The organism is Caulobacter sp. FV2ps19, assembly GCF_058681035.1.
On the sequence record NZ_CM178729.1, the window covers coordinates 1,850,409 to 1,908,079 of the forward strand.

A 57,671-nucleotide genomic window follows, 5' to 3' on the forward strand; every position below is an offset into this window, starting at 1 on the left:
TGGCCTGCACCTGGGTCTGTCAGACTACTTCCTGATCGTTTTCGTCTCGGTGATCGGCTCGGCCGCCACCGCGGGCCTGACCGGCGCGGTGGTGATGCTGACCCTGACCCTGTCCACCCTGGGCCTGCCGCTGGAGGGCGTTGGGCTGCTGCTGGCCATTGACCCCATCCTCGACATGGGCCGCACGGCGGTGAACGTCGCCGGCCAGGCCCTGGTCCCGACCCTGGTGGCCAAGCAGGAGGGGATCTTGGATCTGGAGGTCTATAATGCGGGCCACAACCCCTCGGATGCTCTGGCGACAGCGGCGGAATAGTCTCGGGTCTCTCCGGAAAGCCGGGACCAGGATCCCGCCTGAGTATCTGGAAATGATGCGCCTGCCGAGCTCGTCAGGAGGACCAGATTCTCGGGGTTCGATCCTGGGCCTGGCCTTCGCCGGGAAAAGCCGAGAGGCGCTGGAAGGGCGCGAGACCCCATCGCGATGAACCACACAGGCGAGCGCGGTTGCGCCTTTGGCCTTTAGCGGCGAGTTTGCCGCCGTCAGGCGGATAAAGGGAATCGATGGTGTCGAAGGCGAGTGAAGGCGGCCGCTCCGGGCCGAGCCGTCGGTCCATGCTCGCCAGCGCGGCGGCCTTTGCCGGGTTTGCCGTTATTGCTCCCAAGCGCGCGGTCGCCAGCGGTTCCGAGCGCGTCGAAGCGCTGCTGGCCCAGATGACCCTCGAGGAAAAGGCCGGGCAGCTCAGCTGTTTCGCCGACATGATCCGGCCGCCGATCGCCGACATGAATCCGCTGGTCAATATCCGCAACGCCCAGACCCTGATGGCCGAGATTCAGGCTGGCCGCATCGGTGTGCTGATGAACGGCGTCGGCACGGCCGGGGCGCTGCAGGCCCAGAAGGCGGCGGTCGAGGGCTCGCGTCTGAAGATCCCGCTGCTGTTCGCCGCCGACGTGGTTCACGGTTTCCGCACGGTGTTCCCGATCCCTCTGGCGGAGTCAGGCAGTTTCGATCCGCGGCTGGCTGAGCGCACCGCGCGCGGCGCAGCCTCCGAGGCCAGCGCCTCCGGGCTGCACTGGACCTTCGCTCCGATGGTCGATGTGGCCCGTGACCAGCGCTGGGGCCGGGTAGCCGAGGGCGCCGGCGAGGACGTCTATCTGGGCGAGGTCATGGCCGCCGCCCGGGTGCGCGGCTTCCAGGGCAAGGATCTGAAGGCCGAAGACAGTCTGCTGGCCACGCCCAAGCACTTCGCCGCCTATGGCGCGGTGACGGCGGGGCTGGAGTACAATTCGGTCGAGATTTCCGAAGCGACCCTTCGCGAAGTGCATCTGCCGCCGTTCCAGGCCGCATTCGCCGCCGGGGCGATGACCACGATGTCGGCTTTCAATGACATCAACGGCGTGCCCGCCAGCGCCAACAAGCGCCTGCTCACCGACCTCCTGCGCGGCGAATGGGGCTTCAAGGGCGTGGTGATCTCTGACTACACCGCCGACCAGGAACTGGTCGCCCACGGCTATGCCCAGGATGATCGCGACGCTGCGCGCCTGGCCATACTGGCGGGCGTCGATATCAGCATGCAGAGCGGCCTCTATCTGCGCTATCTGCCGGAACTGGTCGCGTCGGGCGCTGTGCCTCTGGCGGTGGTGGACGCCTCGGTGCGCCGGGTTCTGGCGCTGAAGGAGGCCATTGGTCTCTTCGACAATCCCTATCGATCGATCAACGCCAAGGTCGAGGCCATGCGCACGGCGACGCCGACCTTGCGCCAACTCAGTCGCGAAGCCGGCGGGCGTTCGATCGTTCTGTTGCGCAATGAGGGCGCGATCCTGCCGCTGCCGACGGCGGGCAAGCGCCTGGCGCTGATCGGACCGTTCGCCGAGGACCGCGACAATGTGCTGGGCGCGTGGGGCGGCTTTTTTGCCGATCGGCGCCTGAATGTCGATTTGGCCACCGGCATTCGCGCCGCTCTCGACAATCCGGGCGCATTGATCGTGGAGCGCGGCTGCGAGGTGGAGACCACGCTGGCCGGTGGTTTCGAGCGCGCCGTGGCCGCTGCGCAGGCCGCCGACATCGTGCTTCTGGCCATTGGCGAGAGCCAGGACATGACGGGCGAGGCCAAGTCGCGCACCGACATCCGCATTCCGGCCGTCCAGCAGCGCCTGGCCGAGGCCATTGCTGCGACCGGCAAGCCCGTCGTCATACTGCTGCGTCATGGCCGCGCCATCGCCCTGGAAGGGGTGGTTCGCGACGCCCGGGCCATTCTGGCGACCTGGTTCCTCGGCAGCGAGATGGGCAACGCCGTCGCCGATGTGCTGTTCGGTAAGGTCAATCCTTCGGCGCGCCTGCCGGTGAGTTTCCCGCAGGAGAGTGGCCAGGAGCCGTTCTTCTACAATGGCCGCGCCACAGGGCGCCCGGCGCCGGCTGATCCCAACAGCCAGGAATACAAGTCACGCTGGCGGTCGATCCGCAACGAGGCGCTGTACCCGTTTGGCTTTGGCCTCGGTTACAGCAGCTTCGCGCTCAGCGATCTGAAACTCAGCGCCACACGCCTGGCCTGGAACGACACGCTCCACCTGACCGCCAAGCTCACCAATACAGGTCAGGCCCATGGCGAGCATGTCGTCCAGCTCTATATCCGTGACCGGGTCGCCAGTCGCACCCGACCGGTTCGCGAGCTGAAGGGCTTCCAGCGCGTCGCGCTCGCGCCGGGCGCCAGCCATGAGGTGCGCTTTGAGCTGAAGCGCGAGAACCTGATGTTCATCGGCGACGACGACCATTGGCGCGCGGAGCCGGGTCTGTTCGATGTCTGGGTGGCCCATTCGTCGATCGACGGACTGACGGCGCAGTTTGAACTTCTGGCGGGTTAGGGGCAGGGCTGCCGCCCGTTTCAACGATGTCGGCTGCGCGCTGGGCAGGGCAAGCCAAAGGACGCGTTCTGCGCGATCTGGCTGGCCTTGATTGGTTCGTTCACGGTCAGAATTTCGCCCAGATCCTGGCGATTCGGCGAATCAGGTCTTGGCCTTCACCCTGTGTGGGGCTGGCTAGGCGAGGGGGCTCACTGCGGTGATTTCGGGGCTGTAACCTCTAGGGAGCGCCCAAGGGCGTGACGCGCCTCGCTTTGCGGCGAGATGCAAAGATTTGAAATTACAGGCACTTAAAGAAGATTTGGCAAAGGTCGTCTTCGCCTGGCGGCGCGTTCTTCGAGATTTGTATGCTGCGTCCGCATGTCCCGTTGAAACCTATTAGAAAGAAAATAAGGTTACCGGAATTCAACCCTTAATGGGGCTGAGTCGTCACACGCGTGTGTAGAGCGCATCTACCGAAGAGTTAAGTGTGCGTGCTCCCTGCACGGACCCCGCTTAGGACACTTGAATGTCGATCTCGAGCCTCTCCGCCGCTCAAATCTCGGCCCTCCCGGCAAGCGCGATCCAGGCGCTTACGACGACAGACATTCAGGCCCTCAGCGCCTCCCAGATCGGGGCGATCAACGCCAGCGGCATCGAGGTCCTTGCCGACACCCAGGTCGCGGCGCTCAGCGCGACCCAGATCAAGGCGCTCACGGCCACCCAGATCCCCAGGTTCGCGCCGAATGTCGTCTTCGACGTCAGCCAACTGACCACGCTCAGCGGTCAGCAGGTCTCGGCCCTGACGTCCACCCAGCTGGCCGCCCTGGATACGTCTCATATCGGAGCCCTGAGCTCGGCGCAGATTGGCGTCCTTTCAGCCACCAATTTCTCCAGCCTCGTCGACACCCAGATCGGGGCTCTGTCCACCACCCAGATCAAGGGCGTAACCGCTACTCAGCTGAAGGGTCTGACCGCCACCGACATCGGCGAGTTGGGTGACACCCAACTCGCCGGCCTGTCCGTCATCCAACTGGCTTCGCTGTCTGGAACACAGGTTTCGGCCTTCGACGTCACCCAGGTGGCGGCGCTGTCGACGACCCAGATCAAGGGTCTGACGGCGCTGCAGCTCAAGGGGCTGTCGACCACCGATATTGGTGAGCTGTCGGAGACCCAGGTGGGCGCGCTATCGACCGCGCAGATCGGCGCTCTGGCTGGAACCCAGGTCTCGGCCCTGGCCGACACCCAGGTCGCGGCGCTGAGCGTGACCCAGGTCCGGGGCATCACGACCGCTCAGATCAAGAGTCTGTCGACGACCGATATCGCCAAGCTGGCCGACACCCAGGTGGGCGCTCTGACGACGGTGCAATTGACCGCCTTGTCGGCCACCAATGTCTCCTCGCTCGACGCGACCCAGACCGCGGCGCTCAGTGTAGCGCAGATCAAGACCCTGACGGCCACCCAGATCAAGGGGCTGAGCACCACCGACATCACCGAGCTTTCGGCCACCCAGGTGGGCGCTCTGACGGTGGCTCAGGTCGCGGTGCTCGACGCCACAAATCTGCAGACCCTCTCCACCACACAGGTTGAGGCGCTGAGCGCCTCTCAGGTGGGTGCGCTGTCGGCGACCAATTTCTCGGCCTTGGTCGATACCCAGGTTGCAGCCCTGTCGACCACGCAGATCAAGGGTCTGAAGACGGCGCAGTTGGCCGGCCTGACGACCACCGATATCGCCGAGCTGTCAGACACCCAGGTCGGTGCTCTTGAAGCCAGCCAGATCGCGGCGCTCAGCGCCACCAATTTCTCGGCCTTCGCCGACACCCAGGTCGCAGCCCTGAGCGCAACCCAGATCAAGGGTCTGACGGCGGGCCAATTGAAGGGGCTGAACACCACCAATATCGGCAACTTGGCCGATACCCAGGTGGCCGCCTTGTCCGCGGCCCAGATCGGCGCTCTGAGCGCGACGAATATCTCGGCCCTGGTCGACACGCAGGTGGCGGCTCTGACGGAGACCCAGATCAAGGGCCTGACCACCACTCAGATCAAGGGATTGTCGACAACAGACGTCGCCGAACTGTCGGCCACGCAGATCGGCGCACTCAAGGTCGACCAGCTCAAGGCGCTGTCGGAAACGAATATCTCCGCGCTTGTCGACACCCAGATCGCCGCCTTGGCTAATACCCAGGTCCAGGCTTTGAGCACGACGCAGCTCAAGGCCCTGACGACCACCGATATTGGCGAGCTGTCGGCGACCCAGATCGGTGCGCTGAGCACTGGCCAGATCGCGGCCCTGACGACGACCAATCTGCAAGGACTCTCCACCACCCAGATCGGCGCCCTGAGCACCAGTCAGATCGGCGCCCTTTCGGCGACCAATGTCCCGCTGCTGGCCGATACGCAGTTCGCGGCGCTGAACGAGACCCAGATCAAGGGCCTGACGGTCGCCCAGCTCAAGCAACTGACCGAGACCAATGTGGCGGCCCTGGCCGACACCCAAATCGGCGCGCTGTCGGCGGTCCAGATCGGCTCTTTGAGCGCGACGAACATTTCGGCGCTGGCCGACACCCAGGTCGCAGCCCTGACGGAGACCCAGATCAAGGGCCTGACGGCCAACCAATTGAAGGGTTTGACGACCACCGATATCGGTGAACTGGCCAGCACTCAGGTGGCCGCCTTTTCCGCGGCCCAGATCGGCGCTCTGAGCGCCACGAACATCTCGGCTCTGGTCGACACCCAGATGGCGGCCCTGACGACGACCCAGATCAAGGGTCTGACCACGACTCAGCTGAAAGACCTGACGACTTCGGCTGTCGCCGAGCTGGCCGACACCCAGATCGCCGCCCTGTCGACGGCGCAGCTGGCGGTGTTGAGCGCCACCAACATCTCCGCCCTGGCCGACACCCAGGTGGCGGCCCTGAGCGCCAGCCAGATCAAGGCGCTGACAGCGACGCAACTGAAGGGACTGAACGCCACCGATATTGGTGAGCTGTCGGAAACCCAGGTGGGCGCTCTGACCACGGGTCAGATCGCGGCGCTGGACACCACCAACCTGCAGGCTCTGTCGACCACCCAGGTCGGCGCCCTGAGCGCGACACAGATCGCCGCCGTCGCGGCGACCAATGTCCCTCTGCTGGCCGATACGCAGTTCGCGGCCCTGAACGAGACCCAGATCAAGGGCCTGACGGTCGCTCAGCTCAAGCAACTGACCGAGACCAATGTGGCGGCCCTGGCCGACACCCAGATCAGCGCGTTGTCGGCGGTCCAGCTTGGCGCCCTGAGCGCAACGAATATCTCGGCCCTGGTCGACACCCAGGTCGCAGCCCTGACGACGACCCAGATTAAGGGCCTGACGGCCAGCCAACTGAAGGGCTTGACGACCACCGACATCGGCGAGCTGACCGGCACCCAGGTGGCCGCCTTGTCCGCAGCGCAACTGACGTCGCTGAGCGCCACCAACGTCTCGGCGCTGGTCGACACCCAGGTGGCGGCCCTGACGACGACCCAGATCAAGGGTCTGAGCGCGACCCAGCTGAAGGAGCTGACGACCACCGACATTGGCGAACTGGCCGACACCCAGATCGCCGCCCTGTCGACGGTGCAGCTGGCGGCGCTGAGCGCCACCAACATCTCGGCCCTGGTCGACACCCAGGTGGCGGCCCTGAGCGCCAGCCAGATCAAGGGGTTGACGGCGACGCAACTGAAGGGGCTGGACGCCACCGATATTGGTGAGCTGTCGGAGACCCAGGTGGGCGCGCTGACCACGTTGCAGATTGCGGCGCTGGACACCACCAACCTGCAGGCCCTGAGTGAAACCCAGGTCGGCGCCCTGAGCGCGGCGCAGATCGGCGCTGTCGCGACGACCAATATCCCGCTGCTGGCCGACACCCAGTTCGCGGCCCTGAACGAGACCCAGATCAAGGGCCTGACGGTCGCCCAGCTCAAGCAACTGACCGAGACCAATGTGGCGGCCCTGGCCGACACCCAGATCGGCGCGCTGTCGGCGGTCCAGATCGGCGCCCTGAGCGCGACGAATATCTCGGCCCTGGTCGACACCCAGGTCGCAGCCCTGACGACGACCCAGATTAAGGGCCTGACGGCCAGCCAACTGAAGGGCTTGACGACCACCGACATCGGCGAGCTGGCCGGCACCCAGGTGGCCGCCTTGTCCGCAGCTCAGCTGACATCGCTGAGCGGCACCAACATCTCGGCCCTGGTCGACACCCAGGCGGCGGCCCTGACGACGACCCAGATCAAGGGCCTGAGCGCGACCCAGCTGAAGGAGCTGACGACCACCGATATCGGTGAGCTGTCGGAGACCCAGGTGGGCGCCCTGTCGACGGCGCAACTGGTGGCGCTGAGCGCCACCAATATCTCGGCCCTGGTCGACACCCAGGTGGCGGCCCTGAGCGCCAGCCAGATCAAGGCGCTGACGACCACGCAACTGAAGGGTCTGGACGCCACCGATATTGGTGAGCTGTCGGAGACCCAGGTGGGCGCTCTGACCACGGCGCAGATTGGAGCGCTGGACGCCACCAACCTGCAGGCCCTGTCGACCACCCAGGTGGGCGCCCTGAGCGCCGCGCAGATCGGCGCCCTGTCGGCGACCAACTTCTCGGCCCTGGCCGACACGCAGATCGCGGCGCTGAACGAGACCCAGATCAAGGGCGTCACAGTCGCGCAGCTGAAGGCTCTGACCGAAACCGACGTCGGCGAACTGGCCAGCACCCAGCTGGCCGCCCTGTCCGCGGCCCAGATCGGCGCTCTGAGCGCCACGAACTTCTCGGCCCTGGTCGACACCCAGGTGGCGGCCCTGACGACGACCCAGATCAAGGGCCTGACCGCGACGCAGCTGAAGGAACTGACGACCACCGACATCGGCGAACTGGCGGACACCCAGATCGCGGCCCTGTCGACGGCGCAGCTGGCAGTGCTGAGCGCCACCAACATCTCGGCCCTGGTCGATACCCAGGTGGCGGCCCTGAGCACCAGCCAGATCAAGGCGCTGACGGCGACGCAACTGAAGGGGCTGGACGCCACCGATATTGGTGAGCTTTCGGAAACCCAGGTGGGCGCTTTGACCACGGGGCAGATCGGGGCGCTGGACACCACCAATCTGCAGGCCTTGAGTGAGACCCAGGTCGGCGCCCTGAGCGCGACACAGATCGGCGCTGTGGCGACAACGAATATCCCGCTGCTGGCCGATACCCAGTTCGCGGCCCTGAACGAGACCCAGATCAAGGGCCTGACGGTTGCTCAGCTCAAGCAACTGACCGAGACCAATGTGGCGGCCCTGGCCGACACCCAGATCGGCGCGTTGTCGGCGGTCCAGCTTGGCGCCCTGAGTGCGACGAATATCTCGGCCCTGGCCGACACCCAGGTCGCAGCCCTGACCGAGACTCAGATCAAGGGCCTGACGGCCAACCAATTGAAGGGTTTGTCGACCACCGATATCGGTGAACTGGCCGACACCCAAGTGGCTGCCTTGACTGCAGCTCAGCTGACGTCGCTGAGCGCCACCAATATCTCGGCCCTGGTCGACACCCAGGTGGCGGCCCTGACCACGACCCAGATCAAGGGTCTGACCGCGACCCAGCTGAAGGAACTGACGACCACCGACATTGGCGAACTGGCCGACACCCAGATCGCGGCCCTGTCGACGGTGCAGCTGGCGGCGCTGAGCGCCACCAACATCTCGGCCCTGGTCGACACCCAGGTGGCGGCTCTGAGCGCCAGCCAGATCAAGGCGCTGACGGCAACGCAACTGAAGGGTCTGGACGCCACCGATATTGGTGAGCTGTCGGAGACCCAGGTGGGCGCTCTGACCACGGGTCAGATCGCGGCGCTGGACGCCACCAACCTGCAGGCTCTGTCGACCACCCAGGTCGGCGCCCTGAGCGCCAGCCAGATCGGCGCGCTGTCGGCGACCAACTTCTCGGCCCTGGCCGACACCCAGATCGCGGCGCTGACCGAGACCCAGATCAAGGGCGTCACAGTCGCGCAGCTGAAGGCTCTGACCGAGACCGACATCGGCGAACTGGCCAGCACTCAAGTGGCCGCCTTGTCTGCGGCCCAGATCGGCGCTCTGAGCGCCACGAACGTTTCGGCCCTGGTCGACACCCAGATCGCGGCCCTCACGGAGACCCAGATCAAGGGCCTGACCGCCAATCAGCTAAAGGAGCTGACGACCACCGATATTGGTGAGCTGTCGGAGACCCAGGTGGGCGCCCTGTCCACGGCGCAACTGGTGGCGCTGAGCGCCACCAACATCTCGGCCCTGGTCGACACCCAGGTGGCGGCCCTGAGCGCCAGCCAGATCAAGGTGCTGACGGCGACGCAACTGAAGGGGCTGAACGCCACCGATATTGGTGAGCTGTCGGAGACCCAGGTGGGGGCTCTGACCACGGGTCAGATCGCGGCGCTGGACACCACCAATCTGCAGGCCTTGAGTGAGACCCAGGTCGGCGCCCTGAGCGCGACACAGATCGGCGCTGTGGCGACAACGAATATCCCTCTGCTGGCCGATACGCAGTTCGCGGCCCTGAACGAGACCCAGATCAAGGGCCTGACGGTCGCTCAGCTGAAGGTGCTGACCGAAACGAACGTCGCCAGCCTCGCTGACACCCAGGTTGCGGCCTTGAGCGCCGCCCAGCTTGGCGCGCTGAGCGCAACGAGCTTCTCGGCCCTGGTCGACACCCAGGTCGCGGCCCTGACCGAGACCCAGATCAAGGGCCTGACGGCCAGCCAACTGAAGGGTTTGACGACCACCGACATCGGCGAGCTGACCGGCACCCAGGTGGCCGCCTTGTCCGCAGCTCAGCTGACATCGCTGAGCGCCACGAACTTCTCGGCCCTGGTCGATACCCAGGTGGCGGCCCTGACGACGACCCAGATCAAGGGTCTGACCGCGACCCAGCTGAAGGAGCTGACGACCACCGACATCGGCGAACTGGCCGACACCCAGATCGCCGCCCTGTCGACGGTGCAGCTGGCGGCGCTGAGCGCCACCAACATCTCGGCCCTGGTCGACACCCAGGTGGCGGCCCTGAGCGCCAGCCAGATCAAGGGGTTGACGGCGACGCAACTGAAGGGGCTGGACGCCACCGATATTGGTGAGCTGTCGGAGACCCAGGTGGGCGCGCTGACCACGTTGCAGATTGCGGCGCTGGACACCACCAACCTGCAGGCCCTGAGTGAAACCCAGGTCGGCGCCCTGAGCGCGGCGCAGATCGGCGCTGTCGCGACGACCAATATCCCGCTGCTGGCCGACACCCAGTTCGCGGCCCTGAACGAGACCCAGATCAAGGGCCTGACGGTCGCCCAGCTCAAGCAACTGACCGAGACCAATGTGGCGGCCCTGGCCGACACCCAGATCGGCGCGCTGTCGGCGGTCCAGATCGGCGCCCTGAGCGCGACGAATATCTCGGCCCTGGTCGACACCCAGGTCGCAGCCCTGACGACGACCCAGATTAAGGGCCTGACGGCCAGCCAACTGAAGGGCTTGACGACCACCGACATCGGCGAGCTGGCCGGCACCCAGGTGGCCGCCTTGTCCGCAGCTCAGCTGACATCGCTGAGCGGCACCAACATCTCGGCCCTGGTCGACACCCAGGCGGCGGCCCTGACGACGACCCAGATCAAGGGCCTGAGCGCGACCCAGCTGAAGGAGCTGACGACCACCGATATCGGTGAGCTGTCGGAGACCCAGGTGGGCGCCCTGTCGACGGCGCAACTGGTGGCGCTGAGCGCCACCAATATCTCGGCCCTGGTCGACACCCAGGTGGCGGCCCTGAGCGCCAGCCAGATCAAGGCGCTGACGGCGACGCAACTGAAGGGGCTGGACGCCACCGATATTGGTGAGCTTTCGGAGACCCAGGTGGGCGCTTTGACCACGGCGCAGATTGGAGCGCTGGACGCCACCAACCTGCAGGCCCTTTCGACCACCCAGGTGGGCGCCCTGAGCGCCGCGCAGATCGGCGCCCTGTCGGCGACCAACTTCTCGGCCTTGGTCGACACCCAGATCGCGGCGCTGAACGAGACCCAGATCAAGGGCGTCACTGTCGCGCAGCTGAAAGCTCTGACCGAGACTGACGTCGGCGAACTGGCCAGCACCCAGCTGGCCGCCTTGTCCGCGGCCCAGATCGGCGCTCTGAGCGCCACGAACTTCTCGACCCTGGTCGACACCCAGGTGGCGGCCCTGACGACGACCCAGATCAAGGGCCTGACCGCGACGCAGCTGAAGGAACTGACGACCACCGACATCGGCGAACTGGCGGACACCCAGATCGCGGCCCTGTCGACGGCGCAGCTGGCAGTGCTGAGCGCCACCAACATCTCGGCCCTGGTCGATACCCAGGTGGCGGCCCTGAGCACCAGCCAGATCAAGGCGCTGACGGCGACGCAACTGAAGGGGCTGGACGCCACCGATATTGGTGAGCTTTCGGAAACCCAGGTGGGCGCTTTGACCACGGGGCAGATCGGGGCGCTGGACACCACCAATCTGCAGGCCTTGAGTGAGACCCAGGTCGGCGCCCTGAGCGCCCTACAACTTGGCGCTCTGACGGCGACCAATTTCTCCGCCCTGGCGAGCACCCAGATCGCGGCGCTGAACGAGACCCAGATCAAGGGCGTCACAGCCGCACAACTGAAGGCTTTGACTGAGACCGACATCGGCGAATTGGCCGACACCCAGATCGCCGCCCTGTCGACGGTGCAACTGGCGTCGCTGAGCGCCACCAATATCTCGGCTCTGGACGCTACTCAGTCTGCGGCTCTGAGCACGACCCAGGTCAAGGGCCTGACGACGTCCCAGATCAAGGGCCTGACGAGCACCGACGTCAGCGAACTCTTCGACACCCAGATCGCGGCCCTGACCACCGGCCAGGTCGCGGCCTTGTCCACCACGGTGATCGCCGATTTGTCCACGACCCAGGTGGGTTCGCTGCTGGCCACCCAGCTCGCCAGCCTGACCACGACCCAACTGGACTACCTGACCGAGACCAACATCGCAGCCCTGACCAGCACCCAGGCTGCGGCCCTGACCTCCACCCAGGTTCAGAGCCTCTCGGATCCGCAGATCATCGCTTATCTGGGCGTCAGCTAAGATTCTCGGGTCACCGGCGCTTGTGGGGTTCGCTCCACGGCGTCGGCGATCCGGATCGGTGGCGATTGGTGACGTTCGCCCAACGTGCAAACATTTGGCGAAACGAGTCGGGCCCGCTCCGGCTCGGCCCGTGCGCTTGAGATGACCATGGCTGCAACCGACGCTCTCGCCGTAATCCAGAAGATCACCACCGAAGGACTGTCGCTTGGCGACATGATCAACGCCGTCGGCCGATTGACCGCGGCGGGCAGTCCCGACATGGCGGAGCAGATCTACCGGATCTGGATCCAGTTCAATCCGGACCACCCGCAACTCTTTGTCGCGCTCTTCAACTTTGCGACGTTGCACTCGAGCCTTGGCGGGGCAGCAACGGCGATCGCCAGTCTGGAGCGGGCGATCAGCCTGAACCCGGACTTCCTGCCGGCTTATATCAATCTGGGCGGCCTGCAGGAGCGGGCAGGGGGGCTGGAAACAGCGATTGCCACCTGGAACGCCGGCGCCACCCGACCGCTGCCCGTTACCGGTTCCAACGCCCACTACGTCTTTGCCGCCTACAAGCAGATCGCGCGCGCCCTGCTGGAAGCGCAGCAGATCAGTCGCGCTGAAGCCGCTCTGTGGCGTTGCGCCGATCTGGATCCGAGCCAGAAGGACACCATCGGCCAGTTGGTCGCCGCGCGCCTGGGCCAGTGCAAGTGGCCGCCTCTGCAGCCGTGGGAGCGGGTAGATCGACGCGCTTTGCTGCTGGGCGCCAATCCGCTGTCGGTGGCGGCCTATTCTGATGATCCCTTCCTGCAACTGGGCGCCGCCGCACGCTTCGTCGCCCGTGAAGGGAGCTGCGCGCCTGAGGCCATCATCGCCGAGCGTCGCGACGCGCCCATCGACCTGAGCGGTCGTCGACTACGGGTCGGCTATGTGTCGTCAGACCTGCGCGATCACGCCGTGGGCTATCTGATGGCCGAGCTCTTCGAGCTGCATGACCGCGAACGCGTGGAGGTGTTCGCCTATTATTGCGGTCCGCCGGCGACCGGCGAACTGAACGCCCGCACCCAGGCGGCTGTGGAACACTATGCCGATATTCGCGGCATGACCGACGACGAGGCCGCTCGCAGGATCGCGGACGACCAGATCGACATCCTGATCGATGTGAACGGCCACACACGCGACTCGCGCACGGCGGTCTTCGCCCGCCGCCCGGCGCCGATCCTGGTCAATTGGCTGGGTTATCCCGGAACGATGGGCAGCCCGTACCATCACTATGTGATCGGTGACCCGTGGATCATCCCGCCCGAACACGAGCGCTTCTATTCCGAAGCCGTGCGACGCATCCCCAGCTACCAGCCCAATGACCGCAAGCGGGTCGTGGCCGACGCCCGGCCGACGCGAGCTGATGCGGGGCTGCCGGAGGACGCCTTCGTTTTCTGCTGCTTCAACGGACCTCAGAAGATCACGCCCTTTACGTTCGATCGCTGGATGGAGATCCTCAAGCGAACGCCGGGCAGCGTCTTGTGGCTTCTGGAGGCCCAGCCCGAGACCGTCGTGCTGTTGCGCGAGCAAGCGCGCGCGCGCGGCGTCGACAGCGAGCGGCTGGTGTTCGCGCCCAAGCAGCCCAATGCTGTTCACCTGGCCCGCTATCCGTTGGCGGACCTGTTTCTCGACACCGCGCCCTACGGCGCCCACACCACGGCGTCGGACGCCTTGTGGATGAGCGTGCCGGTCCTGACCCTGTCGGGCCGCAGTTTCGCCTCGCGGGTGTGTGGCAGCCTAGTGCGTTCGGCTGGAGCGCCCGAACTGGTCTGCGAAACGGCGGAGGACTATGTCGAGCGGGCCGTAGCGCTGGGCCATGATCGCGACGCGACGCGGGCCCTGCGCGAGCGGCTCGAGGCCAGTCGTTCAACCTGCGTGCTGTTCGACATGGACCTGTTGGTCCGCAGCGTCGAGGATCTGCTGCACGACATGGCCGCCGAGCATCAGGCCGGCCAGCGCCCGACGCCGGACATGGCCAATCTGGACGACTATCTGGAGATCGGCGTCGCGCTGGACTCCGATCATCGCGAGATGCTGACGGAGCCTGGGTTCGACGCGCTCTACAAGACAGCCTTGACCCTGCGGCATCAAGCCCGTCCGCTGCGTCCGGACGGCCGTTGCTGGACCAACGAAGACGCCGCTGCGGCTGACGGCCGAGACGCATGAGAGCTCTCCAATGAGCCGCCGACACTTTGAAGCCCTCCGGCGCGAGGGCTATGCGCCCAGGACAATGCTGGACGTTGGGGCCCATGTCGGTGATTTCACGCGGAAATTCCTGCAGGTCTTCCCCGCCAGCGCGCCAACCCTGATCGAGCCCAATCCGCACTGCAGGGACGCGCTGGCGAGCCTTCCGTTCGAACGATACGAGACCGCAGCCTCGAATGTCGCCGGCAAGGGGGAGTTTTTTCTCAGCAAGGACGGGCTGCAGTCGACAGGCAGTTCTCTCTATCGGGAAAACACCGACCATTTTGATGATGAGACGGTTCTGCGGCTTGAGGTCGACAAGGTCCGCATCGACGATCTTCTACGGGACCGACACTTCGACTTCGTCAAGATCGGCACCCAGGGTTCGGAACTGGATGTGCTGTCGGGGGGGCAGGCTGTGTTGGCGAAGGCCGACTACATCCTCATCGCAGTGTCCCTGGTCGACGACAATATCGGCGGCGCCAGGGCCGAAGACGTCTTTGCCAAGATGGCGCAGATGGGTTTCCGATGCGCCGACGTCACGGAATTCAATCGTATGCCGGGGTTGCACGACAACGCCGTCCTGCAGATCGACGTGCTTTTCGAGCGCGGCGACCGATTGCGCCGTCCTGACGCGCCGGTCCCCAGTGCGCGTGAAGCCGATGTCAAGGCTCTGGCCGAGCGGCTCCTCGGGGAGGGGCGTCCGGACGACGCGCTGGTGTTGTTTGAGCACCTGACGGGTGGCTCGCGCGAACCGCTTGCCGCCTGGATCGGGGTTTCGCGAAGTCATTCGGCGGCAGGGCGGGTGCTGGAGGCGCTGCGAGCGTTGGTGAAGGCCAAGGCCCTGACCCAGGATATCCCCGGGCTATGGCCGCTGATCCAGGAGCAGTCCTCCCAGGGTTCGAACCTTTTCAATGAACACCTTGCCCGTGGCGAGGTTGCGCTGGCCGAGCCCTATGCGGCGGTGATGGCCGACCTGATGCCGGGTGGGATCCAGATGATCGGGGCGGCCATGGGCTGCAACCAGGCCCTGGGGCGCCTGGACGAGGCGCTGGGCTTTGCGCGACGGTTGGTCCTTCTGGATCCGGGTCATGTCGGGGCGTTGACCGTTCTGGCCGACCGGGCGCGGGCCGAGCGCGACACCGAGACAGAACTGCGCCACCGCGCCGTGCTGGCGCTTTCGCCCGATACCGCCATCCACCCGCTGGTGCGTCTGCGAGACTTCCACGAGTCGATGAGCCTTCTGCTGTGCCGACCGGTGTCGGAGGCGGACCTTCACCTGCTTTCGCGGCTGGCTGCGGCGGTTCCAGACGTGGCCCTGGGCGACCTGCTGTCGGACCCCGATTGGTCGGACTGGGTCTGGCACTACCGCTCGCTGCTGGGGTCTCTGGATGTGGCCTCCATCACAGCGCCTAATCCGCCAGGGCCCTCCGATGCGCCGGCTCGCTATTTGACTGCAAAAGGTGAACCGCTCGATGCGGACGGGCTCAGGGCCCATGCTGATCGCCTCGGCGTCGCAGCGGTGTTCTTCGCCGCAGCGGATGAAAAATATGTCGACCAGTACGGGCGTTGGTACGCCCTGTCGGTGCTGCGCCACAGCGACGTCTCCAGCCTGGTGATCATCCACGTGATCGGCGGGGCCGAACGTCTGGCCCAGGCCGTGGCGGCGGTGGGCGTTCAGGACGAGCGACTGGTCTTCGTCGGTGACGATTTCGACGCCTCGGCGGTGACCACCCGCTGCTATGATGCGCCGCCCAAAGGTCTGATCGCCCTGCCGGTGGCGCATTTCCAGTCGGTGCGCTTCCAGCGCCTCGGCGGCCTGCTGGAGACGCTGGGCCGGCCGATCTTCGTCTCCGACATCGACCTGCTCCTGCAGCGCGGGGTCAGCGACTTGCTGGAGCAATGGGCCGGCGCAGACGTGGTCTTCAACGAGAACTGGAACAACTTCGCCGCCGGTTCGCGGCTTACCGCCAACCTGCTGCTGGTCAATCCGACGCCTAACGCGGCCTCGTTGTTCAACTATCTGCGGGCCTATCTGGATGATCGGCTGGGCCGCGAGACAGTCACGCGCTGGATAGACCAGGTCGCTCTGCTGTTGGGCCGTCATCATCTGATGCGCCATGCGCCGGACGCGGTGCTGGGCTGTTTCGACACGACCAGCGACATCAACAACGTGATGTTCGGGAGCTATCAGGAACACCCGTTCCGGTTCCTGTCGCTCTATCATGGCTTTGACACATCGAGCCTGGAGAACGATCCGCGGGTGCTGGGGCCTGGCGCGGACTAAGCGCACCGCCCGCAAGGCAATTGATTGATACTACAATTGTGCCCATAAGATCGACGCGACTTTACCGCGCGGCTGACCCTGGAGCATGACCATGACCCGTTTTGTTGGCGCAAGCCTTTTGGCCTGTGCGGCTCTGTTGAGCGGTCAGGCGCGGGCCGCGGAGCCGCTGTCCTATCTGGGTGTTGACATCTCCTATGCCAACGAGATGGACGACTGCGGCGCGGTCTATCGCGCGGGCGACGCTTCAGTGGATCAATACGCCTTCTTCAAGTCGGCAGGCGCCAATGTGGCGCGGATCCGGCTGTGGAATGATCCGGACTGGACGGCCTATTCGAACCTCGCCGATGTCAAGAAAAGCATCGCCCGGGCCCGCGCCGCGGGTCTGCAGGTGCTGCTTGATTTCCACTATTCCGACGATTGGGCCGATGGGGACAAGCAACTGGCGCCCAAGGCCTGGGCCCGACTTTCGACCCCGGATCAGGCCAAGGCGCTCTACGCTTTCACCCATGACACCCTGATCGCCCTGGATCGAGAAGGCCTGATGCCTGATCTGGTGCAGGTGGGTAACGAGACCAACGGCGAGATTGTCAGCAGCCTGGCTCGCGCCAAGGATCCGATCGATTGGACCCGCAACGCGCTATTGTTCAACGCTGGGATCAAGGCCGTCCGCGACGCCGGGGCGGAGGCGAAGATCAAACCCCGCGTCATGTTGCACATCGCCCAGCCCGAGAATGTCGAGCCATGGTTCGCGGCGGCCGCCAAGGCGGGGGTGACCGACTTCGATCTGATCGGGATCAGCTATTACAGCAAGTGGTCAAAGCGGACGATGGCGCAACTGGGCCAGACCATCAATCGCGTGCGCCATCTCTATTCGGCCGACGTCCTCGTGGTCGAAACCGCCTATCCCTTCACGACCCAGAACGCGGATTCCTCGCCGAATCTCCTGGGCGAGGATTCGCTGATCCCAGGCTATCCGGCGACGCCGGCGGGGCAGAAAAAGTACCTGACCGACCTGACCCAATTGGTGTTCGCCAGCGGCGGTGTGGGTGTTGTCTATTGGGAGCCTTCGTGGGTTTCCACAAAGTGCAAGACGCGCTGGGGCCAGGGGTCCAACTGGGAGAACGCCGCCCTGTTCGACTTCAAGGGCCAGGCGCTCGAGGGCGCAGACTGGCTAAGCGCGTCGTATGTCCATCCTGTCGATGTCGAGTTCCGGGCGCCGCTGAAAAAGGGCGAGGCCGCGCGCTTCATCGATGGCGACTTCCTGGGCGGCGTTGGTCCGCAGGCCATGATGCGAGACGGCGCGTTCTGGACATATCGCACACGCCTGATGCCTGGGGCCAAGGTCACGGTTGGCTCCGCCGAGACCGCTCAAGCCGTCGCCGACGCGCCGGCTCTTGAGGCCGAGGTCGGCAAGGGCGCAACTGTGATCCCGCTGGCGCCAACGTCCTGACGCTTGCCATATGTGATTGATATGATAATTAACGCTTCCGGTCGGGCTCTGGCTCGCTGGGAGCGCCCGTCAGAGGCGCGGCTTCATCTTTGGCGCGGTTGCCCGCGTCCGACTGATCCAGCGGGTGTCCGCGCTGGTCCATCGTCAGAGCCACAAAGTCGCTGCGCCCAAAGAGGCGCGCGTGTCCGCAAAATTTTGGGGGAAACCATGACTCGCCAATCCATTCTGCTCGCCGCCGCCAGCGGCCTGACGCTTCTGGTCGCGACAGGCGCCCACGCCCAGACTGCCGCGCCCGCCTCCGAAACCGCCCAGGTCGAGGAAGTCGTCGTCACAGGCGTGCGCAAAAGCATGCGCGAAGCGCTGGACGTGAAGCGCGGCTCCGACAAGGTGGTCGAGGCGATCTCGGCCAAGGACATCGGCGTTCTTCCCGACGTGACCATCGCCGAGTCGATCGCCCGCCTCCCGGGCGTCAACGCTACGCGCGATCGGGGTAATGACAGTCAGGCCGTTGTGCGCGGCCTGGGCGCGCGCCTAGTGCTGGGCACCATTAATAACCGCGAAGTCGCATCGAGCGAGCCGGACCGCAACGTCCGCTGGGAAATCTATCCCTCGGAAGTCGTTTCCGGCGTGCAGGTCTACAAGTCGCAATCGGCCGACCTGATCGCCGGCGGCGTGGCCGCCACGATCAATATCGATACGATCGCGCCGCTGGACTATCGCGGCCCCAGCGTCGTGCTGCGCGCCGGCCCGGTCTATTATGACGGCGGCAAGGACATCCCCAACTACGACACCACCGGCTACCGGGCCAGCGGCTCGTTCGTGCACAAATTCAACGACGACCTGGCCGTGGTGCTGGGCCTGACCAGCCAGCAGCAGAAGAACGGCTACGGCTCGTTCACGGGCTGGGGCTACAATGATTCCAACGCCCGCCCGCCGGCCGGCGCCAGCGACTACAGCAGCGACCTGAATGGCGACGGCAAGCTGGACGCCACCCCTTGGGGCGCCCAGATGTCCGCCAGCCGCATTGATCAGAAGCGCAACGGCGTCTCTGGCGGCCTGCAATGGAAGCCCACCGACCATTTCGAACTGAAGGCCGACGCTCTCTATTCGAAGATCAAGATCACCGAGGTTCAGGACCAGACCGTCTGGGGCGCCAACAATTGGGGCAACTGGAACATGGGCGACGGCTCGAACGTCGGCTGGAATGACTCGGCCTACAACGGCCCGGGTTCATCCTATACCCTGCTCAACAACACCGTAGTCGCCGCCACCACGCCGTACAGCTCGGTTCAGACCGTGCTGGCCAAGTATTCCGAAGACAAGGATCTGTTCGCCGGCGGTCTGAACGGCAAGTGGACCGGCGACCTTTGGACCGTGGCCGGGGACGTGTCCTACTCCAAGGCCAAGCGCTCCAATTCCTGGAAGGCCGTACGGTTTGAATCGTATCCGACCTGGACCAGCTTCGACACCCGGGCGGGGAAGACCCCCACGATCACCACCAGTGAAGACAGTCTGAGCCTCACCCAGACGGCGGATCTCGCCGGCTCGTATGACGGTCCGGAATATCTGAACGACGAACTGAAGGCCGCGGCGCTGGACTTCACCCGCGACTTTGGCGAGGGCTTCTGGAAGAGCGCGCAGTTCGGCGGACGGGTGTCCGATCGCGTCAAGAGCCACAGCAGCTTCAGCTTTGCGCCGACCGCGACCGGCGTGACGATCCCGACCAGCATGCTGACCGCCTATACGCTCGGTGAAGGCGCGAACGTGCCCGCCATCCTGACCGGCGACATCGACGCCATTGCGGCGCTCGCCTACGGCGCCAACGCTTTCGACGTGTCGAACGCCGCCGAGGAACTGGGCGAGCGCTGGACCGTCCACGAGAAGGTCTATGAAGGCTACGGCAAGCTGAACTTCGCCGCGGACAGCTTCGGCGGCTCCTGGCTGACGGGCAATATCGGCGCTCGCGTGGTGCATACCAAGACCACCAGCGAAGGTCTGCAGCAGGGCACCGACAGCAGCTATACCGCCGTGACCGAAGGCAACGACTACACCGACATCCTGCCGTCGGCGAACGCCAAGTTCGACTTCGGTGACGGCAAGGTGGTGCGTCTGGGCGTGGCCAAGGTCATTGCGCGGCCGCCTCTGGATGAGCTGCGCGCCAGCCGCACCCTGAACAATTGGGCGCCCTGGACCGGCAGCGCCGGCAACCCGGACCTCGCACCGTTCAAGGCCTGGCAGCTGGACGCCTCGGCCGAATACTATTTCCGCCCCGAAGCCCTGTTGGCGGCGTCCTACTATTACAAGGACGTCAGCTCCTATATCGGCTGGCATCAGAGCGCCGTAGACTACAATGGCCAGACCTATGCCGTGTCCAGCCCCACCAATGGCGGCAGCGGCTATATCCAGGGCCTGGAGCTGACCTTCCAGACCCCGTTCTTCTTCCTGCCAGGTCCGCTGGCCAATTTCGGCATCTATTCGAACTACGCCTATGTTGACTCCGACCTGAAGGAGTTCTCGCCGGCCAATAACCCGCTGGACATGACCGGCTTGGCCAAGAACACCGCCACGGTCGACCTGTGGTACGCCCACGGCCCGATCGAAGCGCGCCTGGGCTACAAGTACCACAGCGCGATGACCGTGATTTATGGCTGGAGCGGCGCGGATCTGCAGACCCTGGAGTCGGAGAAGACCCTCGACTTCAGTTCGTCCTATCAGGTCAACGATCACGTCGGCGTGCGCGTTCAGGTCAACAACCTGACCAACGAGGCCCTGCGCATGTACCGCGACAACGATCCCAACCGGATCGGCCGTTATGACGTCTATGGCCGCCGCTTCCTGATGGATGTGACGGTGAAGTTCTGACCCTTTCCGTCATCTCCTCCTGCGAGGCGTGACGGCGGCGGGTTCGCCCGCCATTTCTGGGATTCATCACTCCTCCCCGATGATCCTGCGACTGGGGAGGAAGCCTCGTGCTTCCTCCCCTTTTTTTGATTTTAGCGTGAGGTTCCCATGGTCGAACTCAGCCGCCGCCAAGCCCTGGCCGCCACCGCCGGCGTCGCCGCCCTTGGCGCCGCCTCGTCCGCTGTCGCGGCCGTCAAGCCCGTCGCGCCGGCCACCGTCGCGCCCGCCATCGACCTCTCGCCGCGCGAACGGCTGTCCCTGGATTTCGACTGGAAGTTCAAGCTGGGTCACGACCAGGATCCGGCCCGCGACTTCGGGTTCGGCGCCAACCAGCGCACCTACGCCAAGGCCGGCGCGAGCGCGCCGAACTGGTGGGTCGCCGCGGCCGCCCAGTCGGACTTCGACGACAGCGCCTGGGCCCCGGTGACGCTGCCCCACGACTGGGCCGTCGAACTGCCGTTCGTCGACAACCCCGACTACAAGCCGTCCGGCAAGCCCGACGACGAAGACCTTCGCGCGGCGCACGGCTACAAGCCGCTGGGGCGTGAGTTTCCTGAAACCAGCATCGGCTGGTACCGCAAGACCTTCGCCCTGCCTGCCGCCGACGCAGGCAAGCGCCTGTCGATCGAGTTCGACGGCGCGTTCCGCGACGCGACGGTGATCGTCAACGGCTATATCCTGGAGCGGGAGGACAGCGGCTACAGCCCCTTCCGGATCGATATCACCGACATCGCCAAGATTGGCGGTGACAACAGTCTGGTGGTGCGCGTCGACGCGTCCCTCGGCGAGGGCTGGTTCTACGAGGGCGCGGGCCTCTATCGCCACGTCTGGCTGGTCAAGACCGCTCCGGCTCACGTCCCGCAATGGGGCGTCTTCGTGCGCGCCAAGGTCGACGGAACCGTCTCGATCGATACCGACCTGATCAACGAGGGCGAGGAGCGCGCTGAGTTCGAGCTGCAGCACACGGTGCTCGACGCGCAGGGCAAGCCGGTTCTGGCTCTCGCGCCGGTGTCAGGCCGTCTGCCGGCCTGGGAGCGCCAGTCGCTTGCAATGACCGTGCAACTGTCCAGCCCAGTGCTGTGGTCGCTGGAAAATCCGTATCTGTATGCGCTGCTCACCGAGGTGAAAGTCGGCGGTGCGGTCGTCGACCGCTTTGTCACGCGCTTTGGCGTTCGGTCGGTGATCTTCGACGCCGACAAGGGCTTTCTGCTCAATGGCCAATCGGTGAAGCTGAAAGGAACCTGCAACCATCAGGACCATGCCGGGGTCGGCGCGGCCATTCCCGACGCGCTGCAAGTCTGGCGGGTTCAGCAGCTGAAGTCGATGGGTTGCAACGCCTATCGCGCCGCGCACACCCCCCCGACGCCCGAACTGTTGGACGCCTGCGACCGCCTGGGCATGGTCGTGATCGACGAGACCCGCCGGATGTCCAGCGACCCCACGTCTCTGGACGAGCTGGAACGCCTTGTCCGTCGCGACCGCAACCATCCATCGGTGGTCCTGTGGTCGATCGGCAATGAAGAGCCCCAGCAGGGCACGGCGCGCGGCGCCAAGGTTGCGCGCACGATGAAGCGCCTGGTCAATCGTCTCGATCCGACCCGCCTGGTCACAGCCGCCATGGACTCCGGCTTTGGCGAAGGCATCACCGAAGTCCTGGACGTCATCGGCTTCAACTATCGCCACGAGAAGATGGACGACTTCCACGCCCGCTTCCCGAAGCTGCCGATCATCGGCAGCGAGAGCGCCAGCGTCGTCACCACGCGCGGCGAATACGCCCGCGATGAGGCCAAGTCCTATGTGCCGGCCTATGACACCGAGCACCCCTGGTGGGCGACCACGGCCGAGAAGTGGTGGAGCCACGCGGCGGATCGTCCCTGGATGGCCGGCGGCTTCATCTGGACCGGCTTCGACTATCGCGGCGAGCCGACGCCCTTCAACCGCTGGCCCAGCATCAGCTCGCACTTCGGGGCTTTGGACACCTGCGGCTTCCCGAAGGACAACTATTACTATTACCGCGCCTGGTGGCGGTCCGAGCCTCTGCTGCACCTGTTGCCGCACTGGAACTGGGAAGGTCGCGAAGGCCAGCCCATCGCGGTCTGGGCCCATAGCAATTGCGACAAGGTCGAACTGTTCCTGAACGGCAAAAGCCAGGGCCTGCGCGACGTTGTTCCCAACCATCACGTCGAATGGACCGTGCCCTATGCGCCGGGCGTGATCGAGGCCCATGGTTACAGAAACGGCAAGGTCATTCTGCGCGAACGCCGCGAGACCGCCGGCCCCGCCGCCGCCCTGCGGCTGACCGCCGACCGTTCACGTCTTGAGGCCGACGGTCAGGACGTCGCGATCTTTAAGGTCGAGGTGCTGGACGCCAAGGGCCGCCCCGTGCCGAGGGCTGATGATCTGGTGGTGTTTGAGGTCTCGGGTCCGGGAGACGTGATCGGCGTCGGCAATGGCAATCCCACCAGCCACGAGCCGGATGTCGCCAGCCAGCGCCGGGCGTTCAACGGGCTGTGTCAGGCCATCCTGCGCACGCGGCGTGGGTCTGCCGGGGATGTGCGGGTGACGGCTTCGGCGAAGGGGCTGAAGGGGGCTAGCGTAATGTTGAGGGCGGAAGCCTAGGCCAACCAAAACTTGTCATCCCGGCCGCAGCGAAGCGGAGAGCCAGGACCCGGGGGCAACCGCAATGCGCCTGCCCCCGGGTCCCGGACAGCTTCTGCGAGGCTTCCGGGATGACAAGCTTTTTTTGAGCTATTGGGCAAATCCAACCCGCGCCGTCATGGCCAGCCAACCTTCGGCCGACCGCGCCCACAGCTCAGCCCCGTCCTCCACCAGCTTGCCGCAGACCTCGAACGGCGCGCCGTCGAACAGCGGCCGTAAGGCCTTGAACGAAAAGCGGGTCACCGCACGCCCCGCGGGCATCGCCTCCAGCAGGCTGAGCGCGATCAGTGGTCCGTGGACCACCAGTCCAAGATAGCCCTCAACGTCCACCGCATAGTCCCGATCGTAGTGGATGCGGTGGGCGTTGAAGGTCGCCGCCGAGAACCGCATCAGCAGGGCCGCGTCCGGCGTGATCGTCGTGCGCCAGTCAGCGTCATCGGGCGCGGCGATGGGGGAGGGCGCGGGCTCGTCCGGCGCTGGCGGCTGGCGATAGACCAGGGTCTGGGTTTCGGCCACGCACAGGCGCCCGCTCTGCGAGATGCGGCGTTCGACCTCGACGAAGGTCAGGGGGCCGCTGCGGCCGGGCTTTTCGATGATCGAGGCGATGCGCTCGATCCATTCGGTCTCGACGCCGGCTAGCAGCGGCGCCTCAAGCCGCATGTCAGAGGTGGCGAACATCCGGCGCGGTGCTTGGATCGGCGGCATGAACCCGCCGCGCCGGGGATGACCATCAGGGCCGATCAGCGACTGCCGTGGCGTCTCTGTCGCGCAGGCCCAGTGCCAGGCCGCAGGCGCCTCCAGAGGCGGCTCAGGGCGGTCCAGCACAGCGGCCAGGCGCGCCAGGTCCCCGGGCGCCAGCACCTCGACCCGGCGACGCTCGCGACCGATCCAGTCCTCGATTCGCTCGCCCATCAGTACGACCTCGGCAAGCCCAGGACGTGCTCGGCCACATAGGCCAGGATCATGTTCGTGGAGATCGGCGCCACCTGATAGAGCCTGGTCTCTCGGAACTTGCGTTCGACGTCATATTCCTCGGCGAAGCCGAAGCCGCCATGGGTCTGCAGGCACATGTCGGCCGCCGCCCAGCTGGCTTCGGAGGCCAGCAGCTTGGCGATGTTGGCGTGCTCTCCGCAGGGCAGGCCGGCCTCGTAGCGGGCGCAGGCGTCATAGACCGTCAGGCGCGCGGCGTGGGCCTGGGCATAGGCCCGGGCGATGGGGAACTGAACGCCCTGGTTCTGGCCGATCGGACGGTTGAACACCCGGCGCGCATTGGCGTAGTCGCGGGCCTTGCCGATCAACCAGGCGCTGTCGCCCAGGCATTCGGCCGCGATCAGGATGCGCTCGGCGTTCATGCCGTCGAGAATATATTTGAAGCCCCTGCCTTCTTCGCCGATCAGGCTGTCGGCCGGGATCACCAGGTCGTCAAAGAAGAGTTCGGTCGTGGCGTGGTTGAGCATCGTGGCGATCGGCTTGATGGTCAGGCCGTTCCCCTTGGCCGCCCGCATGTCGACGAGAAACACTGACAGGCCGTCGCTCTTTTTTGTCACCTGATCTTTGGGCGTGGTGCGGGCCAGGAGCACCATCAGGTCGGAGTGCTCGGCGCGGCTGGTCCAGACCTTCTGGCCCTTGACGACATAGGTGTCGCCCTCGCGCCGCGCGAAGGTCGAGATCGAGGTGGTGTCGGTGCCGGCGGTGGGTTCGGTCACGCCGAAGGCCTGCAGGCGGATCGAGCCATTGGCCACCGCCGGCAGCCATTGTTGCTTTTGCGCTGGGGAGCCGTGCCGCAGCACGGTGCCCATGGTGTACATCTGGGCGTGCAGGGCGGCGGCGTTGCCGCCGCTGGCGTGCACCTCCTCCAGAATCGCCGCCGCCGCCGTCAGGCCCAGGCCGCTGCCGCCATATTCCTCCGGAAGCAGCACGCCCAGCAGGCCGGCCTGGGTCATCGCCTGGACGAAGTCGGTGGGGTAGGCCTTGTTGCGATCCAGACCGCGCCAGTAGCTGGGAGGGAAGTCACGGCACAGGGCCCGCACGGTGTCACGCAGGGCCTTGATGATCTCAGGATCGGCCAAAACGTCCTGGGCTTGGCTCATGGCTATGGTCTCGCGCGAATCTCTGGCGCGCCTCGATCGGCCCGCTTCTCTTGGGCAGCTTAGCTTCATCGGTTGAGATCGCGACCCCATCTCGCGAAAGCCGAACGGCTTGATCACAAAATGATGCAGTGCGTCATTCCGCCCTCTTGAATGGCGCGCGCGGGAGCTTAACTAACGGGGTGTGAGACGCGCCGAGCGCGTTTCTGCCCTTCCTGGGCGTTTCCTCCCTAATGACTGGCCCGGCCGCAAGGTCGGGCCTTCTTTTTTGGGACGAAGCCATGCGATCATCGGCCCGGCGCCGAGATCGACGCCAAGGATTCGGGACCCCGGAGGGGTGTTTTTAGATCGTTGTTTTTGTGAGGGAAGTGGTGGGCGCAGTAGGATTCGAACCTACGACCCGCTGATTAAGAGTCAGCTGCTCTACCAACTGAGCTATGCGCCCGCTCGGTCCGAAGCACTTGACTGCCCCGGCGGCGAGGCGCGGAACATACGCAAAGAATCCTGGAACGCAAGGGGCTATTTTTTGGCTAGACGAGACATCAGCGGCGCGGTCGATTTCGCCTATCTTGAAGGGTTCGCGGCGGGGGATTCTGGCGTCATCGACGAGGTGCTGGCGTTGTTCCGCGAACAGGCGGCGCTCTGGACGCCCATGCTGGACCCGACCCATGCCGGCTGGCGCGACGCGGTGCACACCGTCAAGGGCGCGGCGCGGGGCGTGGGGGCCTTTCCGCTGGGCGATGTCTGCGAGCGCTGCGAGGCGGGGCAGGAGAGCCTGGAAGGGGTCAGGACGGCGCTAGACGCCGCCCTGATGGATATCGCGGCCTACGCCCACGAGCAGATGCTGAAATCCCTGAAGGCCTAGGATAGTGACTGCAGCGACCGCGCGGGCAGGAAACGGGGATTGCGCAGCAGGCCCGCGCTGACCAGCGCCACCAGAAGTCCAACCGGGAAGATCTCTGCAAAGGTCATCGGCATGCGATACAGCGGGTTCTTATAGGCGATCCGCATGTCTTCAAGCTCGGCCGCCAGTTGACGGTAGGCGTCGCCCGTCAAGCCTGCGGCGCGCTTGGCCGCCAGGGTCTGGGCGACGTACTTGTCCATGAAAGCGTAGTGGGTCATCGCCAGATAGACCTCCCAGACCAGCACGTAGACGATGGCCGCAACCAGCGCGATGCCCAAGCCCAGCAGCGCTGCGGTGCGGAACTTGATTACCCCGCCCAGAACCTGGTCGCGGTGCTGCCTGACACCGACAAGGATCGAAGACAACGCCATCAGCATGATCAGGTAGCCCAACCAGACACTGGAATGCGGCGCGTCGCCGCCGGAAGAGACGGTCGTGGCGATAATCCCAAGGATGATCACCAGGCCCGAAATCAGGCCGTAGACGAGGATAGTGCGGGTCATGGCGTTGGCTCCTTATGCGACGCCTGGAAAGAAGACCCCAGCGTGCGGCGCCAGCCCCGTCCACAGTATCGCCCGAAAGGGTGAGATCGCCCGTTCGGGACATTTGGGGGAGGTGATCATGGGATCAGCTGAAGCTCACGGGCCCTGTTCACCGCCTGGGTGCGGCGCGTGACCTGAAGCTTGCCGAACAGGTTGGCGATGTGGGTCTTCACGGTGTTGGGCGACAACCCCAGTGCTTTGGCGATCTCCTTGTTGGACAGGCCGCCCGCCAGGCGCTCCAGCACCTTGATCTCCTGACCGGTCAGACCCAGCGATTTCAACGCCAGATCATTGCGCTGGAAATCAACCGCAGGGCTCGACCGGGCCGCCAGCCTCCAGCCCACCCACGCGCCGCCCACGGCGAACGCCGTACCGATCACGCCGATATAGAGCTCCGGGGGCAGGACGTGGACAAGGTAGCGATACTGCAGCCATTGCAGCACGAAGGTTCCGACGGCCAGCAGCAGGGCCCAGGGGAGGAGCGCGCGGATCATGAGGCGGATGGTGCGCGAACCGGGACTTGGGTCAACGCCTCACGGCGGCGGCAGAATAAAGGATGTGTAATTAGCGAGGAGCAGGCACTCCCGCTAGCATACTCGCACTTCAACAGGAGCCTCCCATGTCGCCTCCCAGCCCTTGGCATCACACGCGCAATCCCAGCGTCGCCGACGACGTGGACTTTGAGATCAAGGGGCAGGAGCTGCAGTTCCTGGAAATCGAGCTGGATCCCGGCGAGAGCGCCGTGGCCGAGGCCGGCGCTTTTGTCTGGAAGGACGCCAGCGTCCAGATGACCACCGTGTTCGGCGACGGCTCCAGCAGCGCCGGCGCCGGTGTGATGGGCAAGTTGCTGGGCGCGGGCAAGCGGCTGATCACCGGCGAAAGCCTGTTCACCACCGTCTTCACCCATACCGGCCAGGGCAAGGCGCGGGTGGCCTTTGCCTCGCCCACACCCGGTTCGATCCTGCCGTTGAACCTGGGCCAGTTGGGCGGCCAGCTGATCTGCCAAAAGGACAGCTTTCTGGCGGCGGCGCGCGGCGTGTCGATCGGCGTCTTCTTCCAGAAGCGGGTGATGACCGGCCTGTTCGGCGGCGAAGGCTTCATCATGCAGAAGCTGGAAGGCGACGGCTGGGTCTTCGTGCAGATGGGCGGCGCCCTGGTCGAGCGCGAGCTCAAGGCCGGCGAGGAACTGCACATCGATACGGGCTGTCTGGCGGCCTACACGCCCAGCATCGATTTCGATCTGGTGATGGCCGGCGGCGTCAAGAGCGTGCTGTTCGGCGGCGAAGGGCTGTTCTTTGCCCGGTTAAGGGGACCGGGAAAGGTCTGGATCCAGTCGATGCCGTTCTCGCGCCTGGCGGGCCGGATGATGTCGGTCGCCGGCGGCGGCGGTCAGAACCGCGGGGAGGGCTCGATTCTGGGCGAGATCGGGGATCTGATCGGCGGTAACCGGTAGCGGTGGCGCTCCCCTCTCTTTGCGGAAGAGGGGAGGGGCCTTAGCCCCGCGTCCTATCCCAGCTGTCGTACTCATAGGCGATGCAGCGGTCGATCAGCGTCCGCCAGACCGGCTCGGCAATGGCTTCCGACAGACCCGCTTCGCGGGCGGTGGCCTTGACCTTGGTCACCACGTCCTCGATGCGCGGACGGTCGAAGACCTTGGAACGGTCAGCCTTGATGCGGGCTGCGGCGCCCATGTAGCCCTGACGCTCGGCCAGCAAGGCCACCAGGGCGCGGTCCAGGGCGTCCACGCCCTGGCGTACGTCAGCCATGGTTTGGCAGTCGCCGGGAACCAGCCGTTCGCCGACCTCAATCATCGTCTTGATCATGAAATCCTAGATACCCGCGCCGTTGTCCATCGTGAGGAGCGCCGCTTCATGCGCGGCGGCCTCGTCCTTGAGCCAGGCGACGAACGCCTTGACCTGAGGCAGTCGTCCCTTGGTTTTGGGATGGACGACGTAATAGGCAAAGTCGACGGCCGTGGCCATCTCGAAGGGGATCACCAGACGTCCGGCGTCGAGATCGGCCTGGGCCAGGGTGCGCTTGGCCAGGGCGACGCCGCGGCCGTTGGCGGCGGCTTCGATCACCATGCTGGACTGGTTGAAGCGCGGACCGCGCGAGCCGTCGACCGTGCGCAGGCCGCGCGCCGCCAGCCACATGGCCCAGTCGGGGCAGCTGTCATCGGCGTCGGGCGAGCCGTCGTGCAGCAGGATGTGATGCGAGAGGTCCTCGGGCGAGGCCAGCGGGTTTTCGGCCAGTAGGGCGGGGCTGACCACCGGCACAACGGTCTCGCTGAGCAGGCGAACAACCTCCAGGCCCGGATAGCGACCCGAGCCGTAGCGAATCGCCAGGTCGACTTCGCCGGCCGCGAAATCCACCACCTCCATGCCGGCCGATAGCCAGACATCGACCTGGGGCTGGGCCTGTTCGAACTTGCCCAGGCGGGGCACTAGCCACTTGGCGGCGAAGGACGGGGCCGCGGTCAGGGTCAGGCGGCGGCCGTCGACGGCGGCGGTCAGCAGGGACGCGGCTTCAGCCAGCCGGTCGAAGGCCTCGCGCAGGGCGGGCAGAGCGGTCTGCGCGGCGTCGGTCAGCAGCAGGCCCTTGGGCGTGCGCTTGAACAGGGCCGCCCCGACATAGTCTTCCAGGTTCTGGATCTGCTGGCTGACCGCGCCGGGCGTTACGGACAGTTCGTCAGCGGCCCGGCTGAAGTTCAGATGGCGCGCGGCGGCCTCGAACGCACGCAGGGCGTTCAGGGGCGGCAGGCGTCGGCGCTCGATCTGTCTTTCCATGAGTTTTACTGAACACCCCGGCAGAAGTCCTTGTTTGCGAATTGGCCCGACCGCGAGCAGTTTGCAAGGGCTCGCTGGTGGAATGGCCCTTTTCACCAGCCTGCGCGCGCGGGGTCGTCTTTCGGGACGGCCCCGTCTTGCGTTTCTAGGTTATATCCCCACTGCGTTGATAGAGGTTCTGATACCCATGTCCCGGCCCTCGGCCCGTTCTCGCAAGTCCGACCTCGTCGTTATCGGCGGGAACGAGGCGTCGCGTGCGCCCGGCGTTGTGCATCTGGTCGGGGCGGGGCCTGGCGATCCGGACCTGCTGACCATCAAGGCGCTGAAGGCGCTGAAGGCCGCCGACGTGATCGTCCATGATGGTCTGGTGTCGGCCGAGATCCTCGATCTGGCCCCGGCTTCGGCTCGGCGGATCAATGTCGCCAAGCGCAAGTCGCGCCATACCCTGCCGCAGGAGGACATCAATCAGCTTCTGGTCGCCCTGGCCCTCGAAGGCCTGACTGTCGTGAGACTGAAGGGCGGCGATCCGTTCCTGTTCGGACGCGGCGGCGAGGAACTGTCCGCCTGCCGCGAGGCCGGCGTCGACTGCCATGTCGTTCCCGGGATCACCGCCGCCCTGGCCGCCAGCGCCGCCGCCGGCGCGCCCCTGACCCATCGCGGCAGCGCCCAAGCGGTGACCTTCGTCACGGGCCACGCGGCTCCCCAAGATGGCGTCATGGGCGATCCGGACCTGGACTGGGCCTCGCTGGCCCGTCCCAACCAGACGGTCGTGGTCTATATGGGCGTCTCGACCGCCGGTCTGATCGCTGAACGCCTGATCGCCGCCGGCCGCGCGGGATCGACCCCGGCCCTGATCGTCGAGAACGCCAGCCGGGCCGCCGAGCGCCGCATCCTGACCACCGTGTCTAACCTGGCCCTGGCCGCTGAAGGCCTGAAGGGCCCTGCGCTGCTGATGGTCGGCGAGGCCATGGCGATGGCGCAAGCCGATGTCGCGAAACAAGATTCAGCATGGGTCCCCGCCTTGGCGGGGATGATCGGGAATTTCAAATGAAGGCCATCACCGCCAACCGCCTGCTCGATGGCGAGGTCGTGTTCTGGAACGCCGGCCAGTGGGTCGACAGTTTTGGCGACGCCCAATTGTTCGACAACGACGAGCCCGCCGTCGAGGCCGCCGTCGCTGTCGGCAAGGGCCAGCCCAAGGTCGTGGTCGATGTCTACCCGATCGACCTGACGCCGTCAGAGGGCCACTGGGCCCCGGTCAGCTATCGCGAACGCATCAGGGCGCTTGGCCCGACCAATGAGCCCACGCACGGCAAGCAGGCCGAAGGCGGCGAGGTGATCGACGCCCTTCGCCACGCGGCGGGCGCGGCCCGCTCGACTGGCCGTGTCGACCTGATCCGCAGGAAGTAAGATGTACCAGTACGACATCATCGACCGCGAGTTCCTGACGGACCGCTCCAATGAGTTTCGGGGGCAGGTGCAGCGCCGTCTCGCCGGCGAGCTGACCGAGGACCAGTTCAAGCCCCTGCGGCTGATGAACGGTCTCTATCTGCAACTGCACGCCTACATGCTGCGCGTCGCCATTCCCTATGGCTCGCTGAACCCCGCCCAGGTGCGTCGCCTGGCCTGGATCGCCCGGACCTATGACAAGGGCTACGGGCACATGACCACGCGTCAGAACATCCAGTTCAACTGGGTGAAGCTGAAGGATACGCCCGACATCCTGGACGCCCTGGCCCAGGTCGATCTGCACGCCATCCAGACCAGCGGCAACTGCATCCGCAACACCACCTCCGACCCCTATGCCGGCGCCACGGCCGAGGAGATCGACGATCCGCGTGTGTGGGCCGAGGTGATCCGCCAGTGGTCCACTCTGCATCCCGAATTCAGCTATCTGCCGCGCAAGTTCAAGATCGCCATCACCGGCGCCCTGAAGGACCGCACGGCCGCCAAGGTGCATGATATCGGCCTGATGCTGCGCCGAGCGCGTGACGGTTCGCTGGGCTTTGAGGTGATCGTCGGCGGTGGTCAGGGGCGCACGCCCTATGTCGGCCCGACCATCAAGGAGCACCTGCCGGTCAGCCGGCTGCTCAGCTATCTGGAAGCGGTGCTGCGCGTCTACAATCGCCATGGCCGCCGCGACAACATCTACAAGGCCCGCATCAAGATCCTGGTCGCCGCCCTCGGCGCCGAGGAGTTTGGCCGTCAGGTGGAAGAGGAATGGGCCAAGATCGACGCCGCGCGCGCCGACCTGCCCGACCTCGAACTGGCCCGCATCCGCAGCGCTTTCGCCCAGGCGCCGTTCGAGGTTCTGCCGGAGCGCTCGGAAGCCTTCGAGGCCGCCCGCGCCGTCAGCCCGGCCCTGCAACGCTTCGCGCGCAACAACATCAAGCCGCACAAGAAGCCCGGCTACGCCATTGTCGAGATCTCGCTGAAGGCCCAGGGCCAGACGCCGGGCGACGCCACGGCCGATCAGCTGGATCTGATCGCCGACCTCGCCGAGAGTTACGGCCTCAACGACGTGCGGGTGACCCACGCCCAGAACATGGTCCTGCCGCACGTGAAGCTGGACGATGTTCCGGCGGTCCACGCGGCCCTGGCGGCGGCGGGTCTGGCCACCGCCAATATCGACCTGGCCAGCGACATCATCGCCTGCCCCGGCCTGGACTACTGCGCGCTGGCCAACGCCCGCGCCATCGGCGTCGCCCAGGACATCGCAGCCAAGTTCGCCGACGAGGATCGGGCCGAAAAGGTGGGTGAGCTGAAGATCAAGATCAGCGGCTGCATCAATGCTTGCGGCCACCACCACGTGGCCCACATCGGCATCCTGGGCGTCGATAAGAAGGGCGAGGAATTCTACCAGCTGTCGCTGGGTGGGTCGGGGGCTGAAGACGCCTCGATCGGCAAGATCCTCGGTCCCGCGCTGCCGGCCGACAAGGTGGCTGGCGCCATCGACACCCTGGTCGAGGCCTATCTGGGTATTCGCACCGGCGAGGAGCGCTTCCTCGACACCTATCGCCGCGTCGGCCTCGAGCCTTTCAAGGAGGCGGTCTATGCCCAAGCTGATTAAGCTCACGAACGGCGTCGCCGCCTATGCCGACGACAGCTTCGTCCATGTCGCCGACGAGGACGCGATCCCCGAAGCCGGCGACGTGATCCTGTCCCTGACCCGCTTCCAGGCCGAAGGCGACGCCCTGCTGTCGTCCAACAGCCGCAAGGTCGGCGTGCGGATCGAGTCCGATGAGGAGGTCGAGGCCCTGGCCTATGATCTGCCGCGCCTGTTCATGGCTGCCCTGGCTTTCCCGAAGTTTCGCGACGGTCGCGCCTATACCTCGGCGCGCCTGCTGCGTGAGCGGCTCGGGTTCGCCGGTGAGGTGAGGGCGGTCGGGGACGTGCTGCAGGAGCAGGCCGGCTTCATGGTGCGGTGCGGCTTCGACGCCTTCGAGCCGGCCGACGGCGCAACGCCCGAGGTCTGGACCAAGGCCGCCCATCGCTTCCGTCATGTCTATCAGCGGGCCGCCGACGATCTCGTGGTCGCGTTCGAGGAAAGGGGCTCATGATGGCCTATGACCAGACGGAGGTGACGCCCAGCCTGGCGATCCGGCTGGACGCCGAACTGCGTGACGCCCATCCGCTGACTATCCTGCGCAAGGCCTATGAGACCTTCGGCGACAAGCTGGCGCTGGTGTCGTCTTTCGGGGCGGAGTCGGCCGTGCTGCTGCACCTGGCCTCGCGGGTCGCGCCCAATATCCCGGTGCTGTTCCTCGACACCGGCATGTTGTTTGGCCAGACCCTGGACTATCGCAAGGCGCTGAGCGCTCGGCTGGGCCTGACCGACGTGCGCGACCTGCGCCCGGCCTTCGCGGACCTGGCGACCCAGGATCCCAAGTCGGACCTGTGGCGCACGGATGTCGACGGCTGCTGCCACATCCGCAAGGTGCTGCCGCTGGACCGCGCCTTGGGCGGCTTCGACGGCTGGATCACGGGTCGCAAACGCTTCCACGGCGGCGATCGCCTGCGCCTGGCGGTGGTGGAAGAGGCCGACGGCAAGACCAAGTTCAATCCGTTGGCCAACTGGTCCAAGGCCGAACTCGACGCCTATATCGCCGAATATGATCTGCCGGCCCACCCGCTGGTCGCTCAGGGCTTTCCTTCGGTCGGCTGCTGGCCCTGCACCCAGCCCGCCGAGGACGGCCAGGATGTCCGCGCCGGCCGTTGGGCCGGTCAGGACAAGACCGAGTGCGGGATCCACGTCGCGCGCGCGCCGGGTGTGGCGTCCAATGTGGGTGGGGATATCTAGAGCATTTTCCGACGAAGTGGATACCGGTTCGTCGTCAGAAAATGCGTTAAAACAAAAGTCTAGAGCATTTCAGCGATCCAATTGGATCGGAAAATGCTCTAGACGGTCCGCTCCAGCAGCAGGATTGGCGAGTCCTTGTAGGCTGTGTGGGTTACGATCCTGAAACCCATCTTCAGGGCCAGCGCCAGCGAGGCGGCGTTGCCCGGGTCGATGATGCAGGGCACGCGGGGCGGCGCGTGGATCTCGTCGATCCAGGCCAGTCCTGCGGCCAGGGCTTCGGTCCCGAAGCCCTGGCCGTGCGACCACGCCGTCAGCACCCAGCCCATTTCCGGTTGGCCGTGGAAGCGCGGCTCGACGTCGCGGTGGAAATCGGCAAAGCCGACCTCGCCGACATAGCGGCCCGTCGCCGTCTCGCGCACCGCCCAATAGCCATAGCCCAGCAGCGCCCAAAGCCCGCGCGCCCGCAGCAGGCGCGCCCAGCTTTCCTCAGCCGTGAAGGGACGCCCGCCCACGAATTGCGTGACGACGGGGTCGGACCACATCGCCGCGCTGTCCTCGAAGTCGGTGATCTCCGGCGTTCGCAGCGTCAGTCGGTCGGTGATGATCACGGAAGGGAACGCTTTGAACATGGCGACTCTGTTTGCGGCGGTATGGAGCGACAAGCTACACCGCTGTCGCGGGTTTGCGAGACCTGCCGAACCCTGTCGATTTCGAGCCCACCATGACCACGCCGCAAGACGCCATCGCCGCTCGCCGGAAGCTGACCAACAGGCTGATCGCGGGAAAGACTGCCTCGCGACTGGCTCCGTTCTTCGATCCGAAAGTCGTCCTGATTGCGGGAGATGGTTCGGTGCTGATGGGCGTGGCCGAGGTGATCGCCGCTTTTGACGCCCAGTTCCGCGAGCCGGACTTTATCGCCTATGTCCGCACGGGCGAGGGAGTTGCATTGGATAGCGCCGGACTGCGGGCCGCCGAGCATGGGCATTGGGTGGGGTCTTGGAAGGGGGCTGCCGATCAATCAGGGACCTATCTGGCGACCTGGAGGAAGGTCACCGGCCAGTGGGTGATCGAGAGCGAACTCTATGTGACCCTAGATCGCGGCGACTGACCCATTGCGCGTCACGCTCGGTTGCGGCCATACGAATTAAGAGAAATTAATTTTCGGCCTTGCCGGGCAGGGCCTACGCAGTCGTCCAACAAATCGTTCTTTAGGGGTCTCGCCGTGCAAACTCGTCGTCAAATGCTGCTGTCCTCCGTCGCCGCTGGCTTGGCCGCGTCGGCGCCGTCCCTGGTCCTGGCCCGCCAGGCGGCCAGCGGCGAGGCGGCCAAGATGAACGCCCTGTTCGACGCCTTCATGACCAGGAGCCTGCGTCAGTCGCCCGAGCTGACCACCGGACTGGGTCTGGACAAGGATGAGCTGGCCTGGACCAAGGGACTGCTCAGCGACCGCTCGTTCGAGGCCATCGCCGCGGGCGTCGTCCAGACCCGCGAGCAGCTGACCGCCTTGCGCGCCATCGATCGCAAGGCTTTGATGGGCATGGACGCTGTCAACTACGATACCGTCGAGTTCACTCTGGCGGTGCAGGACGAGGGCAATCAGAAGTTCAGGTATGCTGGCGGCGGTTCGGGCGCGCCTTATGTGCTGAGCCAATTGACGGGCTCATACCAGTACATGCCCGACTTCCTGGATACCCAGCATTCCATTGAGACCAAGGCCGACGCCGACGCCTACCTCCAGCGGATGGAAGGCTTCGCCCGGTTCATGGATGAAGAAACGATGCTGGCCAAGCGCGACATGGCCGACGGTGTGATCCCGCCCGACTTCATCATCGACAAGACGCTGATCCAGATGAAGGCCTTCGCCGACACCCCGACGGCCGAAGCGCCGCTGGTCAAGTCGATCACCCGCCGGACCAAGGAAAAGAACATCCCCGGCGACTGGGAGGCGGAAGCCTCCAAGGTCTATGAATACTCGGTGTTGCCGGCGCTCAAGCGCCAGATCGCGCTGATGGAATGGGCGCGTCCTCAGGCCACCCATGACGCGGGGGTTTGGCGCCTGAAGGACGGGGCGGACTACTACGCCGTGTCTCTGAAGAACTACACCACCTCAACCATGACGCCCGGCGAGATCCACCAGTTGGGCCTGGATCTGGTGCAGTCGATCTCGGCCGAGGCCGACAAGATCTTCAAGACCATGGGCATGAGCAAGGGCACGGTCGGCGAGCGCATGGCCAAGCTGGGCGAGGATATCTACGAGAACACGGACGCCGCCAAGGAACAGCTGATCGCGGATCTGAACACCAAAGCGAAGTGGATCGAGAAGCAGCTGCCGGCCTATTTTGGCCAACTGCCCAAGGCGGCGCTGGAAATCCGCCGCGTGCCCAAGGCCATCGAGGCTGGCGCGCCGGGTGGCTACTACAACTCGCCGTCGCTGGATGGCAAACGTCCCGGCATCTATTGGATCAACCTGCGCGACACCAAGGAGCAGGCCAAGTACACCTTGACCACCCTGACGGTGCACGAGGGCGTCCCGGGCCACCATCTGCAGCTATCGTTGTCGAACGAGGCTCAGGGTCTGCCGCTGATCCGCAAGGTTGTCGGCTTCTCGGGCTACGCCGAAGGCTGGGCGCTCTATACCGAACAGCTCGCCGTCGAAATGGGCATCTACAAGAACGACCCGCGCGGCCATATCGGCATGCTGCACGATGCCCTGTTCCGCGCGGTGCGCCTGGTGGTCGACAGCGGCATGCACCACAAGAAGTGGAGCCGCGAGCAGGCGATCAAGTATATGGCCGAGACCATGGGCGATGAGGAAAGCGGCACGGTCACCGAGATCGAACGTTACGTGGTTTGGCCGGGCCAGGCCTGCAGCTACATGATCGGCAAGATCGTCTGGTTGCGGGCTCGCGAGCGGGCCAAGAAGGCGCTGGGCAAGAAGTTCGATATCCGGAAGTTCCACGATGCGGGCCTGCTGTCGGGCATGACGCCTTTGACCGTGCTCGACAACGTCATCGACAACTACATCGCCGCGACGAAGGCGGGGAAGTAGGTCCAGACAAGACAGGCCTCCTCTTCGTCGCCGGAGAGGAGGTTTGCAGGCCCTTGTCTAGGCCCAGCTGTCCGCCGCGCCGGCGCGGCGGGCGAGCGGCTTGACGATCGCACCAGGCTTCAGCGCCGGTCGCGGCTGGTCGGCGGGCTTTCCAAACAGCCAGCCCTGCGCAAAGTCGACACCGGCCTGGCGCACCACCTCCTCGACCTCGAGGGTCTCGACCATCTCGGCGACCGTGCGGACCTGCAGGTCCTTGCAGAGTTCAACCAGCCGCCTGACCATCGCGCCGTCACGGCCGTTGTCGGCGAGTTCGCGAACATAGCGGCCATCGATCTTGACGATATCCAGGCTCAGTTGCTGCAGATAGGCGAACGAGGTCGCGCCGGCTCCGAAATCATCCAGACAGACGAGCGAACCCATGGCGCGCAGCGCCTGGATATGACGATTGGCGCGCGGCAGGTCGTCGATAGCGGCGGATTCGGTGATCTCGAAAATCAGGCGGCCCTTGGCCTGGTCATATCGGGCCAGGGTGCGCGTGACGTGGTCGACGAAGCTCTCATGGACGATGGTGCGGCCTGAGACGTTGACCGCCAGTTTCAGTTCACCCGTCCGATCCTGAACCAGGCGCTGAACCGATTTCTCGACGATGGCGTGGTCCAGTTCCGCGATCAGGTCGAATTCCTCAGCCATGCGGATCAGGGCGAACGGGCTGGCGCCGTCCTCGAACCGCACCAGCACCTCGTGGTGATGGGCCAGGCCGGTGGCCAGGCTGACCACGGGCTGGAAGGCCAGGTCAAAGCGCCGTTGACTGACCGCGACGCCCAGGGCTCCAGCCCGCGCCAGGGTGCGCTTGACCGAGCGGTTCATCGCTTCGGACAAGGTCATCGGCGGCGCGTCCTTAAGCCCCTCCCGCAGGAAGTCGTCGAGGGCGTAGCGCAGCGCGCGCAGGGCGCGTGAGGGCGCTGAGTGCGCCTCCAGCGACACGATATGAGCCTCGACGTCCATCGACACGACGCGACCAAGCCGACGCATGAGGGTGTCTGGATCTTCGTCCTTGGCGCGCAGGACGGCGTAGCGATCGTCCGACAGGCGGGTGGCGGCCCCCCCGCCATGGGACTCGGCCCGCACTGCGCCGGCCACCTGACTATCCAGGGCTTCGGCCTCGGCCTGCGGCAGGCCTGCCCGCTTGTCGCCGAGACCGGCAAATTCAATCATTGCCAGTTCAAGTTCCAGGCCGGTGACCCTTGCGGCCTCGAACAAGCCTTTGGCGATATCATCGAAGGATTCGCGCGCATGCAGGCCGGACTTCTCACCGCGAGGGCTTGCGGGATGGCCAGGCGTCACCGCGCAAGACACTCGACCCTTGTTTTCGGGCAGGGCGCGTATCACCAGGCTGATATAGCGTTCAACGGGGTCGGCCAGGCGTAGAACAATCGGGCCCCGGCGCGCGCCGTCGTCCGCGCAGGCCAGGATTGCGTCGATCAGCGGTTGGTCTTCGGTCGCGAACAGGTCGCGCCAAACCTTGCCCATCAGCGCGGCTTCGCTCTGGCCCATGATGCGTTGCGCGGCGCCAAGGGCCATATCGATCTTGCCGTCGCGAATTTCGACAAGCAGATCGGCGCTGGCGAAAGCCAGGCCAAGCAGACGGCGCGGGTCGATAGACAAAACGATGATCCCCCAAGGCGTCCGAGCGTGGCACAGGGTTCTTTAAGGAGCCCTTTCCATGCGCGGCAAAATGCCTGCGACCTTCTGTCGTTTCCTTGGCTGCAAGGCGCGTCATGTTCATCCTCGATCGCGCTTATGGGCAGGGACGGCGCCGCGCCTGCGGCGGTCTCAGCGCAATGAGGCTCTTTTCGACGCAGCCGGTCGGAGGGCGCGCCTGAAACAGAGCCTCAAAACTGAAAGCGGTGTTTTTCCTGCCGAAAGGCGCGTGGAACATCTTGCGAACACGGAACAAAGGCGGTACAAATCGAAGTGTTCCACAGGGTGTTGGCGCGCGGTGCGCGAACGGCCGGTAGCTCGGGTGGAATCATGAAATAAGGGCGCATCTCCAATGAACCAGGCGGCTTTGAGACTCGTGGGCAAGGAAGAAGGCGACAAGCAGCGGGCCCTAGAGGCGGCGCTAGCGCAGATTGATCGGGCGTTCGGCAAGGGCTCGGTTATGAAGCTGGGCGATAAGGGCAAGGTCGAGATGGAGTCTGTCTCCACCGGCTCGCTCGGTCTGGACATCGCCCTCGGCATCGGCGGCCTGCCCAAGGGGCGGGTGATCGAGATCTACGGTCCGGAAAGCTCCGGCAAGACGACGCTCGCCCTGCACGTGGTGGCCGAGGTCCAGAAGGCCGGCGGCACCGCTGCCTTCGTCGACGCCGAGCATGCCCTGGATCCGGGCTATGCGTTCAAGCTGGGGGTCAATCTCGACAACCTGCTGGTCTCGCAGCCCGACAATGGTGAGCAGGCTCTGGAGATCACCGATACGCTCGTGCGCTCCGGCGCCGTCGATGTGGTGGTGATCGACTCGGTTGCGGCCCTGACCCCCAAGGCGGAAATCGAGGGCGAGATGGGCGACAGCCTGCCCGGTCTTCAGGCTCGCCTGATGAGCCAGGCCCTGCGCAAGCTGACCGGCTCGATCAACAAGACCAACACCATCGTCATCTTCATCAACCAGATTCGCCACAAGATCGGTGTGATGTATGGCAGCCCGGAAACCACGACGGGCGGCAACGCCCTGAAGTTCTACGCGTCCGTGCGTCTCGATATCCGACGCACCGGCTCGGTAAAGGTGCGCGACGAAATCATCGGCAATAATGTTCGGGTCAAGGTGGTCAAGAACAAGGTCGCCCCGCCGTTCCGTGAGGTCGAGTTCGACATCATGTACGGCGAGGGCATTTCCAAGCTGGGCGAGATCATCGATCTGGGCGTCAAGGCCGGGGTGATCGACAAGGCCGGCTCTTGGTTCTCCTATAACAGCCAGCGCATCGGCCAGGGTCGTGACAATGCCCGCGAGTTCCTGAAGGCCAACAAGGATATGTGCGCCGAGATCGAGGCGGCCGTTCGCAAGTCTTCCCAGAAGATCGAGGAAGAGCTTCTGGTCGGTGGTCCCGAAGAGGGCGACGAATAGGGCATTAAGTTTCGCGACCGTCGCCTGCCCGGGCGTCTCCCGCCTCGATATGACGCCCGTGGCTCCCCGCCGAGACGGCCGCGATCCCCCGGACGCCTGGACCCCACTCCAGGCGTCCGATTTCGTTTGGGGATCGGCGCCGACAAGCCAGCCCTTGCCAGGGTGCGTTGCGCTCTGCGGCAGGCTCCAGGGCCAAGACGTGAGGCGGTGAACTCGCATCGCCCGGCCTGTTCAGTCGCCCTTTATCCGTGCTCATCCCGTCCCCAAGTTTGACGAGGTTTCCACTCCGCGGAAAACCGCGCTATGCAGCGGCCCACGCCGGACTGCCAACCACTGTTTGAAGATCCTTGAGACGCCCATGCCCAGCCTGAACGAGATCCGCGGAACCTTCCTCGACTATTTCGGCAAGGCCGATCACGCGATCACGCCGTCGGCGCCGCTGGTGCCGCAGAACGATCCGACGCTGCTGTTCGTCAATGCCGGTATGGTGCCGTTCAAGAACGCCTTCACCGGCGCCGAGACGCCAGCCTATCCGCGCGCGGTCAGTTCGCAAAAGTGCGTTCGCGCCGGGGGTAAGCACAACGACCTGGACAATGTCGGCTACACCGCCCGCCACCACACCTTCTTCGAGATGTTGGGCAATTTCTCGTTCGGCGACTATTTCAAGGAACAGGCGATCACTCACGCCTGGACCCTGCTGACCCGGGATTTCGCCCTGCCCAAGGACAAGCTGTTGGTCACGGTGTATCACACCGACGACGAGGCGGCTGATCTGTGGAAGAAGATCGCCGGTCTGAGCGACGATCGCATCATCCGCATCCCGACCAGCGATAACTTCTGGTCCATGGGCGACACTGGGCCGTGCGGTCCGTGTTCGGAAATCTTCTTCGACCACGGCGAAGGCATTCCCGGTGGCCCTCCGGGCAGTCCGGACGAGGATGGCGACCGGTTCATCGAGATCTGGAACCTGGTCTTCATGCAGTTCGAGCAGCTGGCCGGCGGTGAGCGCCTGGCGCTGCCCAAGCCCTCGATCGACACCGGCATGGGCCTGGAACGGGTGACCGCCGTCCTGCAGGGCGTGCACAACAACTACGACATCGACCTGTTCAAGACCCTGATCGCCGCCAGCGTCGAGCTGACCGGGGTCAAGGCGGAAGGCGCCGAGGCGCCGTCGCACCGGGTGATCGCCGACCATCTGCGCTCATCGTCCTTCCTGCTGGCCGACGGCGTCACGCCCTCGAACGAGGGACGAGGCTATGTGTTGCGCCGCATCATGCGCCGCGCCATGCGTCACGCCTATCTGCTGGGCGCCCAGGAGCCCCTGATGCACCGCCTGGCCCCGACCCTGGTGGCCGAGATGGGCCAGGCCTATCCGGAACTGCGTCGGGCTGAAGCCTCGATCGTCGAGACCCTGCGTCAGGAGGAGGAGCGTTTCCGCGTCACCCTCGGGCGCGGCATGGGTCTGCTGGACGAGGCCACGGCCAATCTGTCGACCGGCGGCGTGCTGGACGGCGAGGTCGCTTTCAAGCTTTACGACACCTACGGCTTCCCGCTCGACCTGACCCAGGACGCCGTGCGCGCCAAGGGCATCACGGTCGACACCGACGCCTTTGACGTGGCGATGGACAAGCAGCGCCAGATGGCCCGCGCCAACTGGTCCGGTTCGGGCCAGATCGGAGCCGCCGCCGCCTGGTTCGCGATCAAGGAGCGCGCCGGGGCCACAAACTTCGTCGGCTATGGCGCTACCGAGACCACCGGCGTCGTGCAGGCCATCGTCATCGACGGCGCGGAAGTCCAATCGGCTGCAACGGGCCAGACGGTCGAGGTCCTGCTGGATCGCACCAGCTTCTATGCCGAGAGCGGCGGTCAGGCCGGCGACACCGGCGTGATCGAGGCCAACGGCCGCGAGAGCCGCGTGCTCGACACCCAGAAGCAGGCCGGCGATCTCTATGTTCACAAGGTCGAACTGACGGGCGACCTGAAGGTCGGCGACAGCGTCGTGGCTTCGGTTGACGCCGCCAAGCGCGCCACCACGCGGGCCAATCACTCGGCCGCCCACCTGGTTCATGCCGCCCTGCACCATGTGCTGGGTCCGCACGTCGCCCAGAAGGGCCAGATGGTTGATGGCGAGCGCATGCGCTTCGACTTCAGCCATGGCGGCCCGCTGACCCCCGACGAGATCGAGCGCATCGAGGCCGAGGTCAATGCGGTGATCCGGCAAAACGTCGCGGCCGAGACCAAAGAGATGGCCCCGCAGGAGGCCATCGAGGCCGGGGCCGTGGCGCTGTTTGGCGAGAAATACGGCGACAGCGTCCGGGTGCTGACCCTGGGCCAGTCGCTGACCGAAACCGGCAAGGCCTATTCGGTCGAGCTGTGCGGCGGCACCCATGTGGCCCGGACCGGCGACATCGCCCTGTTCAAGATCGTTTCCGAGCAGGGCGTGGCGGCCGGCGTTCGCCGCATCGAGGCCCTGACCGGCGAGGCGGCCCGCCGCTTCCTGCTGGACCAGGCCGGCGTCGCCAAGGCCCTTGCCGAGCAGTTCAAGACTCCGGTGCTGGAGGTCGGCGCCCGGGTCGAGGCCCTGATCGCCGAGCGCAAGTCGCTGGAACGGCAGCTGGCCGAGGCCAAGAAGCAGCTGGCCCTGGGCGGCGGCGGCGGCGCGGCCTCGGGCCCCGAGGACGTCCATGGCGTGGCCCTGATCGCCAAGGTGCTGGACGGCGTCGGCGGCAAGGAGCTGCGCGGCGTGGCCGAGGCGTTCAAGCAACAGCTGACCGACGGCGGCGTCGTGGCCCTGGTCGGGATCAGCGACGGCAAGGCCGCTGTCACCGTGGCGGTCACCGCCGACCTGACGGGCCGGTTCAGCGCCGCCGACCTGGCCAAGGCCGCCGTGTTGGCCATGGGCGGCCAGGGGGCGGGCGGCAAGGCCGACTTCGCCCAGGGCGGCGCGCCTGACGCCTCCAAGGCCCAGGCCGGGCTGGACGCGATCAAGGCGGCCCTCACGGCCTAGAGGCTCAGCAGGATCGCCGCGACCGACAGGGTCACGGCGGCCAGGGCCGTGGTCAGGGCCACGGTGCGGGCCCCGCCGCGGGCGAACACGCCCAGCACGCGGGTCTGGATGAACACATTGACCGCCGTCGGGGTGGCCGCCAGCAGGGCGGCGCCCAGGCGGAAGGCCGGGGGCGCGTCGGTCAGGCCCACGGCCCACCAGGTCAGGACGGGCAGGGCGAGCAGCTTGGCCGTCGCCGCCGCCGCCACCGGCCCCCAGGACGGCGAAGCCTCGGCCGGGCCCGCCGAGCGCAGGGCCAGGGCCGCGCCCAGGGCCACCAGGGCCACCGGACTGCCCGAGACCGCCGCCGCCGCCACGGCCCGGTCCAGCACATCGGGCAAGGCCAGGCCGCAAAGCGCCATGACCACGCCGATCAGGGCGGCGGCGACGATCGGGTTGCCCAGGGCCCGCAAGGCCGAGCCCGCCGCCGAGCGCCCCGAGGCCCAGCCCAGCAAGGCCACGCCCAGCCCGGCCACGATCACGAAGTCCACCGCCACCACCCCGGCCGCCAGCCGCGCCGCCTCGGGACCGAGCACGGCGGCGGCGACCGGCAGGCCCAGGAAGGCGCTGTTGCCCAGGCCGCCCGACAGGGCCGCGCCGGCCCGTTCGGCCCGGCTCCAGCCCCGCCACAGGCCCAGCCCCCACAGCCCCGCCATCACCGCCAGGGCCGCGCCGGCATAGGCCGCCAGCCCCCAGGCCAGGGCCGGGCCCGGCGCGCCGATCCGCGACAGGCTGTGGATCAGCAGGGCCGGAAAGCCGATCCAGAACACATAGGCCGACAGGCCGCCGGCCATGGCGGCGTCCAGCAGTTTCAGGCGCGCCAGCCCCACGCCGGCCGCGACCAGCAGGAAGAACGGCGCCACCCGCGACAGCACGTCGAGGGTCAGGTCCAGCACGGCGAGGATCGCCCTAGCGCTCTTCGCGCGGCAGGCGGATATGCACCAGCTTCCAGGTGAACAGCGCCCGGCGCTGGAAGGTGAACACCGTCACCCGCTCGGCCGCGCCGGGCCGGCGCACCGCCACCCGCACGCGGTTGGGATCCCAATAGGCGATGGTGGGATAGGGCCCCATCACGGCGGCCTTCAGCTTGCCGCCCACGGTGTCGGGCCGGGCCGGACCGGCCGGCGCCTTGCCCGGTTCATAGCCCCGGGTCAGGGCCGAGATCCCGGCGATGGTCAGGTAGCGGTCGACCTTGGGCTCGGGCGGGGCGATCGGCTCGATGGCCCGCCGCATGGCCCCCAGCGGATCGCGCCAGATCGACGGCGGCTCGGCCGCCGCCACCGGGGCGTCCTGCTTCAGCGCGCCGGTCAGGCTGCGCCGCACCGCGGGGAAGTCGACGATCTCGGCGATCGCCTGCACGTCCTCATACTGGGCGGCGGCCTTCAGGGCCCGGAAGGCGAACCACGGCGCCGTGGCGAAGGCGGCGGCGAACACGAAGATCGCCAGCACCACCAGGTCCCACAGTCGTTTCTGCACACTCATCGCCTGGCCCCGAGCCCATGATCGTTAACGGGGCATAGAAGGGGTAATCGCGCCGTCGTCGCAAGGCTCTTCGCGCGCGGCGGGACCGGCGGAGCCGGCGAAGCTCGTCTCGCCCAGCGTCGCCTCGGCGCGCTTGAGTTCGATGAACTGGGCGACGGCGGCGATCCGGGCTTCCACCAGGGTCCGCAGCCAGGCCCTGTTGCGCTGGCGACGGCGGGTGGAGCGGCAGGGACCCTGGCGCGCGATCGGACGGGGTGAGCGGGGGCGGGGCATGACGCGATCCTTCAGACGCGGGTTGACGGAGGGGGTGACGAAGACGGGGGGCGAGCGAGGCGCGGGGCGGCCGAAAGCGCGCCGCGTCGGCGCGCGGCTTCGCCGCCTCGCGCGGTCGGCGCGAAGTCTGGGGAGGGTTGCGAGGCGCCCGGGCGACGCCCGGATGAAAAAATAGAAGTACCGTTTCGACGACGCCGAACGCCTCGCGCGATCGTTATCCGTCCGCGTCCCGTCAGGTGGCCCTGTTCAGGCCTTACCGGGATCCGGAAGCCCTCGTTTCCGAAGGTTCCGGAGGTCGAGGCGGGCGAGCCAAGCAAATGACTTAAAAACACACCCGTTCAGTCCCCGTCCACGCCGACGGCGGGCGGGCCTGGCCAGCAACCAGGTCCCCGGACCGCCCGAGTATCCCCCTCGGACCTGTCCCCGCTCAACCGCCCCCCAAGGCCGCGAAGGTCGCTGGCCACGCGCCCTCCCCATCGCCCTGAAGTGACACCAGTATAGGGCCGTGCGCAGAGGGGAGGATAAGCGGGGCGGCGGGCGAGGGATTTCAGGGGGTTAGGCGCGGGACGGGGTGTGGGTTGGGGGCACGGCCGCCGCGCGCCCCCTCCGTCACGCTGCGTATCCTCAGCGCGCCACCTCCCCCGCAGGCGGGGGAGGAGAGCCCCCGACGCTGTTTCTCCTCCCCCGCCTGCGGGGGAGGTGGCGCGGCGCGAAGCGACGTGACGGAGGGGGCGCTGGCGCTGTCGGGAGAAGCAAGGGCTGACGTTAGCCGTCCAGTCGAGCCGCCTGAGCGTCCAGCTGCTCGCGCCAGTCGTCCGCCTCGGCGGGTGGCAATAGGCCCAGCAGATAGGGCCACACCGTTTCCCGAAACAGCTTGGTGCGCGAGGGCGACCAGGGCCAGGCCTGGGCGCCCTGCATCGTTTCGATCATGTCGATCAGCCGGTTGCGCACATGCTGCGGCTTGACCTGATAGGGCGCCGGGCCGCTGGGTTCGGCGGCGCCGAACAGGTCGCCCTGCGGGGCGGGGGTGAGATCACGCTGTGCGTGGCCCATGGCCCAAGTCTCCGAAACTGATTCTCGGAGCCACTATCGCGCGGCCGGCGCCGGGCCGACAGGGGCGCTGGGGACTTATCCATCTACCCGCGCCCGCGCGCGTCCGGCTATGGTTGGCCCGTTGAGTCGGAGACCCCATGACCCCCGCGCAGTTCATCAAGAAATGGAGCGACAGCCGCCTGCGAGAGCGGCAGGCGTCGCAGGAACATTTCCTCGACCTGTGCCACCTGCTGGAGCAGCCCACCCCCGCCGAAGACGACCCGCTGGGCGAACGCTACTGCTTCGAGCGCGGGGCCGCCAAGACCGGCGGCGGCGACGGCTGGGCCGATGTCTGGCGCAAGCACTGCTTTGGCTGGGAATATAAGGGCAAGCACAAGAACCTCGACGCGGCGCTGCGCCAGCTTCAGGCCTATGCGCTGGATCTGGAAAACCCGCCCTATCTGATCGTCTCCGACATGGAGCGCATCGTGGTCCACACCAACTGGACCAACACCATCAGCCGCAGGATCGAGTTCACGCTCGACGACTTGCACGAGCCCGAAAAGCTAGCCGTGCTGCGGCTGGTGTTCGAGGGGTCGGAAAGCCTCAAGCCCAAGATCAGCCCGCAGGAACTGACCGCCAAGGTCGCCCAGAGGTTTGGTGATCTGGGCCGGCGTTTGCAGGAGCGCGGCCAGGATCCGCGCGAGGTGGCACACTTCCTCAACCGCATCGTCTTTTGCATGTTCGCCGAAGACGCCAAACTGCTGCCCGAGGGCCTGTTCACCCGCATGACGCGGTCGATGCAGATGCGCCCGCCGACCGAGGCGTCGGCCCAGTTCGACGCGCTGTTTTCGATGATGCGCACCGGCGGCATGTTCGGCGCCGATGTGATCCGCTGGTTCAATGGCGGCCTGTTCGACGACAAGCCGGCCCTGCCTCTGGAACGGCCGGACATCAAGTTGATCTGCGACACCGCCGGCGAACATGACTGGTCAGAACTCGACCCGTCTGTCTTCGGCAACATGTTCGAGGAGGCGCTGAAGGCCACGCGCGAGCGGGCGGCCCTGGGCGCCCACTACACCGACCGCGCCAAGATCCTGAAGATCATCGACCCGGTGATCACCTGGCCGCTGATGGCCGAGTGGGAAGCGGCCCTGGCTGAGATCCGCGCCGCCATGGACGCCCGCGCCGCCACCGAGGACGAGCGCAAGGCGGTGCTGGAAGCCGCCGCCGAGGCGATGCGGCAAGACCCCGACAAGGCCAAGGCCGGCGAGGCGGGCCGGCGCAAGGCCCTGACCGCCATCGCCAAGCGGGCCGACGCCGCCCTGGGCCAGGCCAAGGATAGGCTGGAGGCGTTCCTCGCACGTCTGGCCGCCTATCGCGTGCTCGACCCGGCCTGCGGCAGCGGCAACTTCCTGTATGTGGCCCTGCATGCCCTGAAGGACATCGAACGTCGCGCCCTGGTCGACGCCGCCCGTCTGGGCATCGAGGTTCCGGCCCCCCGCGTGGGCCTGGCCTGTGTGCGCGGCATCGAGATCGAGGACTATGCTGCCGAGCTGGCGCGGGTGACCCTGTGGATCGGCGATCTGCAATGGAACGCGAAGAACAACTATACGGGGCTGTCGGAGCCGATCCTCTCGTCGCTGGATCAGATCGAGCGCCGGGATGCGCTGTTGAATGCGGACGGGACCGAGGCGGCGTGGCCGGAGGTCGATGTCATTGTGGGCAACCCGCCGTTTTTGGGCGACAAGAAGATGGGGCCCGATCTGGGTGAGGCCTATGTCGAGCAATTGCGAGGAGTCTACAAAGGAAGGGTGCCGGGTGGCGCTGATTTCGTCAGCTATTGGGTGGAGAAAGCCTGGGAGGCTGTTCGATCGCCGAATGGCAGGCGTGCGGGGCTCGTTACCACTAACTCAATCCGGGGCGGTGCGAGCCGCAAGGTCCTGGATCCGATAGCGGATGCAGACGCGCTTTGGGAGGCCTGGGCGGATGAGCCCTGGATTCTGGAGGGTGCCGCCGTTCGCGTTTCGATGTTTGGATTTGGAGATGGCTTTCTGGAGCGACGGCTTGAAGGTCGCAATGTTGTCAGCATTCACGCCGATCTCACCTCTGCGAGTGCGGACTTAACAAAGGCGAGTCGGTTGTTTGAAAACGGCTCAACGGCGTTCAACGGCATCCAGAAAACCGGACCGTTCGAAATTGAGGGCACTCAAGCGAGAGCTTGGCTCTTGGCCCCCTTGAACGTCAACAAACGTAGCAACCAAGATGTTCTTCGGCCCTACTGGAATGGCATTGATGTTGTTCGACGCTCACGCGATTCGTGGATCATAGATTTCACTGGCAAAGATGAAGTGGAATCATCAGGTTACGAAATTCCATTTCAACATGCCTTATTACACGTTGAACCTGCGCGACGTGCAAGTAAGGTTAGCAACCTACAGGCTAGAAATTCATTAGTATCTTATTGGTGGCTATTTTGGAGGCCGCGCCAAGAATTGCGAAATGCTCGCCAATCTCTTTCTAGGACTATTGCCTCGCCAGAAGTGTCCAAGCACCGCGTTTTTGTTTGGGTTGAGCCGACGGTCGGCATCGACAAAAATCTTATCGCTATCGCCCGCGATGATGACACCACTTTCGGTATCCTCCACTCCCGCTTCCACGAACTGTGGTCGCTGCGGATGGGGACCTCTCTCGGCGTCGGCAACGACCCCCGCTACACGCCCTCAACCACTTTCGAGACCTTCCCCTTCCCGGAAGGCCTCACGCCCAACATCCCGGCCGCCGACTATGCCGCCGACCCGCGCGCCATCGCCATCGGCGCGGCGGCCGCCGATCTGAACGCCAAGCGCGAGGCCTGGCTCAATCCGGCCGATCTGGTGCGGATCGAGCCCGAGGTCGTGTCCGGCTATCCCGACCGCATCCTGCCGGTCAGCCCCGAGGCCGCGGTCGAGCTGAAGAAGCGCACCCTGACCAACCTCTACAACCAGCGTCCGGCCTGGCTGGACATGGCCCACAAGCGTTTGGACGCCGCCGTGGCCGCCGCCTATGGCTGGCCCGAGGGCCTGTCGGACGACGAGGTGCTGGAGCGCCTGTTTGGGCTGAATCAGGCACGGGCGGCGGCGGGGCGGTAGGTCGTCCACCCCCCCAGCGGGACGCAGTCCCCGCCTTAAACCCTTGGCGGATCGGAGCTCTGGCGTCTGGCCGTGTCAAGGACGGCGCGTCGCGCCGCCGCGACGCGGCCGCCAGAGGCGGTCCTTGAGACGGCCAGACGCCAGAGCAAGCTCGCCTCCAAGGGCTTAAGGCGGGGCCTCGCCGTTGGGCGGGCTGTGGCGACCGCAGCCCGCCGGCTCAACCTGCGCCGCCAACGCCGCTACCCGCCCGGGTGGAGCCCCGGCGCTTCCTGGCCCGTGCGGGTGACATAGTCCGTATAGCCGCCGCCGTACTGGTGGACGCCCTCGGGGGTGAGTTCCAGCACGCGGTTGGACAGGGCCGCCAGGAAATGGCGGTCGTGCGAGACGAAGAGCATGGCGCCCTCAAAGTCGGCCAGGGCCGCGACCAGGGTCTCCTTGGTGGCCATGTCCAGGTGGTTGGTCGGCTCGTCGAGCACCAGCAGGTTGGGCGGATCAAACAGCATCCTGGCCATGACCAGCCGGGCCTTCTCGCCGCCGGACAGCACGCGGCAGGGCTTTTCGACATCGTCGCCGGAGAAGCCGAAGCACCCCGCCAGGGTGCGCAGCGCGCCCTGGCCCGCCTGGGGGAAGGCGTTTTCCAGAGACTCAAAGATCGTCTCCTCGCCGTCCAGCAGGTCCATGGAGTGCTGGGCGAAATAGCCCATCCTGACGCTGGCGCCGATATGGACCACGCCCTGGTCGGGCTGGGTGTCGCCGGCCACCAGCTTGAGCAGCGTCGACTTGCCGGCCCCGTTGGCGCCCAGCACGCACCAGCGTTCCTTGCGGCGCACCAGGAAGTCCAGGCCCTCATAGATCGGTTGGGCGCCGTAGCCCTTGTGGACATTGCGCAGGCTGATCACGTCCTCGCCCGATCGCGGCGGGCTCTTGAACTCGAACTGCACCGACTGGCGACGGCGCGGCGCCTCGACGCGGTCGATCTTGTCGAGCTTCTTGACCCGGCTCTGGACCTGGGCGGCGTGCGAGGCGCGCGCCTTGAACTTCTCGATGAAGTTGATCTCCTTGGCCAGCATGGCCTGCTGGCGCTCGTACTGCGCCTGGCGCTGCGCCTCGCTGAGCGCGCGCTGCTGGTCGTAGAAGTCCAGATCGCCCGAATAGGTGATCAGGGCGCCGGCGTCGATCTCCACCACCTTGCCGATGATGCGGTTCATGAATGCGCGGTCGTGCGAGGTCATCAGCAGGGCGCCGTCATAGGTCTTGAGGAAGGCCTCAAGCCAGATCAGGCTTTCCAGGTCGAGGTGGTTGCTGGGCTCGTCCAGCAGCATGCCGTCGGGGCGCATCAGCAGGATGCGGGCCAGGGCCACGCGCATCTTCCAGCCGCCGGACAGCAGGCCGACATCGCTGTCCATGCGCTCCTGGCTGAAGCTGAGGCCGGCCAGGACCTCGCGCGCCCGCGCGTCCAGCGCATAGCCGTCCAGTTCCTGGAAGCGTTCCAGCACCTCGCCATAGCGTTCGAGGATGGCGTCCATCTCGTCGGCCCGGTCCGGATCGACCATGGCCGCCTCCAGCGTGGCCATTTCGGCGGCCAGGGCGCTGACGGGGCCGACGCCGTCCATCACCGCGGCGACCGCGCTCTGGCCCGACATTTCGCCGACGTCCTGGCTGAAATAGCCGATCGTCATGCCGGCGTCGATGGCGACCAGACCGTCGTCGGGCTGCTCCTGACCGGTGATCATGCGAAACAGCGTCGTCTTGCCGGCGCCGTTGGGACCGACCAGCCCGACCTTTTCACCCTTCTGGACGCCCATCGAGGCGTCGATGAACAGGATCTGGTGGCCGTTCTGCTTGGAGATGTTGTCGAGGCGGATCATGGGGGGCTGCTAACGCGGCTGGACGCAGAACGCCAGCCCTGGCGTCTCGCCCGACCCGCGCGGCTGGGCGGGGGCCGGGGCCGGGGCTAGTTGGGGGTGAGCGTCACGGTCATGACATAGCGCGATCCGATCTGCGGCGCGCCCTGGCTGTCGACCACGATCTTGCCGCCATGCTGGAGGGTGCTGACCGAGGTCGCGTTCATCAGGGCGGCGCGGACCTCGTCATTGGGGCTCAGATTGAAGCGGCCCAGGAAGCCGTTGACCAGCTGGCGCGGGATCTTGACCGCGTCGCGATCGGTCTTGGTCTTGGGGGCGGCGCTGATGGCGACCTCGAACCGCAGCCGGATCGTCTCGACCCGGTCGGCCGTGCCTGAGGCGACCAGGCGGGTTTCGATGCGGACCGTCGAGGCCGGGTCGCGCGTGATCCGCTGTGTGGCTTCCGCGCCATAGCCCGGCAACGCCTTGACCGGCCCCCAGGCGGGCAGGGGGTAGCCCAGCTCGTTGGCGGCGGCGATGACCCGGTCAGGATCGGCGAACATCTGACGCCAGCGCTCGCCCAGCACCCGGTCCCGCTCGGCCGCCGCCTGGGGCGTGGAGGCAGGATCGACGGGGGGCGGCTTTGCGCCGCGATCGCAACCGGTGATGAGGCAGGCGGCGAGGATCAGGGCCGCCCAGGCTGGTCTGGGTGCGGACGGGTTTTGCATCCCTCGCCCATCGCAGGCCCGGGCTGAGGGTTCAATCGCAGTTTCGTGAAACCTGACGCAAAACGCCCCCCGGTTTCCCGGGGGGCGCTGGCGGTGGGTCGTCTTCCCCCAGAGCGGGCGGATGATTAGGCCATGGCCTTCTTCAGGTTCTCGTCGATCTTGTCGAGGAAGCCTTCGGTGGTCAGCCACGACTGCTTGTCGCCGACCAGCAGGGCCAGGTCCTTGGTCATGAAGCCGGCCTCGACGGTGTCGACGCAGACCTTTTCCAGGGTCAGGGCGAAGCGCGCCAGCTCGGCGTTGTCGTCCAGCTTGGCCCGGTGGGCCAGGCCGCGGGTCCAGGCGAAGATCGAGGCGATCGAGTTGGTCGAGGTGCTCTCGCCCTTCTGATGCTGGCGATAGTGGCGGGTGACGGTGCCGTGGGCGGCCTCGGCCTCGACGGTCTTGCCGTCCGGGGTCAGCAGCACCGAGGTCATCAGGCCCAGCGAGCCGAAGCCCTGGGCGACGATGTCGGACTGCACGTCGCCGTCATAGTTCTTGCAGGCCCAGACATAGCCGCCCGACCACTTGAGGGCCGAGGCCACCATGTCGTCGATCAGGCGGTGCTCGTAATGGATGCCGGCGGCCTTGAACTTGTCGGCGTATTCGGCCTGGTAGATCTCTTCGAAGATGTCCTTGAAGCGACCGTCATAGGCTTTCAGGATGGTGTTCTTGGTCGACAGATAGACCGGATAGTTGCGGCTCAGGCCATAGGCGAAGCTGGCGTGGGCGAAGTCGCGAATCGACTCGTCGAGGTTGTACATGCCCATGGCCACGCCGGCCGACGGGGCCTTGTAGATCTCGTGCTCGATGACCGCGCCGTCCTCGCCGACGAACTTCATCGTCAGCGTGCCCTTGCCGGGGAACAGGAAGTCGGTGGCCTTGTACTGGTCGCCGAACGCGTGGCGGCCGACGATGATCGGCTGGGTCCAGCCGGGCACCAGGCGCGGCACGTTCTGGCAGATGATCGGCTCGCGGAAGATCACGCCGCCCAGGATGTTGCGGATGGTGCCGTTGGGCGACTTCCACATCTTCTTGAGATTGAATTCCTTCACCCGGGCTTCGTCGGGGGTGATGGTGGCGCACTTGACGGCGACGCCGTGCTTCTTGGTGGCTTCGGCCGCGTCGATGGTCACCTGGTCGTTGGTGGCGTCGCGGTTTTCGACGCTGAGGTCGTAATAGTCGAGCTCGAGGTCGAGATAGGGGAAGATCAGCTTATCCTTGATGAGCTTCCAGATGATGCGGGTCATTTCATCGCCGTCCATGTCGACGACGGGGTTGGCGACTTTGATCTTGGCCATTGCGGGGGCTTTCCTCTGGCGGTGGCGCACCGGGACGACCTGGCGCACAGGGCCAGGTCGCGGGCGCGGACCGGCTGGCTATAGACTGTTGCGCGGCAGGGGAAAAGCCGATCGGCGCCCGTGTGGGTTTCGGGTCGCGATCCGGGGCCGGCGACGCTAGGCCTTGACCGCCTTCAGCACGATCCGCGCCGCCTGGGCGATCACCGCGTCGCATGCGGCCGGCGGGGCCGTCGCGCCGCTGAGAAACACCGCCACCGCGAACTGCCGGCCGTCCTTGAGGGTGTAGAGCCCGATGTCGTTGCAGACCGGGGTCAGGCCCAGATCGGGACGGGACGAGCCGGTCCTGTGGGCCAGCCGCGCGCCGCTGGGCAGGGCGGCCTCAAGCCGGGTCTGGTCGCCCTGGGCGCCGCTCAGGATCGTCAGCAGCCGCTGGGTCGAGGCCTTGGAGATCAGTCGGCCCGCCGCCAGCGCCTCCAGGAACCCGACCGCCGCGACCGGCGTGGCGGTGTCGCGCGGATCGGCCAGATAGTCGGCCATCGCCTGACGGCGCCGGGCCTCGGGCAGGGCCAGTAGCTGGGCGCGATAGGCGGCTTCGCCCTTCCAGCCGGCGCGGAACGAGCCCATCCCGGCGATCTCGGGCTGCAGCTGGCGCTCATAGCGATCGACGCGGAAGCCCTCGATCCTGTGCTGCACCAGCCAGGCGGTCAGGACGCCGGGGCCGCCGATCCGCTTCATCAGCACGTCGGCGGCGGTGTTGTCGCCGGACCCGGCGGCCCGCTCGACCAGCTCGGCGATCGTATAGTCGGTGCGCTGGGGCCAGGCGTCGGCGATCGGGCTGAACGGCGGCGACAGGTCGATGTCGCGGATCATGACGACCTGGTCCAGGCTCAGCTTGCCCGCATCGACCTCGGCCAGCACCGCCGCGCCCAGCGGGGCCATGAACACGTCCTGCAGCGGAAAGCGCCGGTCGCCGTTGAAGGCCACGGTCTGGCCGGTCTGGGCGTCGCGCACGGCCACGCCCAGCACGCCGGGGGCGGCGGTGTCGGCCAGGGCCTGCAGATCGGCCATCAGGGCCTTGTCGTCGATCACCGGCTCCAGCTGGCCCAGCATCGGCGCCTCGCGGCACGCGCTGACGGCCAGGAAACCCATCAGGGCAGGGGCGGAAACCAGGAAGGCGCGTCGCAGCATGGGGGGCTCTCAGGGCGCCGAAACGCGTTGAAACGCGCGTCGGACGGGGTCAGGACTTGCATCCCAACGCCTGGCGGCGGCAAAGGGACGAGATGAGCCCAACAATCGTTCCCCCGTGTGTGATCCTCAACGAGCCGCAACTGGCCGAGAACATCGGCGCCGTGGCCCGCGTGATGGCCAATTTCGGCCTGTCGGACCTGCGTCTGGTGCGGCCGCGCGACGGCTGGCCCCAGGAGCGCGCCTGGCCCTCGGCCTCCGGCGCCGACTGGCCGCTGGACAACGCCAAGGTGTTCGACACCCTGGAAGAGGCCATCGCCGACCTGAAACTGGTGTTCGCCACCACCGCCCGCCCGCGCGAGACCCGCCTGCCGGTGCTGACCCCGCGCGAGGCCGCCGGCCAGCTGTCGGACGACGTGGCCCAGGGCCGGGCCGTGGGCCTGCTGTTCGGCGGCGAGCGGGCCGGGCTGGAAACCCAGGACATCGCCCTGTGCCAGGCGATCATCAGCATCCCGATCGACGCCCGCTTTCGCTCGCTCAACCTGGCCCAGGCGGTGTCGATCAACGCCTATGAGTGGAAGATGACGGTCGATGACCGTCCGTGGGTCAAGTTCCAGCAGAACGTCGAGGACCCCGCCGACCAGTCCTCCTTGCTGGGCCTGTACGGCCAGCTGGAGGACGAGCTGGAAAAGGCCGGCTTCTATCACCCGCCGGAAAAGAAGCCCTCGATGGTGCGCAATCTGCGCGCCCCCCTGGCGAGGGCCCGTCTGACCGAGCAGGAGGTTCGCACCTTCCGCGGCATGATCACCGCCCTGTCGCGCGGCCGGGGCCGGGTGCTGGCCAAGCTGGCGGAGAAGGCCAAGGCGGCGAAGGGCGAGGGTCAGGTCAGCGACCGTCCGGCTGCTGATTGATCCATATCAGGGCTGAACCACCGGGGAGGGCGCAGCGTTAAAGCCTGAAGCTTTAAACGGAGCCCGCCCCATGATCCCCGATGCAAAAACCCTGGTCGTCGTCGCCGACGGACACCGCGCCCGCCTGCTGGAGCAGCTGCGGCTGGACGGTCCGCTGCACGACCGCCCCGACTGGCTGGACGGCCTCAAGGAACGCCACGCCCATTCGCGCAAGCCGGCGCCGCACGACGGCGACGCCAATGACAAGGCCGAGCGCGCCTTCATCAAGGATCTGGCCCACCACCTCGAAGCCGTCGCCCGCGAACACGCCTTCGACCAGTTGATCCTGATCGCCCCGCCGCGCGCCCTGGGCCACCTGCGCGAAGACCTGCCGCAAGCCCTGGCCAAAAAGGTCGTCGGCTCCAACCCCCATGAGTGGGTCGATGCGACGATCATGACGCTTCAGGACGTGGTCCATACCGTTCGCCGCGAAACGGCGAACTGAAGGCGCATTTCAGCTCGGCCGGCGCGCGGGCGCCGGCCGGCGCGTGAGGTTTTGGGGAGAAGCCAGGGGGATTACGAGGACGCCGTTTGCGGCGATGGATTGTGCTGTCACCGTAGCCCAAGAGCGGGAAGCGCCGCCTGATCAGCGTCGAGTCCCTGAAGGCGTCATGATGCGCAGGATCTCGCCCTTGAGCGAGGTAGCACTAAGTGCTACATATTTCTCATGACCGAGGCCAAGGGTGTCGCGCGAGTCTTCAAGACGGCCTGGTTTGCGAAGGCGGCCAGGAAGGCGCTGGTCAAGGACAGCGAGCTTTGCGCGGCGGTTGCGGCGGCCATGGCCGGCCAGGCCGATGATCTGGATGGCGCGGTGTTCAAGAAGCGCCTCGACAAGAACCGTAGTCGCAGCATCATCCTGGCCAAAGGTCGAAGATATTGGGTGTACGCCTATCTGTTCGCGAAGAAGGACAGGGCGAATATCGACGACGAAGAATTGAAGGCCTTTCGCAAGCTGGCCGACCTCTACGCCGAAAAGACCGACGTGGAGATTGATCGGGAGCTACAGGTCAGGGTGATTGTGGAGATCTGTCATGACCAAGCGCAAGTTTAAGAGCGACGCCTTCGAGGCGATCCATGACACCGTCGCCGGGATGCATCGGGCCGGCACGATCGACAAGGCCACGATGCGCGACTTCGACGCGACCTGCCTGACCGTGCCGCCGATGATCGAGCCCGCGCAGATCAAGCAACTCCGCGAGCGCCATCACGTCAGCCAGCCGGTCTTCGCCCGCTATCTCAACACCAGCGAAAGCACGGTGGAGAAGTGGGAGGCCGGCGCCAAGAAGCCCAGCGGCGTCGCGCTCAAGCTGCTGGCGATCGTGCAAAAGCATGGGTTGCAGATTCTGGCGTAAGTGCACGGAACGGCCTGAACGGATCACGAAGGGTCTTTGCGTCGCGAGCGGTCATCGCCTCGAGGCCAGCGAGTTGACGGCGGCCGCCGTCGCGCCGTTGCCAGGCCGCCCATCCGGATATATGAAACATATACGAATCGTATATGTCCGGAGGGCCTGATGGGCATCGTCAATATCGAGGATGAGCTGCACGAGCAGCTGCGCCGGGCCAGCAAGGCGTCGTATCGGTCGATCAACGCCCAGGCGGCGTTCTGGATCAAGATCGGCATGTTGTGTGAGCTGAACCCAGGTCTCACCTTCCAGGAACTTTTGGCGCGGGAGCTGAAGGCCGCCGGCGTCGAGGGGGGTGATCTCGCCGCCGCGGTCCCATGACGATCGAGAACGAAGACCAGCTGGAGAAGCTGCGCGCCGTCGGCCGGCTGGTGGCCCGCACCCTGGCGGCGATGGGCGCGGCGCTGGAGCCCGGCATGACCACCCGGGAGCTGGACGACTATGGCCGCGCCCTGCTGGAGGCCGAAGGCGCGCGGTCGGCCCCTGAACTGACCTACAATTTTCCGGGCGCGACCTGCATTTCGGTGGGGCCGGACTGTGCGCACGGCATTCCGGGCGACACGGTCGTCAAGGCCGGCGACCTGATCAATATCGATGTGTCGGCCGAGCTGGACGGCTATTTTGGCGATACCGGCGCCAGCTTCGCGGTGCCGCCCACCCGCGCGCGCATCGAGCGCCTCTGCCGCGATGGCCGCCGGGCGATGTGGGCGGGCATTCGGGCCGTGAAGCCCGGCGTTCGGTTGAACGAGGTCGGCCGGGCCATCGAAGGCTTCGCCCAGAAGAACGGCTATAGTCTGGTCCGCAATCTGGCCAGTCACGGGGTGGGCCTGTCGCTGCACGACGACCCGGCGGAGATCCCCACCTGGTATGAGCCGCGTGATCGCCGGATGATCCCGGAGGGGCTCGTCTTCACCATCGAGCCCTTCCTGTCACTGGGCGCGGATTTCGTCGACGAACTGGACGACGGCTGGACGCTGCGTCCGCCGGCGGGTCAGCCCACGGTGCAGTACGAGCATACCCTGGTCGCCACCCGCTCGG

42 protein-coding genes, 1 tRNA gene and 1 pseudogene (2 of these 44 cut by a window edge) are annotated in these 57,671 nt (G+C 66.1%); 26 read left to right on the plus strand and 18 right to left on the minus strand.

Annotation, left to right across the window (positions count from 1 at the left end; genetic code table 11):
- From ACW18B_RS08830 to galA, 8 genes are all read left to right on the plus strand, one after another.
- On the plus strand, window positions 1-313 hold the 3' portion of the coding sequence (locus ACW18B_RS08830; protein ID WP_492051215.1) for a dicarboxylate/amino acid:cation symporter. The gene continues 1,031 nt to the left of window position 1, outside the view; the window shows 313 of its 1,344 coding nt (coding positions 1,032-1,344); its start codon lies beyond the left edge, outside the window; it ends in the stop codon at window positions 311-313.
- Window positions 314-558: 245 nt separating this feature from the next.
- A complete protein-coding gene (locus ACW18B_RS08835; protein WP_492051216.1) occupies window positions 559-2,856 on the plus strand; it encodes a glycoside hydrolase family 3 N-terminal domain-containing protein in 2,298 nt (765 codons plus the stop codon).
- A 505-nt stretch (window positions 2,857-3,361) separates the two neighbouring features.
- Window positions 3,362-11,932, plus strand: a complete 8,571-nt coding sequence (locus ACW18B_RS08840) for a beta strand repeat-containing protein (RefSeq protein WP_492051217.1) — start codon at window positions 3,362-3,364, stop codon at window positions 11,930-11,932.
- 147 nt (window positions 11,933-12,079) lie between these two features.
- Entirely contained in the window at window positions 12,080-14,122 is a 2,043-nt protein-coding gene (locus tag ACW18B_RS08845; protein ID WP_492051218.1) for an O-linked N-acetylglucosamine transferase, SPINDLY family protein, read from the plus strand.
- A gap of 10 nt (window positions 14,123-14,132) precedes the next feature.
- Window positions 14,133-16,427: an FkbM family methyltransferase gene (locus ACW18B_RS08850; protein ID WP_492051219.1), complete on the plus strand. Its 2,295-nt coding sequence runs from the start codon at window positions 14,133-14,135 to the stop codon at window positions 16,425-16,427.
- A 91-nt stretch (window positions 16,428-16,518) separates the two neighbouring features.
- Complete coding sequence (locus ACW18B_RS08855) at window positions 16,519-17,877, plus strand: glycoside hydrolase family 53 protein (protein WP_492051220.1); 1,359 nt, start codon at window positions 16,519-16,521, stop codon at window positions 17,875-17,877.
- 207 nt (window positions 17,878-18,084) lie between these two features.
- Window positions 18,085-20,739 (plus strand): TonB-dependent receptor, encoded by a 2,655-nt coding sequence (locus ACW18B_RS08860; RefSeq protein ID WP_492051221.1) that lies wholly within the window; start codon window positions 18,085-18,087, stop codon window positions 20,737-20,739.
- Window positions 20,740-20,886: 147 nt separating this feature from the next.
- Window positions 20,887-23,397, plus strand: a complete 2,511-nt coding sequence (gene galA / locus ACW18B_RS08865; protein WP_492051222.1) for a beta-galactosidase GalA — start codon at window positions 20,887-20,889, stop codon at window positions 23,395-23,397.
- A 129-nt stretch (window positions 23,398-23,526) separates the two neighbouring features.
- Here the strand turns inward: galA and ACW18B_RS08870 are convergent, their stop codons facing one another.
- The 3 genes from ACW18B_RS08870 to ACW18B_RS08880 all read right to left on the minus strand — a co-directional run bounded on the left by ACW18B_RS08870 (window position 23,527) and on the right by ACW18B_RS08880 (window position 25,968).
- Entirely contained in the window at window positions 23,527-24,348 is an 822-nt protein-coding gene (locus ACW18B_RS08870; RefSeq protein ID WP_492051223.1) for an HTD2 family dehydratase, read from the minus strand.
- The gene (locus ACW18B_RS08875) at window positions 24,348-25,526 is read right to left on the minus strand and encodes an acyl-CoA dehydrogenase family protein (protein WP_492051224.1); all 1,179 of its coding nucleotides are present in this window, start codon (window positions 25,524-25,526) and stop codon (window positions 24,348-24,350) included. The genes ACW18B_RS08870 and ACW18B_RS08875 overlap by 1 nt, the downstream gene beginning before the upstream one ends.
- A 366-nt stretch (window positions 25,527-25,892) precedes the next feature.
- Window positions 25,893-25,968, minus strand: a tRNA-Lys gene (locus ACW18B_RS08880).
- A gap of 81 nt (window positions 25,969-26,049) precedes the next feature.
- On the opposite strand from ACW18B_RS08880, the gene ACW18B_RS08885 reads away from it, so the two are divergent.
- On the plus strand, window positions 26,050-26,388 hold the full coding sequence (locus ACW18B_RS08885; protein ID WP_492051225.1) for an Hpt domain-containing protein: 339 nt from the start codon (window positions 26,050-26,052) through the stop codon (window positions 26,386-26,388).
- Here ACW18B_RS08885 and ACW18B_RS08890 read toward each other — a convergent pair.
- A complete protein-coding gene (locus ACW18B_RS08890; protein WP_492051226.1) occupies window positions 26,385-26,930 on the minus strand; it encodes a DUF4199 domain-containing protein in 546 nt (181 codons plus the stop codon). The two genes, ACW18B_RS08885 and ACW18B_RS08890, sit on opposite strands and share 4 nt — an antisense overlap.
- Before the next feature lie 116 nt (window positions 26,931-27,046).
- Window positions 27,047-27,463, minus strand: coding sequence for a response regulator transcription factor (locus tag ACW18B_RS08895; protein ID WP_492051227.1), 417 nt, complete (start codon window positions 27,461-27,463; stop codon window positions 27,047-27,049).
- A 125-nt stretch (window positions 27,464-27,588) separates the two neighbouring features.
- Here ACW18B_RS08895 and ACW18B_RS08900 point away from each other — a divergent pair, with 125 nt between their 5' ends.
- Entirely contained in the window at window positions 27,589-28,422 is an 834-nt protein-coding gene (locus ACW18B_RS08900) for a TIGR00266 family protein (protein WP_492051228.1), read from the plus strand.
- Between the two features lie 40 nt (window positions 28,423-28,462).
- Here ACW18B_RS08900 and ACW18B_RS08905 read toward each other — a convergent pair whose 3' ends face one another.
- Together ACW18B_RS08905 and gcvA are read right to left on the minus strand one after the other, a co-directional pair.
- A complete protein-coding gene (locus ACW18B_RS08905; RefSeq protein WP_492051229.1) occupies window positions 28,463-28,792 on the minus strand; it encodes a chorismate mutase in 330 nt (109 codons plus the stop codon).
- A 6-nt stretch (window positions 28,793-28,798) separates the two neighbouring features.
- The gene (gene gcvA / locus ACW18B_RS08910) at window positions 28,799-29,755 is read right to left on the minus strand and encodes a transcriptional regulator GcvA (RefSeq protein ID WP_492051230.1); all 957 of its coding nucleotides are present in this window, start codon (window positions 29,753-29,755) and stop codon (window positions 28,799-28,801) included.
- 187 nt (window positions 29,756-29,942) lie between these two features.
- Here gcvA and cobA point away from each other — a divergent pair, with 187 nt between their 5' ends.
- The 5 genes from cobA to ACW18B_RS08935 are packed head-to-tail and all read left to right on the plus strand — an operon-like array spanning window position 29,943 to window position 34,055.
- Window positions 29,943-30,806: a uroporphyrinogen-III C-methyltransferase gene (gene cobA / locus ACW18B_RS08915; protein ID WP_492051231.1), complete on the plus strand. Its 864-nt coding sequence runs from the start codon at window positions 29,943-29,945 to the stop codon at window positions 30,804-30,806.
- The gene (locus ACW18B_RS08920) at window positions 30,803-31,165 is read left to right on the plus strand and encodes a DUF2849 domain-containing protein (protein ID WP_492051232.1); all 363 of its coding nucleotides are present in this window, start codon (window positions 30,803-30,805) and stop codon (window positions 31,163-31,165) included. Before cobA ends, ACW18B_RS08920 begins: the two co-directional genes overlap by 4 nt.
- A 1-nt stretch (window position 31,166) precedes the next feature.
- Complete coding sequence (locus ACW18B_RS08925; protein WP_492051233.1) at window positions 31,167-32,825, plus strand: nitrite/sulfite reductase; 1,659 nt, start codon at window positions 31,167-31,169, stop codon at window positions 32,823-32,825.
- Complete coding sequence (locus tag ACW18B_RS08930) at window positions 32,809-33,315, plus strand: DUF934 domain-containing protein (RefSeq protein WP_492051234.1); 507 nt, start codon at window positions 32,809-32,811, stop codon at window positions 33,313-33,315. The genes ACW18B_RS08925 and ACW18B_RS08930 overlap by 17 nt, the downstream gene beginning before the upstream one ends.
- Window positions 33,315-34,055 (plus strand): phosphoadenylyl-sulfate reductase, encoded by a 741-nt coding sequence (locus ACW18B_RS08935; RefSeq protein WP_492051660.1) that lies wholly within the window; start codon window positions 33,315-33,317, stop codon window positions 34,053-34,055. Before ACW18B_RS08930 ends, ACW18B_RS08935 begins: the two co-directional genes overlap by 1 nt.
- A gap of 98 nt (window positions 34,056-34,153) precedes the next feature.
- Here the strand turns inward: ACW18B_RS08935 and ACW18B_RS08940 are convergent, their stop codons facing one another.
- A complete protein-coding gene (locus ACW18B_RS08940) occupies window positions 34,154-34,684 on the minus strand; it encodes a GNAT family N-acetyltransferase (RefSeq protein ID WP_492051235.1) in 531 nt (176 codons plus the stop codon).
- A 92-nt stretch (window positions 34,685-34,776) separates the two neighbouring features.
- On the opposite strand from ACW18B_RS08940, the gene ACW18B_RS08945 reads away from it, so the two are divergent.
- Window positions 34,777-35,163 carry a DUF4440 domain-containing protein gene (locus ACW18B_RS08945; protein WP_492051236.1) on the plus strand — a complete coding sequence of 129 codons (387 nt, stop codon included), beginning with the start codon at window positions 34,777-34,779 and terminating at the stop codon, window positions 35,161-35,163.
- Between the two features lie 114 nt (window positions 35,164-35,277).
- Window positions 35,278-37,104, plus strand: coding sequence for a DUF885 domain-containing protein (locus tag ACW18B_RS08950; protein WP_492051237.1), 1,827 nt, complete (start codon window positions 35,278-35,280; stop codon window positions 37,102-37,104).
- A gap of 57 nt (window positions 37,105-37,161) precedes the next feature.
- Here the strand turns inward: ACW18B_RS08950 and ACW18B_RS08955 are convergent, their stop codons facing one another.
- Entirely contained in the window at window positions 37,162-38,769 is a 1,608-nt protein-coding gene (locus ACW18B_RS08955; protein ID WP_492051238.1) for an EAL domain-containing protein, read from the minus strand.
- A 388-nt stretch (window positions 38,770-39,157) separates the two neighbouring features.
- Here ACW18B_RS08955 and recA point away from each other — a divergent pair, with 388 nt between their 5' ends.
- Together recA and alaS are read left to right on the plus strand one after the other, a co-directional pair.
- Window positions 39,158-40,222, plus strand: coding sequence for a recombinase RecA (gene recA, locus ACW18B_RS08960; RefSeq protein ID WP_492051239.1), 1,065 nt, complete (start codon window positions 39,158-39,160; stop codon window positions 40,220-40,222).
- A 358-nt stretch (window positions 40,223-40,580) separates the two neighbouring features.
- Window positions 40,581-43,229: an alanine--tRNA ligase gene (gene alaS / locus ACW18B_RS08965; protein ID WP_492051240.1), complete on the plus strand. Its 2,649-nt coding sequence runs from the start codon at window positions 40,581-40,583 to the stop codon at window positions 43,227-43,229.
- On the opposite strand, the gene ACW18B_RS08970 is transcribed toward alaS, so the two are convergent.
- The 5 genes and pseudogenes from ACW18B_RS08970 to ACW18B_RS08990 form a co-directional block, all read right to left on the minus strand.
- Window positions 43,226-44,164: an AEC family transporter gene (locus ACW18B_RS08970; protein ID WP_492051241.1), complete on the minus strand. Its 939-nt coding sequence runs from the start codon at window positions 44,162-44,164 to the stop codon at window positions 43,226-43,228. The genes alaS and ACW18B_RS08970 overlap by 4 nt on opposite strands.
- A gap of 13 nt (window positions 44,165-44,177) precedes the next feature.
- Window positions 44,178-44,750: a DUF2939 domain-containing protein gene (locus ACW18B_RS08975; RefSeq protein ID WP_492051242.1), complete on the minus strand. Its 573-nt coding sequence runs from the start codon at window positions 44,748-44,750 to the stop codon at window positions 44,178-44,180.
- A 24-nt stretch (window positions 44,751-44,774) separates the two neighbouring features.
- Complete coding sequence (locus tag ACW18B_RS08980) at window positions 44,775-45,023, minus strand: hypothetical protein (RefSeq protein ID WP_492051243.1); 249 nt, start codon at window positions 45,021-45,023, stop codon at window positions 44,775-44,777.
- 322 nt (window positions 45,024-45,345) lie between these two features.
- A pseudogene (locus ACW18B_RS08985) lies at window positions 45,346-45,500 on the minus strand (hypothetical protein).
- A 288-nt stretch (window positions 45,501-45,788) separates the two neighbouring features.
- Complete coding sequence (locus tag ACW18B_RS08990) at window positions 45,789-46,076, minus strand: hypothetical protein (protein ID WP_492051244.1); 288 nt, start codon at window positions 46,074-46,076, stop codon at window positions 45,789-45,791.
- Window positions 46,077-46,213: 137 nt separating this feature from the next.
- Here ACW18B_RS08990 and ACW18B_RS08995 point away from each other — a divergent pair, with 137 nt between their 5' ends.
- The gene (locus ACW18B_RS08995; RefSeq protein ID WP_492051245.1) at window positions 46,214-49,186 is read left to right on the plus strand and encodes a DNA methyltransferase; all 2,973 of its coding nucleotides are present in this window, start codon (window positions 46,214-46,216) and stop codon (window positions 49,184-49,186) included.
- 239 nt (window positions 49,187-49,425) lie between these two features.
- On the opposite strand, the gene ACW18B_RS09000 is transcribed toward ACW18B_RS08995, so the two are convergent.
- The 4 genes from ACW18B_RS09000 to bla all read right to left on the minus strand — a co-directional run bounded on the left by ACW18B_RS09000 (window position 49,426) and on the right by bla (window position 54,283).
- Window positions 49,426-51,054, minus strand: coding sequence for an ABC-F family ATP-binding cassette domain-containing protein (locus tag ACW18B_RS09000; protein ID WP_492051246.1), 1,629 nt, complete (start codon window positions 51,052-51,054; stop codon window positions 49,426-49,428).
- A gap of 86 nt (window positions 51,055-51,140) precedes the next feature.
- A complete protein-coding gene (locus tag ACW18B_RS09005; protein ID WP_492051247.1) occupies window positions 51,141-51,758 on the minus strand; it encodes a hypothetical protein in 618 nt (205 codons plus the stop codon).
- Between the two features lie 125 nt (window positions 51,759-51,883).
- Window positions 51,884-53,095 carry an NADP-dependent isocitrate dehydrogenase gene (locus ACW18B_RS09010; protein WP_492051248.1) on the minus strand — a complete coding sequence of 404 codons (1,212 nt, stop codon included), beginning with the start codon at window positions 53,093-53,095 and terminating at the stop codon, window positions 51,884-51,886.
- Between the two features lie 156 nt (window positions 53,096-53,251).
- Window positions 53,252-54,283, minus strand: a complete 1,032-nt coding sequence (gene bla / locus ACW18B_RS09015) for a class A beta-lactamase (protein WP_492051249.1) — start codon at window positions 54,281-54,283, stop codon at window positions 53,252-53,254.
- 92 nt (window positions 54,284-54,375) lie between these two features.
- Here bla and ACW18B_RS09020 point away from each other — a divergent pair, with 92 nt between their 5' ends.
- The 6 genes from ACW18B_RS09020 to map form a co-directional block, all read left to right on the plus strand.
- Window positions 54,376-55,191: an RNA methyltransferase gene (locus ACW18B_RS09020; RefSeq protein WP_492051250.1), complete on the plus strand. Its 816-nt coding sequence runs from the start codon at window positions 54,376-54,378 to the stop codon at window positions 55,189-55,191.
- 70 nt (window positions 55,192-55,261) lie between these two features.
- On the plus strand, window positions 55,262-55,675 hold the full coding sequence (locus ACW18B_RS09025; protein ID WP_492051251.1) for a baeRF12 domain-containing protein: 414 nt from the start codon (window positions 55,262-55,264) through the stop codon (window positions 55,673-55,675).
- 222 nt (window positions 55,676-55,897) lie between these two features.
- The gene (locus ACW18B_RS09030) at window positions 55,898-56,281 is read left to right on the plus strand and encodes a type II toxin-antitoxin system RelE/ParE family toxin (protein WP_492051252.1); all 384 of its coding nucleotides are present in this window, start codon (window positions 55,898-55,900) and stop codon (window positions 56,279-56,281) included.
- On the plus strand, window positions 56,262-56,582 hold the full coding sequence (locus ACW18B_RS09035; protein ID WP_492051253.1) for a helix-turn-helix domain-containing protein: 321 nt from the start codon (window positions 56,262-56,264) through the stop codon (window positions 56,580-56,582). Before ACW18B_RS09030 ends, ACW18B_RS09035 begins: the two co-directional genes overlap by 20 nt.
- 159 nt (window positions 56,583-56,741) lie before the next feature.
- Window positions 56,742-56,954 carry a ParD-like family protein gene (locus ACW18B_RS09040; RefSeq protein WP_492051254.1) on the plus strand — a complete coding sequence of 71 codons (213 nt, stop codon included), beginning with the start codon at window positions 56,742-56,744 and terminating at the stop codon, window positions 56,952-56,954.
- On the plus strand, window positions 56,951-57,671 hold the 5' portion of the coding sequence (gene map / locus ACW18B_RS09045) for a type I methionyl aminopeptidase (RefSeq protein WP_492051255.1). It continues 26 nt past the right edge of the window; 721 of the gene's 747 nt are visible here — the first part of the coding sequence; its start codon is at window positions 56,951-56,953; the stop codon falls past the right edge of the window. The genes ACW18B_RS09040 and map overlap by 4 nt, the downstream gene beginning before the upstream one ends.

Excerpts from the sequence above, each read along its gene's own strand:
- ACW18B_RS08940 (WP_492051235.1), bottom strand. The coding sequence starts at position 34,684 with ATGTTCAAAGCGTTCCCTTCCGTGATCATCACCGACCGACTGACGCTG.
- ACW18B_RS08980 (WP_492051243.1), bottom strand. The coding sequence starts at position 45,023 with ATGCCCCGCCCCCGCTCACCCCGTCCGATCGCGCGCCAGGGTCCCTGC.
- ACW18B_RS09040 (WP_492051254.1), top strand. The coding sequence starts at position 56,742 with ATGGGCATCGTCAATATCGAGGATGAGCTGCACGAGCAGCTGCGCCGG.
- ACW18B_RS08990 (WP_492051244.1), bottom strand. The coding sequence starts at position 46,076 with ATGGGCCACGCACAGCGTGATCTCACCCCCGCCCCGCAGGGCGACCTG.
- ACW18B_RS08925 (WP_492051233.1), top strand. The coding sequence starts at position 31,167 with ATGTACCAGTACGACATCATCGACCGCGAGTTCCTGACGGACCGCTCC.
- ACW18B_RS09035 (WP_492051253.1), top strand. The coding sequence starts at position 56,262 with ATGACCAAGCGCAAGTTTAAGAGCGACGCCTTCGAGGCGATCCATGAC.
- ACW18B_RS08935 (WP_492051660.1), top strand. The coding sequence starts at position 33,315 with ATGGCCTATGACCAGACGGAGGTGACGCCCAGCCTGGCGATCCGGCTG.
- ACW18B_RS08930 (WP_492051234.1), top strand. The coding sequence starts at position 32,809 with ATGCCCAAGCTGATTAAGCTCACGAACGGCGTCGCCGCCTATGCCGAC.
- ACW18B_RS08845 (WP_492051218.1), top strand. The coding sequence starts at position 12,080 with ATGGCTGCAACCGACGCTCTCGCCGTAATCCAGAAGATCACCACCGAA.
- gcvA (WP_492051230.1), bottom strand. The coding sequence starts at position 29,755 with ATGGAAAGACAGATCGAGCGCCGACGCCTGCCGCCCCTGAACGCCCTG.
- ACW18B_RS08855 (WP_492051220.1), top strand. The coding sequence starts at position 16,519 with ATGACCCGTTTTGTTGGCGCAAGCCTTTTGGCCTGTGCGGCTCTGTTG.
- ACW18B_RS08890 (WP_492051226.1), bottom strand. The coding sequence starts at position 26,930 with ATGACCCGCACTATCCTCGTCTACGGCCTGATTTCGGGCCTGGTGATC.
- recA (WP_492051239.1), top strand. The coding sequence starts at position 39,158 with ATGAACCAGGCGGCTTTGAGACTCGTGGGCAAGGAAGAAGGCGACAAG.
- galA (WP_492051222.1), top strand. The coding sequence starts at position 20,887 with ATGGTCGAACTCAGCCGCCGCCAAGCCCTGGCCGCCACCGCCGGCGTC.
- ACW18B_RS08905 (WP_492051229.1), bottom strand. The coding sequence starts at position 28,792 with ATGATCAAGACGATGATTGAGGTCGGCGAACGGCTGGTTCCCGGCGAC.
- bla (WP_492051249.1), bottom strand. The coding sequence starts at position 54,283 with ATGCTGCGACGCGCCTTCCTGGTTTCCGCCCCTGCCCTGATGGGTTTC.
- ACW18B_RS08875 (WP_492051224.1), bottom strand. The coding sequence starts at position 25,526 with ATGAGCCAAGCCCAGGACGTTTTGGCCGATCCTGAGATCATCAAGGCC.
- ACW18B_RS09020 (WP_492051250.1), top strand. The coding sequence starts at position 54,376 with ATGAGCCCAACAATCGTTCCCCCGTGTGTGATCCTCAACGAGCCGCAA.
- ACW18B_RS08920 (WP_492051232.1), top strand. The coding sequence starts at position 30,803 with ATGAAGGCCATCACCGCCAACCGCCTGCTCGATGGCGAGGTCGTGTTC.
- ACW18B_RS08895 (WP_492051227.1), bottom strand. The coding sequence starts at position 27,463 with ATGATCCGCGCGCTCCTCCCCTGGGCCCTGCTGCTGGCCGTCGGAACC.
- ACW18B_RS09010 (WP_492051248.1), bottom strand. The coding sequence starts at position 53,095 with ATGGCCAAGATCAAAGTCGCCAACCCCGTCGTCGACATGGACGGCGAT.
- cobA (WP_492051231.1), top strand. The coding sequence starts at position 29,943 with ATGTCCCGGCCCTCGGCCCGTTCTCGCAAGTCCGACCTCGTCGTTATC.
- ACW18B_RS08995 (WP_492051245.1), top strand. The coding sequence starts at position 46,214 with ATGACCCCCGCGCAGTTCATCAAGAAATGGAGCGACAGCCGCCTGCGA.
- ACW18B_RS09030 (WP_492051252.1), top strand. The coding sequence starts at position 55,898 with ATGACCGAGGCCAAGGGTGTCGCGCGAGTCTTCAAGACGGCCTGGTTT.
- ACW18B_RS08900 (WP_492051228.1), top strand. The coding sequence starts at position 27,589 with ATGTCGCCTCCCAGCCCTTGGCATCACACGCGCAATCCCAGCGTCGCC.
- ACW18B_RS09005 (WP_492051247.1), bottom strand. The coding sequence starts at position 51,758 with ATGCAAAACCCGTCCGCACCCAGACCAGCCTGGGCGGCCCTGATCCTC.
- ACW18B_RS08870 (WP_492051223.1), bottom strand. The coding sequence starts at position 24,348 with ATGGGCGAGCGAATCGAGGACTGGATCGGTCGCGAGCGTCGCCGGGTC.
- ACW18B_RS08850 (WP_492051219.1), top strand. The coding sequence starts at position 14,133 with ATGAGCCGCCGACACTTTGAAGCCCTCCGGCGCGAGGGCTATGCGCCC.
- alaS (WP_492051240.1), top strand. The coding sequence starts at position 40,581 with ATGCCCAGCCTGAACGAGATCCGCGGAACCTTCCTCGACTATTTCGGC.
- ACW18B_RS08975 (WP_492051242.1), bottom strand. The coding sequence starts at position 44,750 with ATGAGTGTGCAGAAACGACTGTGGGACCTGGTGGTGCTGGCGATCTTC.
- ACW18B_RS08840 (WP_492051217.1), top strand. The coding sequence starts at position 3,362 with ATGTCGATCTCGAGCCTCTCCGCCGCTCAAATCTCGGCCCTCCCGGCA.
- ACW18B_RS08860 (WP_492051221.1), top strand. The coding sequence starts at position 18,085 with ATGACTCGCCAATCCATTCTGCTCGCCGCCGCCAGCGGCCTGACGCTT.
- ACW18B_RS09025 (WP_492051251.1), top strand. The coding sequence starts at position 55,262 with ATGATCCCCGATGCAAAAACCCTGGTCGTCGTCGCCGACGGACACCGC.
- ACW18B_RS08945 (WP_492051236.1), top strand. The coding sequence starts at position 34,777 with ATGACCACGCCGCAAGACGCCATCGCCGCTCGCCGGAAGCTGACCAAC.
- ACW18B_RS09000 (WP_492051246.1), bottom strand. The coding sequence starts at position 51,054 with ATGATCCGCCTCGACAACATCTCCAAGCAGAACGGCCACCAGATCCTG.
- ACW18B_RS08835 (WP_492051216.1), top strand. The coding sequence starts at position 559 with ATGGTGTCGAAGGCGAGTGAAGGCGGCCGCTCCGGGCCGAGCCGTCGG.